The following is a 57,671-nucleotide window of genomic DNA, read 5'->3' on the forward strand; positions in this document are numbered from 1 at the left end:
AATTAGAATTGATACCTATTAAAGTTGAAGATGGAAATATAGTTGGCAAAATTGAGGGACTTCAAACTGTTGGAAAATGATACGGTTATTTTTGACGATAATATCTTTAATGTTTTTTTGCTTCGATAGTAAAGGTCAAAATAACAGGATAAAAATCAGTCAATGCGTTTCGGATACCACTTGTACTTCCGATCCAACTTACAAATATTTTGAAAAGGAGCAATTAGCTGCGTACTGTATTTCCGAGGAGGGACAAAAACAGCTTACTCTGCTCTTAGATAAAAGTTATCGGAACAAAGTTTTGGATCAGATAAAAATTATTATTGATTCACGCCCTAATTCAATTAATAATAATGGAAAGTCCCAGAAAACAAGTCGTGAGGTAGATGTACTAATAGATGCTGCTCAAAATGGCAATGTACCTACCTGTTATCAAGATCCGTTAATGTATTTTATGATTTATAATTATGTTTCAAAGATCGAAAATGCACGAAAAAAATTAAAACTACCTTTAAAAATCCCGCCTAAATTTGGTTCGTTGCCAACTCCTGAAATTAATGCTTATACTTACCCTGCGGATAATTCCAAAGATAGGGTTGAACCAAGAAATAGTATTATTGGTTTTAACACATTATTATTCATGTTTGCATACCAAATGCCAAAAGTAATTTTACCAACTCTAAATGTTTCTAAGTCGGATTGCACATCAAATATGATTGTTGTAGACTATTCTATGGAAGAAGCCTTACGTCAAATTCAAGGGAATCCCAATATAAAGATAAATTTTGCCATGGCTATCTTAGAATTCATGGGTTTATCTGAACATATTACAGAATCTTTAGACGCTAAATTTGATGCCGACCTTATGGGCTTTACTACTTCTATAGAATTATTTGCCGTTGCGCACGAATATGGACATCTAATAATGAAGCATGAACTATCAGGTATAAAACGTCTTAAATTAAGTACAAATACAAAAGATACTATCTCAAGTCTAGTAGGCACTAGATCTTGGCAGCAGGAACTCGAAGCCGATAAAATAGGAATTGAACTGTTAGTTCAGGTATTAAAGAATGACATAGCCACAACGAAAGATACGTTACTTCGTCAAGCTCTTGAGCTTAGGAGTATCTCCAATTTGTATAGTATTCTATTTTATTTTAAATGTATGGAAATTATTGAAGATGCAAATTTTATTAATGATAAGGGTGTGCTCCCAAAAGAAATTTTAACTAAGGAAAAAGAATATTTATTGTCTTTTGCGCAAGGTAAGTTTCGAGGCGATGATAAAAACTTTAAAAATAGTGGAGGATCTCATCCTCCAGCTTGGTTAAGATATGAATTAGCAAAGACGATTATTGAAAAGTTTGAAGCAAAAAATGCGAGCAAAGAGGCTAAGAGCTATAGCGCTATTGGCAAAGGGCTAGTAGAAAACGCTAACTTGCTTTGGAAACTTTGTATGCCAGTTTTCCCAGAACTTATAGCTACTATTAAGGAACACTCAAAAATAGACTGATCACTAGGCTTGTGTCAAAATTACGATAAACCAAAAGAGAAAAAAATCCTATATCCTTAACGGGATTTCGAACCATCGTTCAGCTTCGATCAATTCTCTGATAGCGCCAGTTTAAGACTGTTTATTTCAAACAGACTACGAATTTCTTGTGAAAAATTCGAACCAAAAATTTTAAGCTGTGAAGGCTTGAAAAACTTATATGTTTGTGCATAAAAAAAGAGACAACTATTGTATAGTTGTCTCCTTAAGTGCGACGGGACAAATTTCTATAAATTTTATGGAAGATTTGAAGAGATTGGCTTGCTGCATGTAGATGCTGTCTTCCATCGGCTTTGTAAATTTGGTTTAGATGTCCTCTTGGGGATTAATGTGTAAATTATAAAAACTAAATTTTTTTAGAGCAGTTAAGTAATATACAATTCTACATATATTATAGAGAATATGAAAAGATTGTTCTACTTAAAATAGAATTGTCTTTATTTAGCTTTATGAATTATTTTGTGTGATTTAATTTATGTGCTAACGAAAAATGTAGATAAAATTAAGGGGGGCATTTTTGTCCTTTATTCTTTTATAATTTGATATTTAAGTCAAAGGCAATATTTAAAATTACTCTAAACTTTTTGTGTATAAAAAAACATCAAGTCTATATCAAGTCGAGTAATATATTTAAATATGTTTGCTTCATCTTTTTAGTATTTTTTTTAACATTGTATACCTAAACAAATTTTGGAGTAAAGTTAATAGTCTCTGTTATGACTATCTTTTAAATGAACATGAATTTAATTAGCAAAGAGTTTGCTGATTTTTAAATTCATCCATTGTCAGATTTCCAAGTGCGGAATGTCTCCTCACTGTATTGTAAAAATTTTCAATATATTCATAAATTGATTTTGTGGCTTGTTTTCTATTTTTATATTTTTGACGGTATACTAATTCTGTTTTCAATGTTTTGAAAAAACTCTCTGCCACTGCATTATCGTAACAGTTTCCTTTCCTACTCATGCTGTGAATTGGCATATAAGCATGATTACAATTTTGACAATTGGAAAATCGTTTCTTAGAAAATTTTTATTTTTGTAACAAATAGTTAAATTTGGCTACTATATAATGTATTATGAATCCAATTCTGGAAGCGCTTATCAGCGGACCAAGTTTTTTTCTCGCATTTCTTATTTATGCAAATTTAAATAAGGTAAATATTAAAGCCAATCGCTGGCTCGGCACCTTTATTCTTTGTGTTTTTTTAATTCAGATCGATACGCTTATTCAAAAATCAAATTATTTTGCAGAAGGTTCATTTGTATTAGAAATTCTAAGTTTAACCAGTCTGATTGTTGCCCCTGTTTTTTATTTTAGTGTTGTTTATTATGTAGAGTCCGATAGAAAATGGAAAGCAGTAGATAATCTGCATTTTTTATTTGCAGTTGTAATACTGGTTTTAATCATTATTTCCCACTTCCTTGAAAATGATAAAATAAAAACAGCCGGTGATAAGAAAATTGAATATTATGCTGTATTCATTTTTCGTATTTTATTTTGTATAATGGTAGCTGCATATTGTATTGCCGCGTATATAAAAATTGATAAGTATCAAAAAAAGCTCTATTTATATTCTTCTAATATTGAGGCTGTAAACCTAAATTGGCTAAAGCAGATCAGTATCTGCGTATTAGTTTTGGCCTTTATTTGGCTGGCAGATATTTTATTTCAGTTATCCGATGCTTTTTTCTTGTATGATTATTTTTCAAGTTTGGTTAATTTTTTTGGAATTTGTTTCATTGCTTTTCATTCATTAAAACAAAAAGAAGTTTTTCCATTTAATAAGGAGCAGAAAAATGAAATTAATGCTGTAATCAGTGAAACTTCTATTGTAGATGACAGCAGAAAAAAACTAATCTCTGATGAAAAATTAATCGAAATGAAACTTTTGTTGACTGAATTAATGGAAAAAGAAAAACCATTTTTAGATTTTGAACTGAGCCTATTAAGACTTGCCTCGCTGTTAAATACGTCCCCACATTTACTTTCTTATATTATCAATACTGGATTTAATGAAAACTTCTATCAATTCATCAATAGATATAGAATTGAGCAGGCAAGGAAAATGATACTCGATCCTAAAATGGAGAATTTAAATCTAATCGGTATCGCTTACGAATCTGGATTTAATTCCAAAACTGTATTCAATACCGCCTTTAAGAAAATAACAAATCAAACCCCGTCAGAATTTAAAAAAGCATCAAATAAAATCTGATTTAAAAAAAAACATGTTCGGATTCATAAGTTAGAACTTTCTTTAAGCAGATAAACCAAACATTTGCCGGTAATTAACTTAAATAAAGAATCATGTTTAAAGCAAGTTCCAATCTTTTTAAAATCCTTTTAGTAATAGCGATTTTTTTCATTTCATGCTCAAAAGACGATGAAAATGCCGCAGGCTATTCTGAATCCTTTGTAAATTTAGCCACTCACAAATTAAGAGCCTACAACGTCAATATAAAATCAAAATATCTGGTTGTATTTGAATCTGGCTTAGGAGACGGACATGAATCGTGGATGTCTTCGGGAAAAAAATCCGAATTAGTTAGCCTTTCGTCAGCAGTCAATTCCGATATTTTAATTTACGACAGGGGAGGTTATGGTATGTCTGGTATTGATAATGAGCCAAGAAATATTAATACATTACGTCTTGAATTGGAGGCTGTGATTGCTCAATATGCAGACGGACGCAAAATTGTATTAATAGGACATTCATTAGGCGGCATGATAGTACGTGATTATGCCATAAAAAATCCCGATAAAACAGCCGCAATATTGTTTATAGATCCAATGCATGAGAAGTACAATAATCCAGAAGCAGGAAATATACTTTATGATGCAATGGTAAAAGCGTATGGTGTAAATTATGGGCCTACAAGAGAAACTAAAGAAATTGCTGTGGATATTGCGTATGGTGCTTCATTACCAGTTCTGCCTAATGTTCCTGTAGTTGTACTGACAAGTATGAAATTGGATAAAAACAATAATGCATCTGATGAAATCAATAAATTAAATAGAGAAAAATGGTTTCAGGCTCATGAAGAATTAGGAAGTGGTCTTACCGATTTTACACATATCGCCACAGTAAAATCGGGACATTATATCCATCATGACGAGCCTGAGCTAGTAAATTATAATATAAAATTTCTTCTTTCGAAATTACCTTAAGTTTTGCGGCAAAAAAGAAAGTAACTTCAGCTTAAAAACAACGGTTCTGCCGCATCTGGCAATAACTTTTGTCTTTAGAATTTTAAACCCATCAAAAGATGAATACTAAAGGTCACTGTTATCCAAAATATATAATTCTTCAGGAAGTATATTTCATACTAAGATTTACACTTATTACCGGGATGTTGAAGAGATCATGAAAATGCAAGGAATTCATGTTGATCATGCCGCGATTCAACGCTGGGTTAAGTTTACGCCTTTGCTTGAGACAGAGATGAAGAAGAGAAAAGACAGAGTAGAGACAATCTGGAGATTGGATGAGACTTATATCAAAGTAAAAGGTATTTGGTTCTATTTATATCGAGCAGTAGATAAATTAGGTGATAGGGTTGAATCTGCGATGCTGTCTTTTATGAGCTCTTCCCGCTATTCGTTCCAATCTTTTGTGCCGAACCCCGGCACAAAAGGATTTCACTACTATCGGGGCTAGGGCTGCTGAGGAGCCCGGCTCTTTAGACTAATAAAAATAAGCAAGGTTATAAAAAATAGCGCCAATTGTCTTCAATTGGCGCCATTTGGCTTGTTTGTGACGAGGACAGGACAAATTACAACATCATTTTTCGATGATTTGAAGAAATTGGCTTTTTACATGTAGTGTCTGTCTAACATTGGCTATGTAAATTTGGTTTAGATGTCTTGTTGGGGATTGATGCAAAAAATATAAAAACTCAATTGATTCATCGCTTTATAGAAAGAAGGACTTTTAGATGATTTTGTAAAAGAAATGCGGGGATCAATAATTGGGACTCACTGAAAAGAATACTATTGCAACACATTTCCAAGAGCCTTGAAATGAAAATTTTGAGACAAATTTGATAAAGTTATATCAGGTACTTCCTAAAATCAATCGGAAAAAATGGAATTGATGAATGTAAAAGCAGGTTGAAATGTTTAAATAATATTATGTTTGGAAGCAGCAGAGAGATTATAATATAATCAAATCGTTCTATGCTTTTGGCTTTAATCTTATAATAGCAAAATATAGTTTTTATTCTACGGTAATTAGCAGGATAAAAGCAAAATCAATTCAGAAATTAAATTATACTTTTACATTATAAGTAAATAACTCTCTATGAATAATATCAATGATAAATTGTATAAAATGCTTTGCGGGCATTTTACGGAAACGATAATTGTCAAATCAAAAAAATTAATTATTTCCGAAGGAGAGCGTTCTGAGAATTTTTATTATCTTAAAAAAGGAATACTGAGGGGATGGACAATTCATGACGGAAAAGAAATAACTTTTCAGTTTCAAGTAGAAAATCACTTTTTCTGCAGCATTGAAAGCTTCTGGTATAATAAAAACAGTTTATATTCCGTGGAGTCAATTACGGAATCAGAACTTTATTCAGTAAGGAGGGATGTTATGATTCCTTTACTTTCACAGAATCTTGAATTACTTACTTTATTTAACGAATATATTGTCCAGCGTCTGTTATCTTATCAAAAGCTGTTCATTGACCGCATTAAGGAAAAACCTGAAAAGAGATATTTAGAACTGCTTAAAACCTCGCCGGATTTGCTCCTTACAGTGCCTCAGCATTATATTGCATCTTATCTGGGGGTGACCGCAGTTTCATTAAGTAGAATCAGGACCCGCCGCTGATTTCTTAACAATTGTTAACGTCTATTAAATCCCTAATAAGCATCTTTGTTACTCATTAAAAACTTATAAAATGGAAAAATTAATAAAGGACATGTTTAAAGACGTCATTGAAAGTAATCATTACGATGAAACAGTAATTAAAAAGTATTTTTCAGAAAACTACCTTCAATTAGTAGATAATAAATCTCTTGATTTCAGCCAGTTTAATAAACATATGGCAAAGATTAATGAAATAACATCTTCGATTACCGTTGACTTAGTGAGCTATGCTTCTGGAGCTGAATCTATATTTACTAAGCACATAGTGTCGTCAAATTTTAGCGATGGCACCCACACTAGACATAAAGTTTTTGCGGAATTTAAAATCATTGATCAGAAAATTACGTATTGTGATGAACTTACTTTTTTGATTGAGGGACCGCAGGCAGCTTCAGATATGGGATCCATTATGTAAGATCTGAAATTCCGATTACCGTAAACAAAATTATTAATTTTTGTTTATAATTAAGGTTATGAGTTATGATATCAATAAATTTATCATGACTTAAAAGATGCTGATTCAGAACTGAATCAGCATCTTTTTTTTGTACATTTCATCAGCGTTAATAATTGTCTCAATTCTTGCGTTGAGTGTGTTTTTTCTGAAGTCTTTATCTTTCGCCCATATAGGAAGCAGGCCCCACGTATAATTGGTGGTTACAAGATCCGGCCTGATATCCAGTATCACCGGAAGGTTGGGATAGGCAAAACCATTTATGAATTCTGTCTGCAGGAATGTTTCCTCATTATCAATTTCAATATGAAATCTTTTTTTTACCTGGTCTATAGTTGACATGTGCTGGGTATAATAACACATAAGGTATAATTTAGTTTCTTTAAAATTTCCGGTTTTAAAACAGGCCTCTTTCAATGGTATGCTTCTGCGACTTTCTATCAAATTTATGAAAATATAAATTAAAGGGCTATATAGCAGTACACTATAAATGTTATAAAGTTATCATGTTTTCATTTTATGCCTTGGCAGATTGATTTCATGCTCCTGCGGATAGGGAAGCCTTTCGGTCGTGCTGACATCTTCACGGATAAGCTCCTGTGTCCTGTACTGGTCTTTGGCATCCATATAACGGGGATCAGGGACAAAAGGCATTTTTGCCATTTTGTGAATTGTAATGGTGGGGAAGTGATAGTCAATTTCGACTGTACCGAGCAATAAATAACAGCCGCCTCCTTTAAAAGGATACTCCACAAGGGAATCGGGAAAATGGGCCGTATCAAAATAAGCGCCTTCATCATCGATCCAGGTGCCGAAATACATATTGCCTTTTTTGGTCGGGACCTGTTTGGTCGAAATCAAATAGGCCAGCATCCGCACCTGCTTTTTATGGCAGGAGGGAAGATTCCTTACCTTGATGTCTCCCCGGTGTTTTGTTTCAAGAAGGTCAAATACCGTGCAGGAGACCGGAAAGCTCAGCAGCTCGATTTCATCAAAGGCATCCTCGAATACGGACCTTTCAAGAGTGGGGAGCTTGTATTCCTTTACCGGTTCCTGAAGCAGCATGAGTCCCCGGTTTTCCGGCTTGAAATTATTTAAAAGCAGGCTTGCAATTACAAGGAGCTGGTTTTTTGTTTTTCCGGTGAAACGGAAAGCGCCGATGAAAATCAGGATCTTTACGCTTTCTATTCCCATAGGGATACGGTTAATAAAATCCTCCAGGGAGCTAAAATCCCCATTTCTGCTGCGTTCAGATTCTATAAACTGCGCCATTTTGGAGTCCAGGCTCATCAGGTGCATAAAGCCGAGGTACACATCGTTTCCATAAAGGGTGGTCTCAAAAGTACTTTTGTTCACGCATGGATTATGGATCAGGGCGCCTGCCATCCTTGCTTCGTGCACATAGATTTCCAGTCTGTAAAAACCGCCCTGGTTGTTAATGACCGCGACCATGAATTCAATTGGGTAGTGAACTTTTAAGTAAAGGCTTTGGTAGCTTTCAACCGCGTAGGAAGCAGAGTGCGCCTTACAGAAGGAGTAACCGGCAAAGGACTCGATCTGGCGGTATATTTCCTCGCTGAGATGGCGGGGATGACCCTTTTTTTCGCAACAGGCAAAGAAATTATCCTTTACTTTCTGCAGCGCCGTCTTGGAGCGACCTTTTCCTGACATGGCGCGGCGCAGGATGTCACCGTCCGCGGCGGGCAGCCCGCCGTAATGAAGGGCGATTTTGATCACGTCCTCCTGATATACCATAATGCCGTACGTTTCCCCAAGCTGCTGCTGGAATACGGGATGGAAGTATTCAAATTTAGAGGGGTGGTTATGACGGAAAATGTATTCTTTCATCATTCCGGACTGTGCCACGCCAGGACGTATGATCGAGGAAGCGGCAACGAGTGTTTTATAATTATCGCATTTTAGTCTTCTTAGCAGTCCTCGCATGGCAGGGCTCTCAATGTAAAAGCACCCGATAGTCTTTCCCTGTGCCAGATAGGAATTAGCAGCAACTTCATTTTTCGATATGGAAGTATCACGGATATTGATCCGGATCCCCCTGTTTTTTTCTATTAGTTTCACGCTCTCGTCAATATGCCCGATACCGCGCTGGCTCAGGATATCAAATTTTTCAAATCCAATATCTTCTGCCACGTGCATATCAAACAGTGCAATAGGAAATCCTTTAGGCGGCATCTCCAGCGGCGTGTAATTGGTGATGGGCTCCTGGGAAATCAAAATACCGCAGGAATGCATGCTTCTCTGGTTGGGGTATTTCTCGAGCATCATTCCGTATTCCTGCACGAATTTCACTATTGAGTTGGGCTCATGGAATTTCATCGGGTTTTTAGCCAGCACATCGAGTTCCTCTTTGGGAAGGCCGAATACTTTTCCGACTTCCCTGAAAATAGAGCGGTATTTGAATTCTACATTGGTACCGCAAAAGGCCACATGTTCGTAAGTATAGCGGTTAAAGATATATTCCAGGATCACATCGCGTTCCTTCCAGCTCCAGTCGATATCGAAATCGGGAGGGCTTTTGCGGTTTTCATTTAAAAAACGCTCAAAATACAGATCCAGTTCAATTGGACAGATGTCGGTGATGCCCAGACAATAGGCCACAATGCTATTGGCACCGCTTCCCCTGCCGATATGCAGAAAGCCCTGGCTGTTGCTGAAACGGATAATATCCCAGGTGATCAGAAAGTAGCCGCTGAATTCCAGCTGGCCGATTACTTTCAATTCTTTTTCCATACGCTCCCTTGCGCGAATGTTTTTTGTTCCGTAACGCCATACAAGTCCCTGTTTGGCCAGGGAGGTCAGCAGGTCTATGTCGCTTTTTTTGCTATTGGTATAGTATTTTTTATTTTTCGGCGTCTGGAAATCATAGGTAAAATTACAGTCTTCTATAATTTTTTGTGTGTTTTCAATAATGTGGGGATAGTGTTCATAAAAGTTCAAAAGTTCCCCTAGAGGAATCATTTTATCTGACTTTGCGCACGTATCTGAAGGAGCCAGCCTTGAGAGTATTACATTGCGGTCAATGGCACAAAGTATCCTGTGCAGATTGTATTCCTTTTTAGTTCGGAAAGTTACGGGCTGGAGAATGACCATTTTATCCGGTCAATTGTATCTATTTGGTAAACAATAGATTACGGGTAAAAAAAAACGGGACAAAAGATGATATTTTTCTTTTGTCCCGAGTAGTGACCTCGACTGGATTCAAACCAGTAACCTTCTGAGCCGTAATCAGATGCGCTATTCAGTTGCGCCACGAGGCCTAATTTTCTCATTAAGCTTATTTTTTGTAGCTTTGATGAGCGTTGTTTGCGGGTGCAAATATAGGGATAAATGTTAGATATACAAGCAAAAAAATACATAAAAATAAAAAAAAATGAACTTGAAAAATTATATACGTGATATTCAGGGTTTTCCTAAAGAAGAAATTTTATTTAAAGATATTACTCCACTATTAAATGATCCTCTGGCTAGAGAATATTGCCTTAGAGTTTTACTAAATTCTTTAGGTGAACAGAAAATTGATAAAGTAGTAGGGGCAGAAAGCAGGGGCTTTTTATTCGGAATGTTATTAGCAGACCGGTTAAATGCAGGTTTTGTTCCTGTTCGAAAACCTAAAAAACTTCCATTTAAAACTATTTCAGCATCCTACGACTCAGAATATGGTACAGATTCATTAGAAATTCACGTAGATGCAATTCAAAAAGGAGATAAAGTTTTAATCCACGATGATGTCCTGGCAACAGGTGGGACTGCTAAAGCACTTGCTCATTTAGTAAATAAACTCGGAGGTGATATTGTTCAGTTTAATTTTTTAATGGAACTTTCTTTTCTTAACGGAAGAGATAAGATAAAGAAATATCCCATATTTACTGCTATTAACTATTAATTGATTATATCGATCAAATTTTTAAGGACTGACTTGTTTAATTCCTAATCTTGATTTTAGCTTTAAAAACAGTAGAGAGATTTTATATGCGTCTTCTGCTGAAGAATTTCTGTCGCTTTTTGGCATCTTATATATTTCGCACAAATCATTCAGAGAAAATTGCTTGTCATTAATATCATGCAATTTTCGATACATAACATCAATATCCAGTGCTTCGTTTTTTAATCTTCCGCAACCCAGTCTCTCCAATGCTGCATTTATCATTTCAATATCAAAGTTAACATGATGACCAACTAAAACAGCATTCCCCAGATAAACTATAAAAGTTTCAAGTGCATCATTTTCCTGAAGTTTAGTCATTTTACTTTCAATTATAAATTCGTTGGATAAGCCATTATCATGCAAATATTTATATTGCAGCAGAACCGCTTCGAAATTATCTTTAATTATAATACTGTCATCAACAATTGCAAAAGCCCCTAATGATAAAATAACATCTTTTACGGGATTAAGTCCTGAAGTTTCTGTTGATATAACTACAAATCTATTGGGTTTAGTCTCAAATTTACCAAGGTAGTTTTTCCAAAAATCAGGATATTCTTTATTAATATTTTTCAGCCAGTCCAGCATATTATGAAAATTGTGTAAGTTGAAATTTACTTTTAATTAATTCCTCCAAATCCCGCATTGGAGCTAATGCATTCTTTAGTTTTTCTCTATCCGTCTTAGATAATTCTTTTATATTTATATATTGGCCAGAGTCATCATTTTTTAACCCTTCAATTGTTCTGAATTTTAATAATGTCAAAAAAGCTTCGGCACAGCTAAGATATATTTCAGCATTTTTAGAATCCGAAATAGCAAGTTGTTTAAATCTTAAGTAAGTGTTATTTATCCCCTTAATATTAGAACTTAGAATTAAGAGTCTTGCAGAATCGATTAAAGGCATTAATGCTCTCGTTTTAATATCAAATTTCATTTTATGAGGACCTTCTTCTTCTAATATGAACTTTTTGAAAAAACTTAATGGGGAATTCTTTTTTAAAGCATCGTTTCCTAAAAAATCAAAAAATAAAGTGTTATTGATTGCATTTTTAAAAATGACGTTTTCAATTGCTTCTTCAATTTTTGGCTCACCAAAAACAATCTCATAATCAAAGAAAATACTACTCAAATCATTGCTGTTTTCACCTGGAGTATTCATCCAACTGTTATATTGTTTTATCCAGTCTGTCAATGATTTACACCAAAGCATATTGCTTCCCATATGGCCATTTGGACAAAATTCATAGCCCACCTTTTCCAGTAAAGAGGTAGTTCTTTTAGCTAATCTTAAAAAGTAATCCTTTACCTCTCTGTATTTTTCCGGTGTGACATCTTCAAAAATTAATATACTGTCCTGATCTGTAAGCAAAAGCTGTTCTTTCCTTCCCTGGCTTCCAATGCTTAGCCATGCAAAACGGGCAGGAGGGGAGCCCAGATCTAAAATCGTTAATTCAACTGCACGTTTTATTAATGCAAGATTAATTTCACTAGCAATATTGCATACGTGTGAAATAGGAATGTTTTTTTGAATTGAATTCTGAATTAAATCGGATAATCTGTCTCTGATCTGTTTTAAATCTTTTGGTAATTGTGATCTCTTGATTTCTTTAAGCAAAACTCCAGGATTGCTGGCTTGGGCAACCACTAAATCATGTTCAGAAATAATCCCTTTAACAACCGATTTATTAGTTCCATCTTTAGTGACACACAAATGCGTTACATTATGCTTTAGCATTAATAATTGCGCTTCTGCTAAGGATACGTTTTCAATAACGGTTACGACAGGAGAAGACATAATTTTGTCTATGGTTTCTGTGATTGGATAACGTCCTGTGGCTATTTTTGAGGATAAATCAGAATCGGTCAAAATACCTATAGGATTGTTGTTTTCGCAAACAACAATATTATCAACCATTGAATCAGTCATTAAAATAGCGACATCTTTTACGATTTTGTCAGCTGTGGTTGTGAGTGGTGAATTATTATAGGTAAGTGACTGAATATATTGCAGTTCTGATTGTGTATCTGAATAAAATCCGTTGTCGGGCATTAATTTGTTTGATGAATTCACATTGTCTTTTGTATGACGTGAATTAATTGCAAAACTTTCTAATAAGAAGTTTAGAACATCTGAATTATTTGCTACAAATGGTCTGAAAACAGCAATAGGAATAGCATAAACAATACTTTCCTCACGTGCTTTAGCAGTCATCATATAATTGTTTTTTGCAAAAAAAGGGCGTAAACCAAAAATATCACCCTCATGACATTTGTTTATGATGGTTTCTTCAGCATCAGCAATGGTTGTAAGATTGATGATACCGGATCCTACAACATAAAAGCTGTCATGGAGTATATCATTGTTTTGAAATAACACAGCGTGTTTTTCTAAATTTATTACACGTATATTGGTAGCAATATTAAAAAGTTCCTGAAATGTCAAATTATTAAATGGCGGATATTCTTTTAAAAAATCCGCTATATGTTCAGCAATTGTATTCATAGTAAGTTTAATATAGTCGTTTGTAAAAATAATAAAATAATAAATCACTTTATGATATTCTTACAACTAAACGGAGGATTTGAATAATTATTGATTTTTTATATTTTTTTTGATTAAATGAATGAATTTTTTATTGTATTTATTTGATTATCTTTTATTTATGATTGCCGTTTGATTCTCGATTTTATCATAATTAATCTTGTTATGCGAACTTAAAATAGAATATAAACAAAATAACGGAAACTTTATATTTTACATAATATAAATTATAGTTCAAAATATATGCCATTTAAAAAGGATTAACTTTACTAATAAAGTTAATCCTCATGATATCAGTAGTTTTAAAGTTTTTTTAAATAAACTGCTTTACCATTCAATGAAACTTCAATTTCGTTTTTTTGTTCATTGAAAGTCGTTCTTAAAGCATTTCCTTTAAACACTGAAACATCGCCGTAAATCTTTCCGGTTTCCGGTGATACATATTCGAATAATAATTTTTTATTGTCAGGCTCAATTCCTAATTTATAGCTTGAAAATTTAGTGCCTTTTAAATCGAATTGTTGCTGTGAATCAATGATTTTTCCATCTGCATAAAAATTTGTGATGGACTTGTTAAGTGTAATATCCGGATAATATTCATTTACCTTTTTAAGAAGTTCGTATTGTGATGCGCTCACTTCTTCAATTTTTGATGAAATGGTCTGTGCAAATGAAATTGTACTAAAAATAAGAGCTAATAATAGTGTGAATTTTTTCATAATTTAATTTTTTAATTAGTGTGACAATGTTTTCTCTATTTTACATAATTCCCGTATTTTGGAATAAATGTTATTATTTGAGATATAAGGTACTAAATATTTACCTTTGCATGAAATTAAAAGCGATATTTTAAGAAAATGACAACAAAAAAATACATTAAACTCATACTTATTCTTGGATCTATGACTGCACTTGGTCCTTTTTCAATAGATATGTATCTCCCAGGGTTTTCAGGAATTGCTGCAGATTTACATACTAGTGTAGCAAAAGTTTCAATGAGTCTGTCAAGTTATTTTATTGGTATTTCTGCAGGTCAGTTGCTTTATGGTCCTTTATTAGATCGTTTTGGGAGAAAGAAACCTTTATTTTTTGGTTTACTCGTTTATATTTTAGCTTCTTTAGGCTGTGTATATGTAGCAAATATTGATACTTTCATATTTCTGCGATTTATTCAGGCAGTTGGAAGTTGTGCAGCAACGGTTGCTTCTGTTGCCATGGTCAGGGATTTATTTCCTGTAAAGGATATTCCGAAAGTTTTTTCTCTACTCATGCTTGTTCTTGGTCTTTCGCCAATGCTGGCACCAACTATTGGTGGTTACATAACTGAAGACTACGGCTGGCATATAGTGTTTTTGATCTTAATGTGTATGGGAATTGCTATTCTTATAGCTTCACAAATTGGTCTTCCGAACACTTACAAACCTGACACTTCGATTTCGTTAAAACCTAAGCCAATCATTTTAAATTTTTTAAAAGTAGTCAAAAATCCACAGTTTTTTACTTATGCTTTTACAGGTGCAATTGCTTTTTCAGGATTATTTTCATACGTGGCGGCCTCCCCGATTATTTTTATGGATATCTATCATGTCGATGCTAAGACATATGGATGGATTTTTGCTTTTATGTCAGTAAGTTTTATTGGTTCGAGTCAGTTGAACTCCGTTTTATTAAAGAAATTTTCCAGTGAACAGATGATATTTAGCGCACTAATTACACAGTCATTAATAAGTATTGTTTTTCTGATTCTTTCCTGGAATAACCTTATAGGATTATATGGAACTATTGGAATGTTGTTTTTGTTTTTAGGATGTCTTGGAATTTCTAATCCTAATACCGCCGGACTTACATTAGCCCCATTTGCTAAAAATGCCGGAAGTGCCTCTGCATTGATGGGAGCCATTCAGCTTGGTTTAGGAGCTCTGGCTTCTTTTGCCGTGGGTAGTTTTGTTAAAGATTCTGTTATTCCAATGGTAGTAATTATGACATCGACTACTATTTTAGCATTTATTATTCTAAATATAGGGATACGCTTCATCAAAGAAAAAATAGAAGTATCTTCTGAAGATGAAATTACGATTGGCCATTAATTATTTAAATATAATCATATATCAAAAAACCGGAATTAAAAAAATTCCGGTTTTTTTTATGGCTGTTTTTTATCTGGTCTGATGATCATTCTAAGTGATTGATCTCTTGCAAAATAAGCGACCATCCAATTGTAAAAAGTATTTATTCTGTTCCTGTAAGTGATTAATGAAATTAAATGAACAAATAGCCAAATAAACCAGGCAAAAAATCCTTTAAAATGCCATTTTGGTTTTGGTAAATCAACCACGGCTTTGTTTTTTCCAATAATTGCCATTGACCCTTTGTCCTTGTAAATAAAAGGTTTAAGTGGTTTATTCTCAAAAGTAGCTTTAAAATTTTTAGCGAGGTTAATTCCTTGTTGTATGGCAACCTGTGCAACCTGAGGATGTCCATTAGGAAAATTTTTATCTGTAGTTAAAATAGCGGTATCGCCAATCGCATATATATTTTCCGTAGCATTTACTTTATTAAATGAATCCGTTGCCATTCTTCTTCCCCGTCCATAACTTTCAGCTGGCATTCCTTCAAAAATCTTAGCAGTAACACCGGCAGCCCATATTAAATTTTTGGTTTTAATCGTTTCTCCGTTTTCAAAATATACGGTGTCGTCTACGTAATCTGTTACCTTACTGTTCAGTTTAACAACGACACCTAATTTTGTAAGTGCTTCTAAGGTGTCTTTTTGAGAAGCTTCGCTCATTGGCGCAAGCAGTGCATCTCCACCATCAACTAAATAAACATTACTGGCAGTGGTATCTAATTCCGGATACTCTTTTAATAAAATATTTTTTCGCATTTCTGCAAACATACCTGAAACCTCTACTCCTGTTGGTCCCCCACCGGCTACAACAATTGTCAGTAATTTGCGTCGTTTACGGATTTCTTTGCAAATAGCTGCTTTTTCGAGATTTTTAAGCAATGTATTTCGCATTACGATGGCATCGTTTAAGGTTTTCATCGGAATAGCATTTTTCATAACATTCTCCATACCGAAATAGCTGGTTTCAGCACCTGTAGCAAAAACCAGATGATCATATGATAATTCGCCATTATTCAAAACTACCTTATTTTCAGCTGGAACGACTGATAGTAATTCCCCTAAACGGAATTGGAGATTCTTTTTTCCGGCAAAAAATTTCCTAAACGGATAACTGATGCTTGAAGGTTCTAAAAAAGCTGTAGCAACCTGATATATAAGGGGTGGAAAAAAATTATAATTATTCTTATCTACAAGTGTTACCTGTATTTGAGGATGATTTAGAAGTTCTTTTGCCAGATTTAATCCTGCAAAGCCCCCTCCAATGATGACTATATTCATAATGTTTTGTATTTAAGACTTTTGCGTAAAAACTATTTTGTTTGCATTACTTTATAAATTTAACACTAAATAATTTCAAGTACAAACTCATCTTCGAAATTTATTTTGAATAATTACTGCAAGGTAATAGTATTAATTTTGTTCTAATTGTTTAATTGCAACTTCATCATGATATCCGTCTGAACGTCATTCCCTAGTTTAAAAATATGTTTGTCAAATTCTATAAAGCCATTTTTTGTGTAAAAACGTATTGCTTTTTTATTTTCTTCCCAAACGCCGAGCCATATGTATTTTGAATTTTGTTGTCTGGCTCTTTCTATAGCTTTTTCATAAAGTAATTGACCCACATTTTTTCCATGAAATTCTTTTGTGACATAAATGCGTTCAATTTCCAGGGCATTACTATCTTTTAATTCGGTTTGCGCCTCTCCAAAATTTATTTTTAAGTAACCAATTACCTTGTTTTCTAAAATTGCAAAATAGAATTCAGAGTTTTCATTTATAAGCTCTGTTGTTATTTTTTCGTTGGAAAATGCTTTTTCAAGATAATTTTTCATGTCTTCCTCAGAATTTGATTCTGAAAATGTTTCCCGAAAAGTCTGTTTGCTGATTTCCTGAAGCTGATTAATTTCTTTCAGTGAAATTTTTTTTATATCAATATTGCTCATCACTAATTTTTAGAGTTGATTTATTTTTTGAACTTCTTATTAGATTTTTCAGTTATTTCAACTTTGTTTTGTAAAACGTAGTTTGCCAGTAATTTTTCAATTAGTTCCTCTTTTGTAAGATGATGAAAAACAGTTTTGACCTTTGCTTTTAAATCACTTGAAATTTCGTGATTTGGTTTTGTTTTAAAAATTTGTTTTGCCCAAAGCAAAGTATTGTTTTCTTCAAGGCTAATGGCTGAGGGTTTTTTGAATTCATTAAATTTCAAGCCTAATTCTCTTTCAAAATCTGCAATTTCAACAACTTCTTCCTGCTGCAAAACAGTTAACGAAAGTCCCTTTGCTCCTGCCCTTGCTGTTCTTCCACTTCGATGAACATAATTTTCGTAAGTATCAGGCAAATGATAATTTACTACATATGAGATTTCTTTTACATCTATTCCTCTGGCAGCCAAATCCGTTGCTACTAAAATATTGATATGTCCTTCACGAAACTGCTCCATAATTCTGTCACGAATTCCCTGTGACAAACTACCGTGAAGTGCTCCTGAAGAAAAACGGTTTATAGCCAGATTTTTAGCCAGTTTGTTTACGGCAGCTTTCGTTTTACAGAAAATGATTCCGCGTTCTCCTTCTTTTGAGTTTAAAAAATGCATCAAAACATCTAATTTTTCAATAGGATCAACTACAATGTATTCGTGATCTATTCCCTGGTTGCCAACTGTTTCCATATCGGCACTAATCTGAACTACATTTTTGTTTAAGTAATTCTGAATTAGCTGTTTGATTGTTCCGGGTAAAGTTGCGGAAAACAATATAGTGCGGTGTTTTTTTGGAAGTTCAGCAATGATTTCATCTAAACTTTCTTTTAGAATCGCGACCATTTCGTCTGCTTCATCTAAAATCAAATATTGGGTTTGTCGCAAGTCGATTGCCTTGCGCTGAATTAAATCTATTAAACGTCCCGGAGTTGCCACAACAACATGTGTTGGATTTTTAAGTCGTTCGATTTGAGGCTTTATCGGGATTCCACCACAAACAGATGCAATAGAAATAGTTGGAATGTGCTTTGCGAAATCTTCCAGATTCTTGAAAATCTGCTGTCCAAGTTCTCTGGTTGGTGCTAAAATAACAGCCTGAACAACCGGGGATTCAGTATTTACTGATTGTAATATTGGTAATCCGAAAGAAGCTGTTTTTCCAGTTCCTGTTTTGGCTAAGCCAACCAGATCATGTGTTTCAGATAACAGTAACGGAATTGTTTTTTGCTGAATTTCGGTTGGCTCAACAATGTTCAGTTCACTTAGTGCTTTTAAAATTGGTACTGAAATTCCTAATGATGCAAATTGCTTAGACATTGTTTTTATTTTTAAATTTTGAATTATCCACTTAAATAAGTGGATTTAAATTGTTCTTTTGAGATAATTAATATCTTATAAAAACTAAAGCCCTAGCCCTGATGGAAACGGCATCCTTTTATGCCGGGGTTCGGCATAAAAGATATAGTGTACAGCAGGAAAGAGCTTCTTAATAAACGAAATAATAATTTTAAAGTTGGATTGATTCCCCGATTTTGAGAAGCATCAAATCTTTTCCTTTATCAAAGAATTTACGGATCGATTCTTCGTGATTAATTTCGATGTAACCAAATGTATCGTAGTGATAGCCGAGAATTTTGTCGCATTCTATAAAATCAGAAGCGATAATAGCATCATCAATATCCATTGTAAAATTATCTCCGACTGGCAAAATAGCCAAATCCAGTTTTGTTCTCAAAGGAATCAGTTTCATATCCATTGTTAGTGCTGTATCTCCGGCGATGTAGATGTTTTTATGTTCGCTTTCAATTACAAAACCTCCGGGATTTCCTCCATACGTGCCATCAGGAAAAGAACTTGAGTGAATAGCACTAACATATTTCACCTTTCCAAAATCGAATTTCCAGCTTCCTCCATGGTTCATAGGATGTGCTTTTAAACCTAATTTTGCATAATAACTTGCGATTTCGGCATTTGAAACGATGGTCGCTTCTGTTCGATTTGCAATAGCTTCAACATCGAGAACGTGATCGCCATGCGCATGGGTAAGCAAAATATAATCTGCTTTTAATGTATTTATATCAATTGCAGATGCTAATGGATTTCCTGTAATAAAAGGATCAACGATTATATGCTTTCCTCCTACTTCAATTCCTAAAGATGCGTGGCCAAAATATGTGATTTTCATTTGATAAAATTTTAAAGTGAAATAATTATCTTCCTCCTAAAAATAGATTTACAATAATGTCTGAAATCAATGAAATCATACAAACTGTTAATAAAATGGAAAGTAAAAAAGTACTCAGTGCAAGCTTTTTTAATTCCGGATCTAAGAGCTTAGGATTCTGATTTTTATAAACGGTAATTAAATGTTTAGTTAAAGGAATATAAGCCAGCAAAAAGAGATACTGATCGAATCTGTAATGACTTAAAACAGCAAAAATAACCACTAAAAGCATAGCGGTAACAATCAATGAAAAGTGATAAATCTTGGCGTTTTTTCCTCCTATCTGAACTACAATTGTATTTTTTCCGGATTTTCTGTCTGACTCTTCATCACGCATATTGTTCAGGTTTAAAACCCCAACACTTAATAAACCAATTGAAATAGCGGGTAAAATCAAAAGCGGATCAACTTCTTTAGTATGCAGAAAATTAACACCCAGAGTACTCACAAGCCCAAAGAAAACAAAAACAAATACGTCTCCAAACCCTTTGTAGCCATATGCAGAATTGCCAACTGTATATCGAATTGCAGAAGCAATAGCTGTGATTCCGAGTACTAAAAAGAAGATAGAATATCCAAAATTATTTTCTCCAAAAGCAAAATATATCAGAATAATGGCAGATAAAAGTGTTAATAATGAAGTTATTATAATTGCTTTTTTCATTGCCTGTGGTGTAATTACGCCACTCTGGATAGCTCTTTGGGGACCAACCCTGTCAGCATTATCAGTTCCTTTTACCCCATCACCATAATCATTTGCAAAGTTGGATAAAACCTGGAGTCCAAGTGTTGTTAAAAGGGCAAAGCCAAAAACTTTCCAGCTAAAAACTTCTGTAGGTGTATTTACAGTTTCTGTTGGGTTAGATAAAGCATAAATGCTTCCTACTATAATTCCGGAAACCGATAAAGGTAATGTGCGCAATCTGGCGGCTTCAATCCAATGTTTCATTATTCTTGTTTAGTTAAAATTTTATTTCAGGTGTCAAGTTTAGGTTTAGCAGCTTGAAACCTGAAACTTGAAACTTTTTTTTATGGCAACCATTTATTTTCACCAAAATTCGGCTTTCTTTTCTCTAAAAAGGCATTTCTTCCTTCTTTAGCCTCTTCGGTCATATAAGCAAGTCGAGTGGCTTCGCCTGCAAATACCTGCTGTCCAACCATTCCGTCATCTGTCAGGTTCATGGCAAATTTTAGCATTTTTATAGAAGTTGGGGATTTTTGAAGGATTTCCTGTGCCCATTCGTATGCTGTTGCCTCGAGTTCATCATGAGGAATGACTGCATTTACCATTCCCATTTCGAAAGCTTCCTGGGCAGAATAATTTCTTCCTAAAAAGAAAATCTCACGTGCCTTCTTCTGACCTACCATTTTTGCCAGGTAAGCTGATCCATATCCACCATCAAAGCTGGTTACATCAGCATCTGTTTGCTTAAAAATAGCGTGTTCTTTACTTGCCAGTGTCATGTCGCAGACAACATGTAAGCTATGTCCGCCTCCAACTGCCCAGCCTGGTACAACTGCAATTACAACTTTTGGCATAAAACGAATTAATCGCTGCACTTCAAGAATATTTAAACGGTGTTGCCCATCATCTCCCACATAGCCTTGGTGCCCGCGTGCATTTTGATCTCCCCCACTGCAAAAAGAATATATGCCATCTTTTGTTGACGGACCTTCGGCAGATAGCAAAACTACTCCTATTGAAGTATCTTCCTGTGCATCGTAAAAAGCCTGATACAACTCTGATGTTGTTTTTGGGCGAAAAGCATTCCTCACATTCGGTCTGTTAAAAGCTATTCGTGCAACTCCGTTACATTTTTTATAGGTGATATCTTCGAATTCTCTGGCAGTTATCCAATCCATTTTATGTTTATTTTGTTTTAAATAATTATAGTGTAAAAATAAATCATTTTTACATCTTTACCTACTCAATTCTTTGTTAGTACTTTTTTTGAACAATATCCCATGACATTTTAATAGTAGTAAAATAAAAATAACACTTTTTAACACTTACTTTTGAAAAAAAATAATTAATTTTACAGCCTAGAAATCAATAAGATACATTTTTTTATTGATTTATAGATTGATTTCTTTTCACTGATTTATTAACCTAAAAAATGACTTTTTTTGAGAAAAATTAAAAAAATTGTCGCTCATTTTTTTATGGTTTTTAATTATAAGACTAAAAACAATGAGCAAATGATTTATTCATATGTTTCAACTTCAAGAAAAAAATAGTAACACCGAAGGTTAAATAGTAGAATTGTTATTTCAATTTATCAAAGAGATTACGATAGATGAGAATTAAAATTGAAAACTTTCTAAAAATATATTAAAAAACCAAAGGGTAAGCCGTGAAATTGATTGATTGTTGTTGAATAGATGAATCAATTGTTTAAAAGACATACGTTAAAAAAGTAAATCTTAAAATTCGTAAAATTTTTACTTTTAAAAATTATTTTATTTCTGTTTTTTTTTAATTACAATTTTTTAAAACTAGAATAAAAAGAGGAAGGCTATTCGTAAAGGATAGCCTTTCTTGTTATTTATTATAAAGTATTTTCTAAGACTTTAGCTGTACTTTTTTTAGCTGATAAATTTTTAATAACTAAGCGTTTTCTATAAGCTTGTTTATATTTAGATTAATAAATATTGTTTCTTAGCATTTTTGAACCTGAGAAAATGTTTCTGGCACCTGACTTATTTTAAGAAAGTAAAAAATATTCGTTTTTATTTTATTCACTACCAATGAATTAAAAAATAACTTAAAATTAAGTTCAATTTTTGTTTGCAAACATCAAAAACGTTCCTATATTTGCAACCGCTTAGAACAACAAAGCGCATCAATGCTGAGATCGGGGAGATACTCAAGCGGCCAACGAGGGCAGACTGTAAATCTGCTGTGTGAACTTCGCAGGTTCGAATCCTGCTCTCCCCACGGAAAGGCCAAAAAGGCGGAAAACTTAAAGTTTTCAATCTTTTCAAAAAGCCTTAAAAAATGTCTTAAAGCCAGTAAATCCGATGATTTACTGGCTTTTTTGCTTTATGTCCTGTTTTCAATATTTATAAATGCTCACAAAATAAAAGGTGCAGAATCGGTGCACTTTTCGGCGCACAGAAAAGTGCACCAGAAATAGCAAAAACCCCTTACTTTATAGGGGTTAACGAGATTAACGACTTGATTTTAAAGTGATATTATTCTACATTTATTAATTTAAAAAGTAGGATTACGTTGGAAAGCAGTTTTGGTTTGGGATTCTTTTTAAAAAGACCCAAAATAGAAAGTAAAGAATGGATCGTATATTTCAGAATAACTGTTGACGGTATCCGCAAGGAAAGTTCAACTAAGAGAAGATGGGATAATACACGGTGGGATCAAAGGTTCGAAAGAGCAGTCGGCTCAAAGGAAGATGCAAAGTCGCTGAACTTCTTTTTGGATTCGCTGACTTTAAAAATCAATGTGGAAAAACCGGTCAATTTGACCACCTAATTCCGGAGTAAATTGACCACCCGTTCCGGAGCAAACTGACCCCCTAATTCCGGAGCAAATTGACCACCAAGTTTTGTGGTGAATTAAGTATTAAAAACTATTGATTTTTTCATGTTGTTAGAACCATACATTCGTTAAAAATTTACGGATTATGGCAAACAAAATAACAGACATGAGTAAAATTAGAAAAGTAATTAAATTCTATTGTAATGGAAAGAGTAAGTTATTTATAAGTAGCTACTTATCCCTTTCAAGAAATACGGTAAAGAAATATATTTCTTTATTTGAAGTTCTCGAATTAAGCTTTGAATTAATCGACCAAAAAACCGATGCAGAGCTGGAACTTTTATTCTCCCAGACTAGTGTAGAGGCCATTAGCCCGAGATTACAGACACTTTATGATTTTTTTCCTAAAATGGAACGTGAACTAAAAAAAGTTGGCGTTACCGTACAGCATATGTGGGAACAATATATTGCTGTAAATCCTGATGGTTATCGAACTTCACAATTTCATTATCATTACAATATATGGGGCAAACGAGTTAATCCGGTCATGCATATGAACCATAAGGCTGGTGATAAAATGTATGTTGATTATGCCGGAAAGACACTCTCAATTATTGATATAGATACTGGAGAAGTCAAAGAAGTACAATTTTTTGTAGCAATATTGGGCGCTAGCCAATACACGTATGCTGAAGCTTCCATGAGCCAGCAAAAGGAATACTTTGTTGACTCGGTAGAAAATGCCATGCGCTTTTTTGAAGGCACTCCTGTCGCCATTGTTCCAGATAATTTAAAATCTGCCGTAATAAAAAGCAGTCGTTTTGAACCGACAATCAATGAAACCCTGGCTGATTTAGCAGAACATTACGAAACCACAATTTTACCTGCCAGAGCTTACAGACCCAGAGACAAATCATTAGTTGAAGGAGCTGTTAAGATATTATATCGAAGGATTTATGTAACCATAAAAGAAACTAAGTTCTTTTCTCTGGAAGAATTAAACCAGCAGATCTGGGATTTACTTGACTCTCACAATAACAGAAAACTAACAGGACGCCCTTATTCCCGTTTTGAATTATTTTTAGAAGACGAGAAAGAAAAACTGCGTCCACTCCCACAAGATCGTTTTGAAATTAAATACCAGTCTTTTGCAACAGTAATGCAAAACGGTCATGTTCAATTAAGCCAGGACAAAAACTATTACAGCGTTCCGTATCAATATGTAAAGAAGAAAGCCAAGCTGTTATATACCAAATCAACGGTAGAGATTTATTATAAATACAATCGAATAGCTGTACATCCAAGAAACTACAAACCTTATGTCTATACAACAACTCCTGAGCATTTAGCCAGTACACATCAATTTGTAGCCCAATGGAGTGCTGCCCGCTTCATTGAATGGGCTAATAATATTGATGAGTCAGTAGGAGAATATATAATGCAGATAATCGAAAGCAGAAATCATCCAGAACAGGCTTATAAAAGCTGTTTAGGAATACTGAATTTTGAAAAAAAGGTAGGCAGACAGCGATTAATAAATGCCTGCAGGCGGGCACTTGATTTTAAAATTTACAATTTTAAGACCATACAAAACATTTTAGAAAACAACTTGGATCATATTGATTTTGATCAAGAACCTGAGCAGGAACTTCCCGATCACAGTAACATAAGAGGAAAACACTATTATAACTAAATTAAATCTTGAAAAAATGAATGAATCCACAGTAACCAAAATGAAACAAATGAAGCTTTATGGCATGTTTAATGCTTTTAAAACAGCCATTGAAAGCGGGAAAACAGATCATTATACCCTTGACCAGTTTGTATCGATGATTATTGATGCAGAATGGGATGAAAGGTACAATCGTCGTATTGAACGAAGTATCACTAATGCCAAATTCCATTACAAATCAAATATTGAAAGTATCAATTTTGATGTATCACGTAACCTGGACCGAAACATGGTACTGCGTCTGGCAGAATGCGAATTTATAGAGAAAAACGAAAACATTTTAATCACTGGAAGCACCGGTGTCGGTAAAAGTTATTTAGGTACTGCATTAGGTTATCAAGCCTGTATACAGGGTTTTAAGGTAAGTTATTTTAATACCTCAAAATTGTTCGCTAGACTAAAAATGGCTAAAGCAGATGGTACTTATCTACGGGAACTTACCAAAATACAAAGACAGGATGTTATAATACTTGATGATTTTGGACTTCAGGCACTTGACAGCCATAACCGAATTACTCTTTTGGAGATCATAGAGGACAGGCATAATAACGGCTCTATAATCGTGACATCACAAATACCAGTTCAAGGCTGGTATGATATAATTGGAGAAAAAACGATAGCCGATGCAATATTAGACAGACTTATACACCAATCTCATAGGCTTGAATTACATGGAGAATCCATGAGAAAGAAAAGAGGAATAAACAAAGAGTGATATTTTATTATATTTGAATACTAATTAACAGATGAAAAAATATAGTTTTTAATCAAAACGGAGGTGCTCACTTTGCACCGGAATTAGGTGGTCATTTTGAACTGGAATCAGGTGCTCACTTTAAAACGGAATGGGGTGATCAATATAACCGGAATTTGCAATACATCTCCAATCAAGTTTTTTTACGATAACAATGGCGCTATCTACCATTTTAGTCCGTTTTTTATTTTTATCTAATTACTTCCCGCCCCAGTTTTTAAAAATCGTAAAGGAATTTTCTTAAAAAAATAAAACAATCGGTTGTTTTTTTAAGAATATTTATCGTTAAATTAGCAGTAAAAACCTACTTATAAGAAGGTTATTTACTAACTATTAAAAACCATAAGTTATGAAAAGATTTCGAAAATTACTTTTTCTGTTTTTAGTGTTTATTCCTCTAATGGAATTATTTGCATGGCCGGGAATGCCATTACCTCCGCTACATATTGAAGGCAAAAATTTAAAGGATCCCTGCGGAAAAAATGTTTTACTGCATGGCGTTGCCATAACACCCAGTCCCTGGTTTAATGGCTGCTCGTATAATCAGTGCCGTTGGGACAATTATAATGTCCAGGGTTGTCTAAATTATAATAATGCTGTTATGGATGCACTCACAAATACAAATAACGGATGGAAATTAAATTATATAAGACTTCATATTGATCCTTACTGGACCAATACACCTGGCTGTTCTGCAGGCGAAAACAACATTTCATGTTTTAACTACAATAGACTGGTAACTTATGTAGATCAGGTTATAATTCCTTTAATCAATCATGCAAGAAGCAGAGGTCTCTATGTTGTACTTCGTCCTCCAGGAGTTTGTCCTGAACGAATTGCTTTTGGAGACAACTACCACAATTACTTAAGAACTGTATGGCAGTATTTATCCAACCATCCAAATTTAAAGAATGTGGATAATGTTATGTTTGAATTAGCCAATGAGCCTATACAAATACTCGGAACAAATGGAAATTGGGGGGCTACTGGCGATGAGCATTTTGCCGCTTTACATAATTTCTTCCAGGATTTAGTAAATAGAATTAGAGCTAATGGTGCCAATAATGTTTGCTGGATACCAGGAACAGGATATCAGTCTCATTACCAAGGATATCCAAATCATTTAATAACAGGAGGAAATATAGGCTATGCTGTGCATGTTTATCCAGGATATTGGGGGGCAAATGCAGAAAATGCCACCAGTTTTAATAATGCCTGGAATGCCAATGTACAACCGATTGCTAATGTAGCACCTATTATGATAACCGAAACAGATTGGTCTCCTTCTGGCGATCAAACATGGGGTCAGGGAACGACAAGCGGTTTTGGTCTGAATTTGAAAGGAAGGATTGATGCCACAGGAAATTGCAGTTGGAATTTACTTGCTCCTGAAGGATTGATAACAAACGGAGATCCCTATAATGTTACAACCGCTTTCAACAACAGTTGGGAATCTTGCGCTGCACCTGTTAAGCAATGGTTCTCTGAATATGCAAACAATAATATACCCTCGCAAAGCTGCAACACTCTAATAAACAATGCTGTTTATGAAATTGAATTTAAAACAAACTCAAATAAAGTCCTGGATCTTAAATATGGAACTAATGCAAATGGTACTGTAATTCGTCCTTGGGATAAATCAGGAGCTACAGCACAGCAATGGATTGCTGTTGATGCAGGTAACGGCTATTGGCGTTTTAAATCAAACGCGAGTTCAACAGGACGTGTAATAGATCTCGAGAGTGCAGACCCAACAAATGGTAAATCGATAAGACTTTGGGATAGTTATAATAATGATGCTCAAAAATGGCTGGTAACAGATGTTGGCAATGGCTATTATAGTATAAAATCTGCTGTTAATACATCAAAAGGCTGGGATATATCAAATTGCAATATGGACGGTACAGCAAACCTTCAGCTTTGGGAATATTACGGAACTTCATGTCAATTATTTAAGTTCAATAAAGTAGGAACTACTACTGCAAAAACTGCAATTGAGAAAAATACCGCAGCAGATAATATAGAAATTGACACGAATGTCAAAATATATCCTAATCCAGCAACTGGAGGAGAGTTTAACGTATATTTATCTTCACAATCAGACGAAAATTATTCTTTAGCACTGTACTCAGTTAATGGCGAACAATTATATGAAACAAAAAATCTAAAATCTAATACTAATGAACTCATTAGAGCAAAACTTACAAAGGGTTTATATTTTGTGACGATATATCAAAATTCAGGTACAACTACCAAAAAAATATTAATTGAATAGTCTGTTAAATTAAAAGATATAATTTTTAAGATTATTATAATTACTTATATTATATAAATTTTAACCCTTACTGAATTAAGTAAGGGTTAAATATTAAATCATACTAATTTTTATATTTTAGAGTTTGTAACAAATCCATTTGAATGCAGGTTTCCAAAACAAAATAAGGTTTCCCAGATACTGCTTCTTATTACTGATTGTCATTGCAGCTGGTCAGGAGAAAAAATATAAACCTGATTTGCTTTTATGACTTTTTTTTGAAGCACATCTTTTTTACTTAAGGGCATCATTCTATATAATTTGCTTCGGCTATTTACTCATAATTATCAATCATTCTGCGCTGCAGTTCGACATCTGTTTTTTGTGTCATAACACGATGTTTTTTTTAAGCTGTAGCATCATTTTGCGTTTCTTCTAATAACAGATAACATTAATTAAAATAAAGCCCCATTATCATCAAACTAAAAAACTTGCCTCTTTTAAGCCTTTAAACAACAACAAATTCAATTGATGATCAGAATTTCAAATCAATCGTATCTAAGTATATAAAGAGAAATTATCTGTTTTTATTCATTACAATATTACAAAAAAGATTATTTAACTTATAAATAAATCATATGCAGTATAATTACCTTATTAATTACAAGTATTTGAATTATTAATCTTTTATTTTAAAATTTGCAGTACAAATAACTACTCTGAATTTAATAGTAGCAATCGTATTAGCAGATTCAGGAATAAACAAAAAGAAAGATATGGAAAATATAGGTAATACAATTAAGTCTGATTTTGCATTCAAGCTCGAGAGCACTTGTTTAGATGAAAACTATCACCCCTCAAGCCAAACGCGTCTGACAACCAATTTTGCAAACCTGGCCAGAGGAGAAAATCGTCAGCAGAACTTGCGCAATGCCTTAAATATGATTAACAATCGATTCAATGCATTGGCTCAATTGGATAATCCTAAAGCAGACCGTTATCTTGTAGAACTTGAAATCATCACGGTAACAATGAGTATTGATGATAAGAATCGTATTAACAATCTCCCATTGATTGAAGTTTTAAAAACGAATATTTTTGACCGCAAGACTAACCAGCGTATCGAAGGTGTCGCCGGAAATAATTTTTCTTCTTATGTCCGTGATTATGATTTCAGTATTTTATTGATCGAGCACAATAAAAATAAACCTGATTTTTGTATTCCTGAAAATTTTGGTGACCTGCACGGAAAACTTTACAAATGCTTTGTGAATTCAGCTACTTATAAAGAGTACTTTAAGATGTCACCGATAATCTGTCTAAGTGTATCCGGCAACAAAACGTATACTCGTACTGAGTATCAGCATCCGGTTCTGGGTTTTGAATATCTGCAAAATGAGTACTCTATCACTGATGAATATTTCTCTAAAATGGGTTTAAAAGTTCGTTTTTTCATGCCGCCGAACAGTGTGGCACCGATGGCTTTTTACCATTCCGGAGATCTGCTTGCTGATTATACTGATCTTGGACTAATCAGCTCAATCAGTACGATGGAGACTTTCCAGAAGATTTATCGCCCTGAAATTTACAATTCAAATTCAGCGGCCGGGAAAATCTACCAGCCTAGTCTTAAACACGAAGATTATTCACTCACCCGAGTCGATTATGACCGCGAAGAGCGCAGCCGACTGGCTGTCGAACAGGGTAAATATGCAGAAGAGCATTTTATTAAGCCTTACAAAAGTGTCTTAGAGCAGTGGTCTGCCCATTTTGATCTTTAATTATTACAACACATTAAAATTATTTCATTATGAAGAAATTAGTACCTACTTCAATTGTGGGAAGTTTACCCAAACCTGCCTGGCTTGCGCCACCCGAAAAACTTTGGTCACCCTGGAAATTAGAAGGAGATCAGTTAATTGAAGGAAAACAGGATGCTTTACGCATTTCTTTGCAGGAACAGCAATTGGCAGGCGTGGATATAATTAGTGATGGTGAGCAGACACGCCAGCATTTCGTAACCACTTTTATCGAACATTTAAGCGGTGTAGATTTTGAAAATCGTAAAATTGTAAAAATTCGTGACCGTTACGATGCAAGTGTTCCTGTTGTTGTGGGTGAAGTTGCACGTCAAAAAGCTGTTTTTGTTGAAGATGTTAAGTTTTTACGTAAACTGACAGATCAACCTATAAAATGGGCATTGCCTGGTCCGATGACAATGGTAGATACCTTATACGATGACCATTACAAAAGCCGGGAAAAACTGGCATGGGAATTTGCGAAATTGCTGAATGAAGAAGCAAGAGAACTTCAGGATGCTGGTGTAGACATTATCCAGTTTGATGAACCGGCATTTAATGTGTTCTTTGATGAAGTAAACGATTGGGGAATGGCTGCATTAGAACGAGCAATTGAAGGTCTAAAATGCCAGACTGCTGTGCATATCTGCTACGGTTACGGAATACAAGCTAATAATGACTGGAAAAAGACCTTGGGTTCAGAATGGCGCCAGTACGAGGAAATTTTCCCTAAAATCCAGAAATCAAAAATTGATATTGTATCATTAGAATGCCACAACTCTCGTGTGCCCTTTAATTTAATTGAACTGGTTCGAGGTAAAAAAGTAATGGTCGGTGCAATTGATGTGGCAACCAACACTATTGAAACAGCGGAAGAAGTTGCTGATACGCTGCGTAAAACTCTTGAGTTTGTAGCTATCGAAAATCTTTATCCTTCGACAAACTGCGGTATGGCTCCTTTATCCCGAAATGTAGCAAGAGGTAAATTAAGTGCTTTAAGTGCAGGGGCAGAAATTATACGCAAGGAATTTGGGATTTAATTCCAATTATAAGATGCTTCCTTGAATTAAAGTTGCAAGAAGCCCATCCAAAATTTACTTTTAATATTAAAAATCAGATATAGTTTACTGCTGTAAAATTACTTGTCTAATCCTTGATCGAAAAGGATTAGACAAATAATGGCGAATCTTCACCCCTATTCTGGTGATATCAAGAACAAATTAGCCCCGATTGTTTTTTTACCGAAAAAGAAAGAGGCACTTCAATAAAAATTATACTTCGTTTCGTCGAGCCATACGCTGAGCGATGATGCTGGCGGCAATCAATTGAAAGGCATGATAAAGCATAAGCGGCAGTAATACGATACCCGTGATGGTACTGTGCTGAAAAAGTACTTTTGACATGACGGTACCGTGGACTAATGACTTTTTAGAGCCACAAAATAAGACCGTAATACGATCTTCATCTGAAAAGTCAAACAAACGACTAAGCAGTCCGACACAAAAGAATACAGCAAAAAATAATCCTATCATCCCCGCAGCGAGTCCGGCAAGTTCGACGACAGTGAAGCCTTCAAAAAGATGCTCGGAGAATGATTTACAAAAAGATGTGTAAATAATAGTGAGAATAACTCCCTGATCGAAATATTTGAGCTGTTTCTTATATTTTTCAGCAATGGCGCCAAAACGGGAGTTGAGGGTGATACCGATAATAACAGGTAGTAATACTTGAAGAATCAGTTTTATAAAAATATCTGTGACATCAAAATCGCCCGTTGCAGAAGCGATGAACAGCCCAACCCAAAGTGGAGTAACCACTACTCCAATCAAACTTGAAATACTCGCATTAAAAATGGCAGCGGGAATATTCCCTTTGGCGATGGAAACCATGACCACCGAAGAGGAAACTGTTGATGGTAACGCGGCCAGAAAAAATACACCCAGCCAAAGCAGCTCAAATCCGGAGTTGACAAACAAGGGTCGAAAAGCCAAAACGATGAGCGGAAAAAACAAAAAGGTTGTCAACTGAACCACAATGTGCATTTTCCAGTTTGAAAGCCCAGCCTTTAGTTTTTCAAAACTCAACTTCAAACCATAAAAAAGGAAAATCAACGACACACCTACATTGGCAATCTCTTCCAGCGAAACTGGTTCTTTGACCATACCAGGCTTCGGCAAAAAATAAGCCAGCAAAATCATAGTGCCAATCATTAATAAAAAGCCGTCAAAACCTGCTTTACTTAATACTTTTAATAATTTCTTCAATTTTATTCAGTTTAATTTTCTGCGCAAAGTTATCTTATACAACTAAAAAAGCTTCATAATACTAATACTTAAGAGAATTCAGCTGTTTTATGAGTCAAAATAAGTATTATTTACTTTTTTAAATGTAATTTTGAAACTTAAAAAGATTTTTATTCTATGGAAGAACTAGATACTACCGACCTGCTTTTGCTGAAAATATTAGGAAACAATTCAAGTTTTACTATCAAAGAACTTGCCGCGCAGGTAAATCTGTCACCAACTCCTGTATTGCAGCGTGTAAAAAGGCTGGAGAATAATGGCTACATCAAAAAATACATTGCCTTAATTGACCATGAGAAATTTGGCCATGGATTTATTGTTTTTTGCAATATAAAGCTCAAACAGCATGATCGTAACATTGGCAACAGCTTTGTCGAGGATATTATGAAAATTGATGAAGTGGTAGAATGTTATAACATTTCAGGAGATTATGATTTTATTCTTAAGGTTTTCGCAAAGGATATGAAACATTACCAAAATTTCGTCTTTAATAAATTAGGCTCCGTCGAAAGTATCGGCAGTACGCAGAGCACTTTTGTAATGTCAGAAATAAAAAACCTGCACAACATAAATCTATAACTTCATTATTAATTTTAATTTCGGCTCAGAATCGGTGTATTATTAAGTTTCCGAAATAATCTAAGACATAGTACAGAAACGAGTTTAGATGTTTAAGTTCCCCTCCTGCTCCAATTTTCACACAAACAAACCTTTATAAATTTTAATGTCATTATAATTTTATTGCTTTTTTTCATAAGATCATTTTAATATATTAGTATAAAAGAAAAAACATAGTTTTAAAAATTAACACTAATTAAGACCGCATGATAAACAGTTGTAGTATTTTTCTAACCGCATTTTTATTTATAACGATGATTTCCTGTAATTCATCAAACGCGATCGATTTTAAGGAATCGCTTGATCAATCGGAGCGCAGAGCTTTTGATATTATTGTTGGTAAAAAAGGCTCAGGAGAAAAAAAGCTGGAATATCTCGAAAAAGAAGATTATAAAAATGCTATAAAGGCAGTGGATCAACAGGCAATAGATTTCGATATTCTTATATCAGATATAAGCAAGTTATCTACTGATGATATTCCGGAAGGTCAGTCGCTAAAAACTGCCTCCCTGGAATATTATCAATCTCTTAAAGATCTTCATATATTCGATAAAAAAGAAATAGAGCAACAGGCAATTCTGAAAACATTAAAGAAAGATGAATTAGACAATGGCCTAAATAAGCTTATGGAACTGGCACGACAAAAAAAGATGCTTTACAATGCTATATACAAGAAAGAAGCTCTTCTATATACAGCTACACAACGTTTTAAGGCTGCTAATGGTATTTAACCACGAAAATCAATTTCATTATTATTTTAAATAATCAGTCAAATCCGTTTTTGATAAATAATCTAAATCATATACAGGACGTTCAATATCAAATGGAATCGGTCTTTTACTAAACTGCTGGAAATAAAGCAAGCAACCGTCTTTCCATATTTGAGCATCCCTGCTCTGACGACGCAGTTTACTTTGCACTTCAAAAAAACGCTGTTCATCCATATAAGGTTGCGCCTTATCCCATATTTTTTGAAATTCTCGTACTTCTTTTACACCTTTATCATAAGTATAACAAAGTTCATCCCAAAGAATGCGTCCATTTTTCATCTTATAATCCCATGGTAAATGATGAAACCATAATAAATATATTTCAGGACAGGTTTCAATATTTTCAAACTGACTTTTTAGTGGCTCATGATATTGACTTACAGCTCCGGAACCTTTTGCTGTTCGGTCAAAGCCAATTCCAGAAACATCTGCTTTATGATAATAAGCTGCTGTCCAGTCAGTACGGATTCCTTTAGGCTCAAACCACGGCCCAGAACCATAATGGGTATTGTTTAAACCTGCAAAAATATGATGAAGTCCAAGTGGCATTGAATAATTTACAGTTGCCTCATGACTTTCTAACATTAGTTGCTTTACAGGTTCAAGAAAGTTTTTTTTCCAATCAGATGGTTTACTATCTCTTACATCGATTGGAGAAAAAGTTAATTTTAACCATTCATCTACTATTTTTTCACTTGTAATTTGATTATTCCAGGCCATGCGGCCAAAGGCATACCAGTTTGACTGTGCAAAATGATGACCGCACCAATTGACATCCAAACCAATATTAGCGACACCTGCAATTGCTGTATATTTTTGAGGAAAAAGACTTCCATCAGTCGTAAGGGCAACGGTACTTCCTACCCCTTCCTGATAGGTATCACTTTTCAAAAACTCTTCCCACATCTTTGCCAAATAGACTAATTGTTCTGAATGGCCAAGATATTCCTGAGTAATTTGTAATTCGGGCATTACAGACGTTTTTTTCATTGCTCCAAAGAGTGGATTAAACGGTTCGCGTGGCTGAAAATCAACAGGTCCATTTTTTACCTGAATAATTACGTTGTCACGAAACTGGCCATCAAGCGGCATGAACTCATTATAAGCCTGTGCTGCCCTGTCCTTGCTGTTAATTTCATATACAAAAGCACGCCACATAATAATACCTCCGTAAGGTTTAACCACATCAGCAAGCATGTTAGCCCCATCAGCATGAGTTCGTTCAAAATCCTGTGGGCCAGGTTCTCCTTCACTATTGGCTTTAATTAAGAAGCCTCCAAAATCAGGTATGATTTTGTAAATTTCTTTTGTTTTATCTTTCCACCATTTAATTACTTCAGTATTTAAAGGGTCAGAAGTTTTTAATCCGCCAATTAATGCCGGGGAAGAAAATTTAACCGACAGATATGTTTTTATACCATACGGACGCAGAACTTCGGAAATTGCTTTTACCTTCTGAAGGCATTCAGTAGTTAGCATCAATTTTGAAGAATTGACATTATTCAAAACTGCCCCATTAATCCCGATAGAAGCATTGGCACGCGCATATTCTTTCCATAATATCCTGTCCTTATCCGTTATTGTAAAGCCCTTTTCCATATCATGCCAAAAAATTGACTTTCCTGCGTACCCACGTTCCACTGAACCATCCAGATTGTCCCAATGGTTTAAGATTCTTCGCTCGTAGGAAGGATTGTATATTTTATTTTGAATTTCTTCTCCGGTTTGCTGGCGACGTAAAAGTTCATAAACACCATATAAGATCCCAAGTTCTGTATTGGCCTGAATTTCATTTTCAGAAAGTTTGAAACCATCACCTTTAATTGCTTTGGATTTTTTTATACTCAAAAGAAGTTTAGCTCCGTTTTTACCTTGCCAGGATTGTTCCAGCTCCTTTTTGGCAATAGCTAGAGTTGAAGATTTACCGGAACAAACAATAGTTACTTTTCCCGTACTTTTTGCACGTAGCCAAAGAAGATGTCCGTCTTCTGCATGAAGATTAAAAGTTGTGGATATTAAAATTAAAAAGGCTGCTATTTTTTTCAGGTTCAATCTAATGTTGAAGTTTATTAAATCTATTTTGAATTATGTAAGACAGGAGGTGCTCCAAAATAACTCGGATAATTGTTGTCAGGGTTCACAACAATTTTTTCAAGCACTATTTCAGGATCTATCATAATTACTTTCAGTGTGTGAATTCCTGCTTCTTTGATATCTATTTCAAAATCCAGCCAACGCATATTATCAAAAATTTCATTTCGTCGGAATTGTCCGGCACCAATCAGGGCTATGTTTTTATTGATTGGCGGGTAAGGTTTTAAAACAGATGATCTGGCTAAAATTTCAGGTGTATATTCTTTGAATTCATCATGAAAACCTTTTCTTGCATCCAACACCTGAGGTGTCTGATCATCCATTGACACAGCAATTCTCAACCCGCGCTGCGGATATACATCCTGAGTAGGAAGGATACCCAAACAAACCGTACTTTTTCCGGTTGTTGGAAGAAATACTTTATATTCCAGTGTAGCACCGTCCTCTGCTGTACTGTTTCTGGCTGTTACAGGGGATATTCCCACATTAGCTTTGCCTTTGCCTAAATCCGGCAGGACAATCCATTTTGCATCTTTCCCGGGTTTATTAGCATTGAATTGATAGGCTGGAATAGTAAATTCACCTGTAAAATTACCAAAAAACGGTTCCTTAATTTTTGGCAATGCTGCTTTAACAGCATTAACAGATACAGCTATAATTTCATTGTCTTTTTTTATTTCGACAATGCCATTTGATTTTCCTTCGGGCAATTTTTTCCAGTCAACATCTACTAAAATCCGAAAATCTTTCTCTACCTTTCCGTTGTTACTACTTAATTTAATCCACGGCTGGTCTGCTTTTGCTTCAAACTCAAAAGAACCTGTACCCCGGTTGAAAACCTCTATATAATAAGATTGTTTTTTGAGAATATCAAAGACTGGAAGCTGAGGCTTTTCCTGATTTACAGGCCACGCTGCTTCAGAACCTTCTGTTGCAATTCCCATTGAGGGTTCAGTAAGTGGAGTTACTTCTTTTAATTCTGGTAATTTGTTTTCTTTTGGCATTTGCCAGGTAGTGTAACCAATATGAATATCTGACATCATATTTTTCCACTTCCCATTTGACATTGGACCGTTATAATAATCACTTAATTTTTTATCAAGAGCGAAAAGATCTTTTGCACGTTGAGCATAATCATTGGCACTAACTCTTCCTTGTTTGGCATAGAGCTGATTTTTACCTGCTGCAAGATATATTTCGGCAACGCCAGCAGAAGCCTTTGCAGGATAAAGTACTAACTGATAGTAAGTATCTTTTAGTTCCGGTGCAATTTTTGCTTCTAATGCTTCGGCTTTAGCGGTAACTTCCCGCCACAGTTGAAGCATGTGATCAGCTTCATTATGATTTACATAACTAAAAATTTGAGGTGTCTGGACTTCTGCCTTTCTTAAAAGATTGTATTTAGAATATTTAGAAACGATATCAGCGATTTCTTCTGCATGTTCCTTACCAAAAATACTTTTGGCCCAGTTAATCGTATAATCCATTGTTTTGCTTGCAGGATATGCATCAGGATTCCAGGCAAAATGCATAATGAAGTCAATAGGTAATTCTTTTGGCTTCAAATCACCCACATTAACTATCCAGATACGGTCAAGTCCGCTTTGATAAGCTAAATTGAATTGCTCCTGAAGCTTAGGAATAGTGGTAGTATTAACCCATCGATCGCTATTTGGCCCTCCGTTCATATCAATATGATAATACAGGCCGCTTCCGCCTTTTCTGTTTTTCTCTTTTGGTGGCGCAATACGACGGATATACCCCCAATTATTATCACAAAACAATAACGTAATATCGTCAGGAACATTGAATCCTGCATCATAGTATCGTTGCACTTCAGTAAAAATCGCCCATAATTGCGGATGGTTGGCAGGATCATCATTATAGACTTTCTGAATGATATCTCGTTGACTTTTTATTACATTTTCTAAAGTTTTAATATTATCAAGATCATCTCCTTTTCCCATCGCTACATCACCATCGCCACGCATACTCATAGTAATCAGGTTTTCATAATTTTTATTTCGATTAAGACCTTCAAACCAAAATTTCTCCAGGTTGGTACTGTTTTTAACAAAATCCCAGTCCCCTATTTCCTGTTTGCGTTTTGTATATTCTTTTTGTGAGCGCATCATTGGTTCGTGATGAGAAGTCCCCATTACAATACCGTATTCATCGGCTAAAGCAGGACTAATCGGATCATCTTCGTTAAATGCGTTGCCCCACATCGCAGGCCATAGATAATTGGCTTTCAGGCGTAAAAGCAATTCAAACATATTTACATACATTTTAGAATTAACCCCGCCAAATTTAGCGTTAGACCAACCTGTAAAAGAAGGCGATTCATCATTGATAAAAATACCACGGTATTTTACTTTAGGTGATTCCTGCACGTACCGGCCTGCTTTTACAAATAATTGATTATTTTTTTTAGCAGGAACATCAGCCCAAAAATACCAGGGAGAAACGCCTATTTTTTCAGAAATATCATAGATTCCATAAATGGTTCCCCGTTTATCACTTCCGGCAACAACCAAATTACCATCTACGGTTTGAATGACAAAGGATTCCCATTGCCCCTTTATTTCTGAAACGTCTATTTTTTTATGGGCAATTAACTGGTCTATTATTTTGCTTTTACCTATTGTTCCAATTAAAATTGTTCCTTTTGCAGGATATGTCAATTTGTGGACAACTTCCGATTTAATTCCGGAAACTTTATGCACATCATCTGCAAAGTCGTTAGCGGCACGTATTACGCCTTTCCAGTCTGAATCATCCAGATAGATTGAAGCTGACCTTCCATTAGCAACAATAGCAAAAGCATTTTTTGATGTTTTATGTTCAATATATTGTGGTGGTGTTTTGTAATCTGTTTTATTGGCAGCTTTGACCAGAAATGGTTTAAACAGTATAATCCCCAAAATAAACAATATAGCTTTTAATTTATTAATATTCATTTTTTACGGTTTAGTTAATATGTGCAATAGTTAGGTTTCATTAGAGATTAAATGAGCGCATAAAAAGATTTGCATTGATGGTTTATCAAATGAGAAATGATTTTTATCTTTTAAAGTCGGTCCTCTGCTATCTTACACGAAGCCTGAATACAAATGAAATTTTCTGCCAGAATAGACTATTCATTTCAAATTTCATTAGCTTTTATTTCGTTTTTGATTAATATTTGATAAGCTGCTCTGTCCATGTAGGTCCGGTAATGTAAAACATCCCATCTTCGTATTTTACGGGTTCAATACCCATTTGTGGGGTAAGTTCCCATGGCTGGAAAGACTGGCTGTATGGATAAGGTCTCTTGTCATACATAAAATAGTGACAGGAATTCCATAAATTTCCGTCAGGTCCTATAAACAGTGCATTATGTCCGGTCTCCTGATAAGGGTCTTCGGTATCAGCAAAAGAAAGATTTTCATAACCACCTTCCTTCGCCATTTGTTCCCTATACTGTTTTTTCCGTGTTCCGAAAATAGGATCTGGCGAAGCAAGTTCCCACGGCCCGAGAGGACTTTTTGATTTGAGTAAAGCTACTTCATAACCACGTGTCCATGTTGAGAAAAACATAAAATAAGTTCCTTCTTTTTTAATGACAAAAGGACCTTCAATACCGCCAACCATCCAATCGGGCCATCCAGGCTGTTTTTTATCGAGAAACTTCACTAGCGGTGTAGTTAATTTCCCTGTTTTCAAATCGATTTTTGACTGAAAAAGTCCGTTGCCACTGCAATATAAATATACTTGCCCATCTTCATCCTCAAACAACGTAGCATCGTTATTATATTGAGGTGTAATTGGTCCATTCAACAATTTATAAGGGCCAGTAATTTTATCTGACGAAAAAAGCCAGACATTATGAGTAGCCATACCTTTCGGATCTTCTTTGGTTACTTCCCCACTGTTTACAGTCATGTAGAATTTACCCTTTATTTTATGAATTTCAGGAGCCCAGAATCTTCCATTATAGGGTGTATTTGGAGGCAATTTCTTAGCGTCAATTAAAAAAGAATGCTGTTTCCAGTTAAGCAGATCCTTTGAAACTAATAATCGAACTCCGTGATTATGTCCTTCCCAAACAGGATTTGACGTTCCCACGCAATACCAAGTATCACTTTCTTTGATAATAAAATGATCTCGCATTGAAATTGCAGAATCCCTTGTTATAGGATTAGTATAGCGAAATTGTTTTTGTAGAGAACTTTTTTGCTTATTATTTTGTGCAAAATTTATATGTGCAATAAAAAAACATAATGATGATATTAACGTTAGTTTAAATGTTTTCATGATTTATTTATATAGAAATTCATTTATTTAAATGAGTTTTGGATAACCGCTATTATAAAGAATTATAAAAAAACAGAAGGCTAAATTAAATTGAAAGCCTTGTATAATTTGTTTTAACCTTCATTTGAATAGTCTTGAATTGAAAATTTAACGATTCATTACTCTTACCCATTTAGCAAATATAAAAAAATAGAATTAAAAACAACCGGTTGCATTTTATATTTTACTTTTATAGTGTAATACAGATTTTCTTTATCCTGGATATAAAGTTATAGGTAAGGCGGATAACATTTAAAATTAAGCTTTATAAAAACTAATTGCTTAAATTCAAAATTCTTTTTTTACTGCATCTTTTTAGAAAACATTAAGAAAGCTTTGTTTGACAAATTAGTATATTTGGCCATCATTTAAGATTTCCAAACAAAAATAATTTTAGTTTTCGAATAAAACGATGAAAAATACTAAGTTCACGTGTATAATTTTACTATTTCTGCTACTCTTTATCGGGAGTACGGAATCTGGTAGATATAAAGCTGAACAAAATCTTAATGAAAACCTTTGCGAGCTTTCTATTGCTGATATTCCGCAGTTTTTATCTTCGGATTTACTGAATAAAGAAATCCATATTCATTATGCTGTAAAGAAGAAAATTAAGTTTCGTGCCACTACTTCAGAATACACCACATTAAGGTCTCCCTATTACAGCAATCTGATAAAATTCAGAAATTATAAGAAAAGCCTAATTTATGGTATTGCCTCTATATACCAAATCCAGCGCCATACTTATCTCCACCTCTATCAATTATTCTAGGTCATAGAATAAGATTCGCATTTTTATAAATACAATTTAACTCACCTCTCTTTTTGTATCTGTAGCCAGATGTAAAGAGCAAATTTTTGTTTATAAAACTGTACTATACAATCCGAAACGGCTCAAGCTATATTCGGAGCATTTCCATTTTTCTAAAACCAATTATAACTTCCCTGTAGCAATCTATAAGGGGAGAAAATCTATTTATATCATAAAAAAATAATCATGAACACCAAAAACAATTCATTTTTCATTGTAATATTATCGCTTTTTGTCCTGGTCTCGTGCGGCGATAAAGCCAGAAAGAACTCAGACAAAATAAAAACAGTTCCGGTCTATAAAATTACCTTAAAAGACACTATAGTTTCGAGCAAATTTGTTGCCGATGTGCAGGCAAAAAACAATGTAGAAATTCATGCCCGCATTCCGGGTTTACTGGATAAAGTGTACGTAAGTGAAGGTCAAAAAGTAAAAAAAGGACAAATACTTTTTAAAATTAGCGACCTGGAACTTCAGATTCAGCTTTTGAAGGCAGAAGCTGTTTATAAAAGTGCAAAAGCCGATCTAAGAATCGCAACTGTTGAGCTGGAGCAAGCCCAAACCCTTTTCAATAAAAAAGTAATTGCGGATAAAGAACTGGAATTATCCAAAGCAAAATACGAAGCAGCTTCTGCGAAAGTAGCACATGCTGTGGCAGAAAAAAAAGCGATTACACAGCAGATTAGTTTTACTACAATCTGCGCCCCTTTTAACGGAACTATTGACCGTATTCCGCTTAAAGAAGGAAGTTTAGTTGAAAACGGCTCATTATTGACCACTGTTTCTCAATTAGATGATGTTTATGCTTACTTCTCAATTCCGGAAAATACCTATTTCCAAATGATGGAAGACAAAACCTTAAACACACATGGTGATATCAAACTTATATTGCCAAACGGAATGGTCTATGGTCAAAAAGGAGAACTAAGAACTGCTGACGGGGAAATCGACAGACAGACAGGTTCTATTCAATACAAAGCAAAATTTCATAATCCGCAGGGATTTATCAAACACGGAACTTCTGGAAAACTGATTATCTCAGAACCCAAAACCAATGCAATTTTAATTCCGCAGAAAGCTGTTTTTTCTATTCAGGACAAACAATACGTTTTCCGCGTGAACAAAGATGGAGTAGTTAAAATGACAAATGTTACAATTGAAACCACTCTTGATGATGTTTACATCTTAAACGATGGACTAAAAAGTGATGACCTGATTGTACAGGAAGGTACGCAATCATTAAGAGACGGCGATAAAATCAACATGAAACAAATGTAGTTTTATTGATCTGTAAAACAGTTATTTAATTATTTATCTAAAAAATTTAAAATGATAGAGCTATTTATCAGAAGGAAGATATTGTCCTTAATCATCTCGGTTATGATAGTCCTTCTGGGATTGCTGGCGTTGTTTCAGCTTCCCATTACCCAATTCCCAGATATTGTACCACCGTCTGTAACCGTTACAGCAAAATATACAGGAGCAAATGCAGAGGTTTCCGCCAATGCTGTCGCCCTTCCGCTCGAAAGAGCCATAAACGGAGTTCCCGGAATGACGTATATGTCAACCGTAACTTCGAATGATGGTTTGACCTTAATTCAGGTTTTCTTTGAAGTAGGAACCGATCCCGATTTGGCTGCCGTAAACGTACAGAACAGGGTTACCACAATTCTGGATGAACTTCCGGAAGAGGTAATTCGTGCCGGAGTTACGACCGAGAAAGAGGTAAACAGTATGCTGATGTACCTGAACATTACAAGTACCGACAAAACTCAGGATGAGCAGTTTATCTTCAACTTTACAGACATTAATATTCTTCAGGAATTAAAGCGTATTGATGGTGTAGGACGTGCCGAAATTATGGGGCAAAAAGAATATTCGATGCGTGTCTGGCTGGATCCGGAAAAAATGCTTTCGTATAATATTTCGGCAAATGAAGTTATTAATTCGCTTCAAAAACAAAACATTTCTGCCGCTCCTGGTAAAGTTGGTGAAGGATCCGGACAAATGGACAATCAATTGCAATATGTAATTAAATACGGAGGGAAATTCTTTGAGCCAAATCAGTACGAAGAAATTCCGTTAAGGGCCAATTCAGACGGAACAATTTTAAGATTAAAAGATATTTCGAAAATTGAATTTGGTGCGATGAGTTACGGAATGGTTTCTAAAACCGATGGAAAACCTTCTGCATCCATCATGCTGAAACAGCGTCCGGGTTCCAATGCCTCTGAAGTAATTGCAAGTGTAAAAGAAAAAATGACCGAACTAAAAGGTTCATCTTTTCCTCCAGGAATGGAATTCAACATTGCTTATGATGTTTCACGTTTCCTTGATGCTTCTATTGACGAAGTATTAAAAACTTTGATTGAAGCATTTATTTTAGTAGCTTTTGTGGTTTTCCTTTTCCTTCAGGACTGGAGATCAACTTTAATTCCGGTTTTAGCGGTTCCTGTGGCGCTTATTGGTGCATTTACTTTTATGTCGATGATGGGATTCTCTATTAACTTATTGACGCTTTTCGCTTTAGTACTTTCCATCGGAATTGTAGTTGATAACGCGATTGTCGTTGTCGAAGCCGTCCACGTAAAAATCACCGAAGAACACATGTCACCAATGGACGCTACGATTAGCGCCATGAAAGAAATTACAGGTGCCGTTATCGCGATTACCATTGTAATGGCTGCGGTGTTTATTCCAGTTGCCTTCTTGAGCGGTCCCGTTGGCGTTTTCTACAGGCAGTTTTCTTTAACAATGGCAATCAGTATTGTAATTTCCGGAATTAATGCGCTTACGCTTACTCCTGCCCTTTGCGCCATTATGCTGAAACCACATGATCCAAATAAAGAGAAAAAATCACTTTTAGATCGTTTCTTCCACAGATTCAATAATTGGTTTGATTCTATTACGTTAAAATATATAAAAGTATTAGTGAAATTTGCTGATCGTAATACGGTTACAGTTGGTTTATTAGTATTGTTTTGTGTTTTAACTTGGGGAACGACAAAGTTTTTAGCATCAGGATTTATTCCGACGGAAGATCAAGGTATGGTTTACGTGAGCGTTACAACGCCACAAGGAGCAACTGTAGAACGTACTGAAAAAGCGTTGGATGAAGTAACCAAAATTGCGCAAGGAATTAAAGGTGTTGATAACGTGACTACTCTTGCCGGATACAGTATTGTAACTGAAATTGCCGGAGCTTCGTACGGAATGGGGATGATCAACCTGAAAGACTGGAGCGAACGTGATGTTTCGGTTACCGATTTTATGGCAGAATTGATAGAAAAAACAAAAAACATTACCGACGCACAAATCGAGATTTTTGCACCACCAACTGTTCCTGGTTTTGGTAATACGAGTGGTTTTGAGCTTCGTTTGCTGGATAAATCTGGAGGAAGTATCACCAATACAGATAAAGTAACGAAAGAATTCATCGCAGCATTAAATGCTTCTCCGGAAATTCAGAACTCATTCTCGAGTTTTGATGCCACTTTCCCACAATATTTAATTCATATTGATTATGATTTGGCTGCCAAAAAAGGAATTTCGGTTGACAATGCCATGAGCACTTTGCAGACGATGTTAGGTTCTTTTTATGCCACCAATTTTATCCGTTTCTCTCAAATGTATAAAGTTATGGTTCAGGCAAGTCCGCAATTCCGTCAAAATCCGGAAAGCATTTTGGATATGTATCTGAAGAATGAAGCTGGCGAAATGGTTCCGTTTTCTACTTTCATCAAATTAGAAAGAGTCTATGGGCCTGAAGTTTTAACGCGTTACAACATGTACATGTCGGCAATGATTAACGGAGAACCAGCTGAAGGTTACAGTTCTGGAGATGCCATTGCTGCCGTCGAAAGAATCGCCGCCGAAAAACTGCCAAGCCGTTTTGAACTAGAATGGTCCGGTATGACACGTGAAGAAATTCTTTCGGGTAACCAAACCATATACATTTTTGCGCTCTGTATACTTTTCGTATACTTATTATTAGCGGCTCAGTACGAAAGTTTATTGCTTCCGTTTCCGGTATTATTGAGCTTGCCTGTCGGGGTTTTCGGTTCTTACATTGCACTTGTAATGGTCGGATTAGACAATAACATTTATGCCCAGGTAGCACTCGTCATGCTGATTGGTCTGCTCGCCAAAAACGCCATTCTGATTGTTGAATTTGCTATGGCACAGAACAAACTCGGACGTGATATTGTCGAAGCTGCGATTGAAGGCGCCCGACTTCGTTTCCGTCCTATTTTGATGACTTCGTTTGCTTTTATTTCAGGATTGATTCCGTTGTGTATTGCTTCTGGCGCAGGTGCAATTGGTAATCGTTCCATTGGTACAGCAGCTGCAGGTGGAATGTTAATAGGAACTGTATTTGGTCTTTTAATAATTCCTGGACTTTATATACTTTTTGCAAAATTAGAAAAACGGATGAGTAAATCTTAGTATATAATTTTAAACACATAGAAACATAGAGTTTAGGAAACTTAAGAAGGCGTTTCACTTTTCTAAAATTCACATAGCTATGTGTTAGAAACTAGTTTCTTTTCATTTCCTTTTCGAAAAGAAAAATCTATGTTTCTATGTGTTAAAATAAAAATTTAGACAAAAGATTGAACAAATAAATTAAACAATGAAAGACCTATTAAATCAATATAAAAATGCTAACATGATAAGGACAACTAAAAGTGCCGTTTTTATAACGAGTATTTTACTTTTGACAGCTTGTGCTGCACCAAAAGTCAGCACTAAATTAGACGCTGCAAAACTTCCTGAAAATTTTGATACACAGCGAAAACAAGTGGCTAAGGCTGATTTTATTCCATTAAAAACAGAAACCTTTTTTAAAGATCCAAAATTAGAGGAATTACTTAAAAAAGTCATTGCCAAAAATCCGGATTATTTAATCATGCAGGAAAGAATTTTAATTGCCAATTCGCATTTAAAAGTAGCAAAACTGGCGCTTCTTCCCTCTTTAGATCTTGTAGCAGATGTTTCTGGAACGCATTTCGGAAAATATACCATGGAAGGCGTTGGAAACTTTGATACCAACTTTTCTCAGAATATCACCGAAAAACAAAAAATAAATGAAAAGCTTTCACCAAACTATTTTTTAGGCGGAAAAGTTTCATGGGAAGCTGATATCTGGGGAAAACTGAGCAATCGTAAAAAAGCGGCACAGCAAAGATATTTTGCTTCTCAACAAGGAATTCGTTTGCTGCAGACACGTCTTTTAGGAGATGTGGCCGACTTGTATTTCAAGCTGATTGCTTTAGATAAACAAGCTGCGATTTATGACAACAACTTAAAAACGCAGGAAAGAGCACTTGATATTGTTTCGGCACAAAGATCGGTTGGAAAAGCCACAGAACTTGCTGTACAGCAGTTTAATGCGCAAAACAATAACATTCATGCCGAAGCTTCTGAATTGAAACTGAGCATTGATCAGACTGAAAAAGCTTTATTAACTCTTTTAGGAGAATACGGCGGGAAAATTGACAGAAGCAACGATTTCTTATCTGGACATTTAGAGGTTTTAAACCAAAAATTCAGTGTGGATTCTATCATTCACAAAAGACCAGATGTTTCAGAGGCTTACTTCGAATTATTAGCCAGTAATGCAGATGCAAAATCGGCTCGTGCCGCCTTTTTCCCGACTGTAAATCTCGGAACTTATGCAGGTTTTAATTCGTTTTCTTTCAACACTCTTTTTGATGCAGGATCATTCGCATGGCAATTATTAGGCGGTTTGACAGCTCCGGTTTTCAACAAAGGCCAGATTAAACAGAATTTTTATGTTTCGAATAGAAGGCAGGAAATTTCGTTTCTTCAATATCAAAATACAGTTACAACAGCTTTTAATGAATTAAGTGCTTTATTGCACCGAAACGAGGCCTATGAAGATGTTTTGAAATACAAAATGAATGAAATTAATCATCTTGAAATTGCTGTAAATGTTTCAAATGATTTGTATCTGAGTGGTTATGCTAATTATCTGGAAATCATTAATGCTCAGCAAAATAAACTTCAGGCTGAACTTGACTTTGTGAACATTCAGTTAAAGAATGCGGAATCTCAGGTTTTATTGTATAAAGCCCTAGGAGGTGGAATCAATTGATTTACTTATTAAAGACTTTTATTAAGCCATACATTTTAATATACTGCCCCAAAAAGTTAAGACTATTTGGGGCAGTTTAAAATTTCAGGATTAGTTATAGATTAACAGCAGTTAGAAAAAAGGTATTTGAGCCGTTTGCTTATTTAATCCAATTCGCTATTAAAATTATTACAAAATCACATTTGACCAAGCAACTCCATAATCTTATTATAAATGGCCGTATTTTGATACACTCCTTTAAAATTATCAGCGCCGGGACCATACGCAAAAACAGGAACAGGTATAGCCGTGTGATCATTGGTACTGAAATTTCCATGAACATATCCTTTTTCAATATTTCCGTCAATTAAGGATAATCCGCCTGTTTCGTGATCAGCTGTGACAATCAGTAATGTTTCCAGATTTTTATCGACATATTCCATTGCTTTTCCAACTAACTGATCAAAATCAAGCATTTCGCGAACAACATATTCTACATTATTCTGGTGTCCCCCGTAATCAATCTGCGCACCTTCGGCCATAATAAAAAACGGATTTTTTGTTTTTGCAAAAGTATGAGTTGTTTTGATGAAGGATTTTACTAAAAAATCTCCTCTCCCATCTTTAACAGAAATTATTGCCGAATCATCTAAGACTACCATTTTATTATTTTTTATAGTATCCAGACTGCTGAATTTATCCGAAAAAGAATAGCCTTTTTCAATCAGCATTTTAGATAAATCTGTGCCGTCTTTTCTTGTTTTAAATTCTTTTACTCCCCCTCCAATTAAGATATCAGCCGGATTGCTTAAAAAATCATAAGCTATTGGTTCGTTGTAACTCCTTTCTGGCTGATGGGCGTAAAAAGCGGCCGGTGTTGCATCTGTAATATTTCCTGCAGAAATAATAGCCGTTTTAAAATTTTTCTTTGCTAACTGCTGCGTAATTGCCTCTAAAGGCTTTTCGTTTTCATCTACACTAATGAACCGGTTGTTTGTTTTACTTCCGGTTGCCATTGCAGTTGCTCCCGCAGCTGAATCTGTAATATAACTATCTGAAGATTTAGTAATTGAAAGTCCCTGTGTTGGAATATTAAAAAGACTTAACTGGCCTTTGTTAGCTGTATAACCGGCATAAATCTGGGCAAGCCCCATTCCGTCACCAATAAGAAGAATTACATTTTTTGGCTTGTTCTTAGTGAAAGCCTTTTGGTTTTTGGGGATATATGCGTTATGAAATACTGTATTCTGATAAAAGTTTGCTTTAATTTTAGTTATGAATCCGGCTAATTTGGCAACATCATCGGTAGCAATAAAATCCACTTTTAAATTCATCAGGGTCATCCAGGTATTGACATTATCCTGTGTGCCCCAAAATCTGATTTTTTTATTCAGATCATGTACTTTTTTAATTGCCGACTGCATTTTGTGCAGATCTGCCTGTGTCAGAACACCTTTGCCATTCCATAAAGTAATCTCTTTTAAGTCAGTACTGATCATTTCAATGCGCGACAACTCTTCAGCATTGTAATTTTCATTCAGTCTTCCGTCAAAATAAATAAATTGCGGATAATTCATCCACTGTGACTGTAAAGGTCTGTTTCCAGAAATAACAATTTTAATATTATTAGAAAGGATAGCCGGAAATGTATTTAACTGCTGCACTATTGCTTTTAAGGTTGCATCGGCATCAGATTTAACATCTATCATCAAAATCAAAGGTTTATTGTCAGGATAGGCTTTTCCTTCCAAGTCTTTTAATTTAGAAGAAAGCGGTTCAAAATATAAACTTTTGAGGGTGTTTTGCAGCTTAATTTCTTTTGAAGTATGAGCAACAAAAAGTTCGTCATTTACTAAAAAAACATCCGCTTCAATAACACCGGCTTCATTGGCATAGGCTTCATAAAAAGGCAATGCACCGGCATAATCATTGTGCGAATGAATATTAGAAGAATTGTATTCCTGCGCATTTGCAAACAGGAAGATTTGGAGGCAAAAAAGGGTTATTATTTTTTTCATCAAAATTGAAATTATTCATCACATGACCGTAGGTAACCATACGTAGAATTTTTATTATTTACTATCTGCAGCGCAATCTATTGGTTTTACTATTTATATTCTACAGCTGCAAACTCTGGGGGAAGTCTGCAGTGTAGAAATAAAAAAAATAAAAAAATAACACTAAACTAACGATTACCAGTCTGTACAGTCATTTGACTTCACTGGTTTTTTTTAAAATATTTTATAAAACTGTTTTGGAATGATTGGGGAAAAATTTACTCAGCAATAAAATGATTTATTTATTTTCACAGATACTTCACTTTTTTATTTCAGTAGTATAGATGACCTCGCCATTTTCATTGACAGCCTGTACATACAACGTGTCGGCTAAGACAGAAAACACCATAAAACCGTATTTTGAAACGGCAAGTTTACTAAAAGGCAAACGATCTATTGGAGTAACTTCTGAAGCAGATCCTGAAACGAAATAATGTGTCTTTCCTTCTGGAAGCATATGTTGTAAATCATGATCATGCCCTGCGATATAGGCGTCTACCTGATATTTGTCAAAAAGTGATTTGAGTGATTTTCGTACGGCTTTGGTATCGTAGCTTTCTCTCCTTTTCAGGGTCGCTGTAAACAACGGATGGTGTCCAACGACTAACTTCCATTTTACGGTTTTTGGAACATCAGTTAGCGTTTTGATTAACCATTTTTTTTGTGCAGTCGAATCTTTTGAAGTGAGATTTTTTGAATATTGTTCATTTTTGTAAAATTCAGGAATTAAGGCATTGGTATCTATAAAAGCAATCAGTACCTGCTGGTTAGCATCTCCGTTAATATTAAAAGTTTTGCTGTAATAACGGGCGGGCATATTCCAGCGGCGGCTTATTTTTGAATAAGCAACCTGTGCATCTGCATTTCCGGCATAATCATGGTTTCCTAATACCGGATACCAGTTCCAGTGCAATGAAAAGTCGGTATAAATATCTTCAAAAGAAGATTTCCATTGCGGATCATGTTCACTGGCTACTCCCACCGGATAAAAATTATCGCCAGTGGAAATTATAAAATCACGGTTTATGGCTGTTGCCGTTTTGCCCATTTGTTTTGCTACCGGAATCTGATGGTCTTCGCCAAATCTTCCCCAGTCTCCCATTACAATAAAGTTTAGCGCATTGGGGTATTTTTTTACACTATTATCTGTTGTCTGGGCAACAGCAAAATTCAAAGAGAGTGCGCAAATAAATAGCAGTAATCTGTTTTTTTGTAATACTTGCATTTTCATTTTCAATATTTTAAGATTGAAGGCTGTTAAAAAGTTACAGCCTTCAAAATATCATTTAACAGAATTAATATCCGTCATTTTGTACTAAATATCCAGGAACATTTGATGCACCGTCAATTGCTGTCTGAGGAATTGGAAACAATCTGTGTCTTACTTCAGTATCTGTTTTTTCAGTCCATTTATCTTCATAATGACCAAAACGAATCTGATTGGTTCTTCTTAAACCCTCCCAGTAAAACTCAAAACCGTATTCTCTGTATAAAATATCCAGGTTGATTGCCGGAAGCGCTGCCGGAATTGGAGCGCGGGCAGTTCTTGAAGTTCTTACTTTGTTCATATCAGCCAAAGCACCTGCATTATCTCCTTTTCTTAATTTAGCCTCAGCACGCATCATAAAAATTTCTGCATATCTAAGTAATACCATATCTACGCTGCTGTAATAATTTCCATCAGGAGAAGTGTGGCTGAATTGATATTTAGATACCCTATATCCGGCAGCATGCGCACTACCTTCTGCAGTAAAATCAACTTTCTCTGTAAGGTTAACATATCCATTTAAATCCGGACCGTTTCCTTTAATTTGCTTAACAGGGTATATTCTGTAACCACCATCACATTTAAAGAATGCTCCTTTATCATCTTTTCTTGCAGCCCATGGAATTCCTCTCATGATTCCTCTGTCAATTTCAAATTCTTCTGCTTTTACACAATAGTAATGATTTTGATCGTTTGATGGTGAAAGTCCGGTTAGGTCTTTCAAATGCTCTGGTACCTTAGCATTGTTTTTATAAAATCTTGAATCAGCATCAGCAGGATCTACAGAACCATAGGCACTTACCCATGTTTGGTAAAAATCTGATGTGATTGCCGGTCCGTCAGTTCCGTCTGCATTGATGGATTCCGGTCTTGGAAACATGGATCCCGGAATTGACCAATAAGCCCAACGATTGTTTTCATCTCTCAAAACACCACGCTGATCCAAGGCAAAAATTAATTCTTTGTTTGAGTTGTTATTATCATCAAATAAGTCAAAATATTCAGGAGACAGAGAAAATTTACCTGAGTTTATAATGTTGTCTGTATATTTAATGACCTTATCCATATCTGCTGTTGCAAACTGAGGCGTTCCATAAGGGTCACGATAAACGGCAGCATTTAGGTATAATCTTGAAAGAAGTCCCCAGACTGCAGCCTGCGTCATTCTTCCCGGTCCTTTATCATTATTTATAACATCTGCAACAGACAGTAACTCACTTTCGATATAAGCAACAGCATCTTGTCCACGGAGTATTTCGGAGATACTTGCTGATGACTCCTTTTTAAACACAAGTCCCCAACTGTCTAATGTCAGCATATTCAAATAAGCCCTAAGTGCTTTCATTTCATAAAGTGCTCCCTCTGCTTCTTTATTTCCCGCTGCTGCAAGAGGTGTTAAAACTTCAATGGCAGTTAATGTTCTGGAAATATTTATAGTAAGCTCATTCCAAGTCGTTGTAACCAAATCGTTGGTAGGTGTAGTGGTGTGCGCATGCACTGCCAAATATTTACCTCCGTCGAACCAGTCAGTCCCACCTCTGTAAGGTAAGATTCCTTCGTCACTGGCAATCAACTGTAATCCAAAATTATTAGTATGTATCCAGGTTGCTTTTAGTTGACCGTATGCTGGAGCAATTGAGCCGCTAATTGCTTCTGCTTGTCCAGTCCCGATTAAGTTTTCATCCAGTACTTTTTCTTCTAAATCAGTACAACTCCAGTTAAGCAATGTGCTCAATGCAAGAGCTGCTATTATTATTTTATTTTTCATGTTATGTTATTTTTGATTAAAATGCTGCATTTAGACCAAATGAAATGGTTCTACTTCTAGGATAGCTGAAATAATCAATTCCAAAAGACTGAATTTCGTTCACTGAAGTTCCGGTGTTTATTTCGGGATCATATCCAGTGTACTTTGTAATCACAAATAAGTTTTGTCCTGTTACTGACAAGCGTATGTTGTCCATTACATTATCCAGTCCAATCATTTTTGGACTCAAATTATAGCCTAGGGTTGCATTGTTTAATCGTAAGAAACTTCCATCTTCCAAATATCTCGTAGAAACCGTATTCGAATTAATAGTAGCTTCGTTTGAAAATTCTGTAGCTCTGTCTGTGGTGTTAAGAGACTTTGCAAGCTGGCCTCTGTTGAATGAAGTCATTGCAACGTGGTTGTAAATTTTATTTCCGCCAGCACCATTAAAATTAAATCCTAAGTCAAAATTCTTATACTTAAAATTCAGGTAAAAAGCGTAAATATAGTCCGGTATTGCGCTTCCTGCCACAATACGGTCATCATCCTTCATCTGTCCATCAGGATTTGTATCTTGATATTGGCTTCGGCCATCTGCACCGATTCCTGTGAATTTTTGAATGTAAAAAGAACCAATAGAGTAGCCATTTAGTGCTCCATTTATTGTTGCTCCTGACTGCCCTGATCCTTGAGCACCTCCTGTTGTTAATATTTTGTAAGGAGAATTCTCTACTTTGTTATCGGTAAATGCTATATTTCCGCCGATGCTGTAGGAGAAGTCTTTACTTTTATCACTACTGTAATCCAAAGCCAATTCAATACCGTTATTTTTGATTTCCATATTAGGAATGTTTGTCCAATATTTTGGTGCAGGCTGAATAGGATCTACAGGCTTTACTTCTAATAAAATATTATCTGAAACTTTGTTAAAATAGTCAACAGTACCTGATAATCTGTTATTGAACAAACTAAAATCTAAACCTATATTGGTTTGTGTTGAAACCTCCCATTGAATGTTCGGATTAGCCAAACGGGTAAAAACTGAGCCATAAGGATATCCAGCTAAATTTGTTGCAGAAGGGTCTAAAGGATAGGTATTGTTCCCTAAGTTACTTTCTGTATAACTTGCCTTTGTAATTTTAGAAGGAATCTCCTGAACACCAGTCTGACCCCAGCTCGCTCTTAGTTTAAGATTGTTAACAACTTCAGATTCTTTTAAAAAGTCTTCATTTGTGATATTCCATCCTAATGCAACAGATGGAAAGTAACCGTATCGGTTGTTTTTACCAAATTTAGAAGATCCGTCAGCACGCATAGTGGCTGTAAGTAAGTATTTATTTTCGTAACCGTAGTTTAATCTTCCGAAGAAAGACTGAAGTTCATTTTCTACTGCAGATGAACTATGACCTGTAGATTTGACAATTGTCTCTAACTGATTTTTTGGTTCTATACCATTGTCTGCAAATCCTTCAAAATTATAATTCTTTTGATTTACTTGTATTTTCTGGTAAGACTGCCCCGCTAAAACGGTAAAACTATGAGACTTTACACTAAAATTATAGGTCAAAGTATTTTCATACAAAACATTATTATTAGTAGTCATGATATTGTTCAAAGTACCTTTATTTTTATCAGCATACAGTGCGTATGGTATTTGTTGTATATCTCTTTCAGACACTGAATAGTCAACTCCAAGATTAAATTTATAAGTTAATCCTTTTATGAATTCGTAAGAAGGTGCAATATTCGCCAAAATACGATTGTTGTTTGTCTCATCAGAGTAAATCCTCTGATTGATTAAAGGATTAAAAACATTATTACTTAAATTAATATTTGGTTCTCCATTTACATATGGAGCATCAGTTGGATTCATTGTCAGCATACTACCTACAATATTACTGATATCCGGTCTTGAATTCTCAAGTTTTGTAGCCGTCATATTAAAAGCAACATTAAACTTATCGTTTAATGCCTTTTGATTTAAGTTCAAACGTCCAGAATAACGTTTTAAATCACTGTTTTTAAAAATTCCTTCCTGATTGTCTACACCTAATGATGCTGAATAAGTTGATTTATCTGTTCCTCCGCTCATCGATAAATTTAGGTTTTGAGTAACACCGGTTCTGGTTAATTCATCCTGCCAGTCAGTATTGGCTCCTCCGTCATACAATGTTCCATTTACAGCAACAACCTGTTTTCTAAATTCATCAGCACTGAATACATCAACTTTATTAGCCAATGTTGAAAATCCTGTAGTCATAGAAAGGTTAATTTTAGCATTACCTTTCGCACCTTTTTTAGTTGTAATTACAATTACCCCATTGGCAGCTCTCGAACCATAAATAGCAGCAGCAGATGCATCTTTAAGAATATCAATACTTTCGATATCCTGCGGATTAATGAAATTCAACGGATTTGAAGCCACACCATTATTCGTATTATCCAAAGCAAATCCATCCACAACATAAAGCGGTGTCGTTCCTGAACGTAAACTTCCAACTCCGCGGATAATAATATCCTGGTTAGCGCCCGGCTCACCACTAGCTGAAGTAACGTTTACACCGGCAACTTTACCCTGAAGCAATTGTCCTGTATTGGCTATTACCCCTTTATTGAAGTTTTCACTCTTTAGTGAAGAAATTGCTCCTGTAACATCAGATCTTTTCTGAGAACCATATCCTACCACTACTACTTCGTTTAAAGTACTAACTTCTTCTGTCATGGATACAGTTAATTTTTGAGTACCGGAATAGGCAACTTCTTTGGTTTTAAACCCAACATAAGAAAAAACTAAAATACCTTCATTTTGCTGTACTTTAATTTTAAAGTTTCCGTCAAAATCTGTAGTAACGGCTCCTTTTGGTTCTCCTTTAATATACACAGAGACTCCCGGAACAGGGTTCTTTTCAAGATCAGAAACGACAATTCCTGATACTGATTCCTGCGAATACGAATGTGACATACATCCTAAGGCAAGAATTAATAATGCATAAATTTTTTTCATTTAATTAAGTTATTTTATGTTTCGCCAAAAGTATTGGAACGATCTTGCCAACAGGAGGATTTTTGTTTTCTAAAAGCGGACTTTTGGTTCAAATTAGTGCATAATTAACAGCAAAAATGGGCATTATTGTTTCTTAACATTGGGCTAACTTTTTACAAATCCAGCCCTAACAATACTACTAAGCAGAATATTCTTTATACTCTTTCGGACTTTTACCAAAATATTTTTTGAAAGAGCGCCCAAAGTATTTTGGATCGTTATAACCGCACTCAAAACTCACTTCGGAGATATTTAATTTTTTCGTTTTTAGTAAAAATTCAGCTTTTTGTAATCGAAGTGACATTAACATATCAGAAGGTGACTGATTCAGGGTTTCTTTAAACAGGCGATAGCATTTAACTCTCGAAATTCCCAATTGATCTACAAGCATTTCTATATTAAATGAAGGGTTCTGTAATTCTTCTTTAATAATATCTAACGCTCTTTTTAAAAGTTTTTCATTTGAAGTAATATGATCACTGTCTTCTGTCAGGATTTCAAATATTTTTTCCTGCATTTTATATTCCCTGAAAGGCTCTTTATTTTGATTAATGAGACTGTCAATCTTCTTTCTGATAAAGGACGAACCCGCAGGTAATTTTATATGGGTTTCTATGCCCATTTCCAGTAACTGCTCATCCATTTCATAATTGATATGCTCAGAGATATAAATAATGGGAATTTTTATATTCGGTTTTTGTTTTAAAAAACTAATAAGTTCTTTCGTAAATGCTGCCTGATAGAAAACCAGAGCTGAAATATCTATTTGTTTTAGCACCGCATTCAAATTAGAAACAGAATTTTCAAAAATCAGGTTGTAGTTTTCGTTTTCCAATACCTGATTGGCCGCGGGATTATTATACGAGTCCCCAAAAACCAAAAGATACTTTTTATCAGAAGAAAAATAATCCTTATAATTAAAATTTTTCCATGAAATTGTTTCTTTTATACTCATTCCTGAATCAATAACTTCTACCGGAATGTGCAATGCTATTTGAAATTGTTCTTCTGAAGAAGGGATAAGTTCGCCTTTCAGGTCCTGCAATAAAACCTGTAAAGCGTTAAAATACGGACTGTAACTCAGAATGTTGTTCCAATTGTTTTTCAGTATAATACTATCTGAAGCAACTTTAATTTTCAATAAATTATCACTCAAAGCAATAACAACACGCAAGGCGCTGTTCTGATCCGAATATTTACAGAAATCATTAAAAAAATACTGTAATGACAATTTTAACCTTAGTACATCTGCTTCAGCGAAGAAAGTAGTATTTTCTATTTCGCAATTAAAATTTACATGATTTGCCTGCAGATCCTTTTTTAGTTTTTCAACATTGTTTTTTAAGACAGGAAAAAGATCAATGACTGTTTTTTTTATTGGGCCAAGATCTTTAATATGTTCAAGGTAATTCCATTCAGATATCAGGTTTACCAGTTTTCCTGATTGTAAAAGTAAAGCCTTTTGGAGTCCATTATCCTGCTTAAATGAACTGGAAATTTCAATTATTTTTGTTATTGGCTCCTGAAATTCGGCCAGCATATAGGTCTTGAACTTTTCAATTTCAAAATTCTGGTTTTTAAAATTGCTGTGAAGAATCAGAAGCTTTTCTTTCTGCTCTATTATTTCTCTGTTTTTCTGATCAAGTTCAGCATTAATTTCTTCAAGGTTTTTTTTCTGCTTTTCAATCACATCTGTACGTAATTTTACAAGTTCCTCAAGGTATTTTTGCTGGCTGAGGGTCATTTTATTTTTTAAATAAACGATGACCATACACACTAGCGCTATAAGTCCTGAGAACAGGATATAAAATAATACAGATTGGGAAAATGCTTCGGCAGCAATCCAGGATCCGCCATCTTTATCATTTTCAATAGCAAGTATTAAATTAGTAGATAGGCCCTGATTTGTGGTAGAATTTTGAAATTTTATGTGTTGTCCAAATGAATATGCTGTGGAAATGTAAAATAAAAATTGTGTCCGGATCATTAATTTGTTTTTTAACTCGCAAGGATACAACCGTAACTTTATTTAAACATAAACGGGATGTTAAGTTAAAGCAGATAGACTTTATGTTTTTGTTTGAAAAAGACAACTACCTATATAAAAAAAATGATAAAACCTGTAAGCCATTAAGATTTACAGCTTTTATTATTTCAGACATTCTGTTGAGCAGACAGATTATTCTTCATCTTTTATATCTTCATCCTCAGAAGCATCAAAATTAATTGTATTGTAAGCAGCTTCTGTCAGAATTGTATCTGCATCTTTTTCTTCTTCTAATGTCTGTTGTAATAAAGCTGCGGCTTCTTCTTCATTTAATGTCAAAGCAAATGCGGCAAGAGTACCGTAAGAGGCAATTTCATAATGTTCGATTTTTTGCGAAGCACTGATGATTCCTGCATCGCGAACCGCTCCTTCTTGTGTTTCCTCCATTATACTTTCACCCTCTTTTATCAGACCTTCCATGGCATCACATTTTTTTGCCGAGGCTTTTTCTCCTAAAATTTCAAAAACCTGCTCCAGTCTTTCAACTTGCCCTTCAGTAACGGTTAAGTGTTCATTTATAGCTGTAATAAGATTTTCTGAAGTAGCATTTTTAGCCATTTTTGGAAGTGCTTTTGTTAAAGCTTTCTCAGCCCAGTAAATATCTTTTAATGAATCTATAAATAATTCTCTTAATCCTTCTGCAGCATCAGATTTAGCTTTTATCGTTCTGCCTTTCGACTCGGTTTGTTTTGCAGGTGTTTTTTTTGTACTTGTTTTTTTTGTACTTGT

41 protein-coding genes, 2 tRNA genes and 2 pseudogenes (2 of these 45 running past the window's edge) are annotated in these 57,671 nt (G+C 34.9%); 22 read left to right on the top strand and 23 right to left on the bottom strand.

What is annotated here, in order from left to right; genetic code table 11:
- Positions 1 to 80, top strand: the final stretch of a protein-coding gene (locus OZP09_RS01150) for a hypothetical protein (RefSeq protein WP_281310133.1). Its footprint begins 784 nt before the window's first position; the window shows 80 of its 864 coding nt (coding positions 785-864); the start codon falls outside the window, past its left edge; its stop codon occupies positions 78 to 80.
- Positions 77 to 1,516 (top strand): M48 family metalloprotease, encoded by a 1,440-nt coding sequence (locus tag OZP09_RS01155; protein ID WP_269236100.1) that lies wholly within the window; start codon positions 77 to 79, stop codon positions 1,514 to 1,516. Before OZP09_RS01150 ends, OZP09_RS01155 begins: the two co-directional genes overlap by 4 nt.
- A gap of 786 nt (positions 1,517 to 2,302) precedes the next feature.
- Here the strand turns inward: OZP09_RS01155 and OZP09_RS01160 are convergent.
- Positions 2,303 to 2,524 (bottom strand): annotated as a pseudogene (locus tag OZP09_RS01160) (integrase core domain-containing protein); the annotation flags it as partial.
- Positions 2,525 to 2,633: 109 nt separating this feature from the next.
- Here OZP09_RS01160 and OZP09_RS01165 point away from each other — a divergent pair.
- From OZP09_RS01165 to OZP09_RS01185, 5 genes are all read left to right on the top strand, one after another.
- On the top strand, positions 2,634 to 3,773 hold the full coding sequence (locus OZP09_RS01165) for a helix-turn-helix domain-containing protein (RefSeq protein WP_269236101.1): 1,140 nt from the start codon (positions 2,634 to 2,636) through the stop codon (positions 3,771 to 3,773).
- 92 nt (positions 3,774 to 3,865) lie between these two features.
- The gene (locus OZP09_RS01170) at positions 3,866 to 4,726 is read left to right on the top strand and encodes an alpha/beta fold hydrolase (RefSeq protein WP_269236102.1); all 861 of its coding nucleotides are present in this window, start codon (positions 3,866 to 3,868) and stop codon (positions 4,724 to 4,726) included.
- A 196-nt stretch (positions 4,727 to 4,922) separates the two neighbouring features.
- Positions 4,923 to 5,216, top strand: coding sequence for a DDE-type integrase/transposase/recombinase (locus tag OZP09_RS01175; protein WP_269236103.1), 294 nt, complete (start codon positions 4,923 to 4,925; stop codon positions 5,214 to 5,216).
- A gap of 642 nt (positions 5,217 to 5,858) precedes the next feature.
- Entirely contained in the window at positions 5,859 to 6,395 is a 537-nt protein-coding gene (locus OZP09_RS01180; RefSeq protein ID WP_269236104.1) for a Crp/Fnr family transcriptional regulator, read from the top strand.
- Between the two features lie 70 nt (positions 6,396 to 6,465).
- Positions 6,466 to 6,849 (top strand): hypothetical protein, encoded by a 384-nt coding sequence (locus OZP09_RS01185; RefSeq protein WP_269236105.1) that lies wholly within the window; start codon positions 6,466 to 6,468, stop codon positions 6,847 to 6,849.
- Between the two features lie 105 nt (positions 6,850 to 6,954).
- Here OZP09_RS01185 and OZP09_RS01190 read toward each other — a convergent pair whose 3' ends face one another.
- The 3 genes and pseudogenes from OZP09_RS01190 to OZP09_RS01200 form a co-directional block, all read right to left on the bottom strand.
- On the bottom strand, positions 6,955 to 7,251 hold the full coding sequence (locus tag OZP09_RS01190; protein WP_281310134.1) for an SOS response-associated peptidase family protein: 297 nt from the start codon (positions 7,249 to 7,251) through the stop codon (positions 6,955 to 6,957).
- Positions 7,252 to 7,392: 141 nt separating this feature from the next.
- A pseudogene (gene dnaE, locus OZP09_RS01195) lies at positions 7,393 to 10,002 on the bottom strand (DNA polymerase III subunit alpha); the annotation flags it as partial.
- A gap of 90 nt (positions 10,003 to 10,092) precedes the next feature.
- Positions 10,093 to 10,166: transfer RNA gene (locus tag OZP09_RS01200), tRNA-Arg, on the bottom strand.
- Between the two features lie 113 nt (positions 10,167 to 10,279).
- Here OZP09_RS01200 and OZP09_RS01205 point away from each other — a divergent pair.
- Entirely contained in the window at positions 10,280 to 10,792 is a 513-nt protein-coding gene (locus OZP09_RS01205) for an adenine phosphoribosyltransferase (RefSeq protein ID WP_269236106.1), read from the top strand.
- 21 nt (positions 10,793 to 10,813) lie between these two features.
- Here the strand turns inward: OZP09_RS01205 and OZP09_RS01210 are convergent, their stop codons facing one another.
- From OZP09_RS01210 to OZP09_RS01220, 3 genes are all read right to left on the bottom strand, one after another.
- Positions 10,814 to 11,422 carry a 3'-5' exonuclease gene (locus OZP09_RS01210; protein WP_269236107.1) on the bottom strand — a complete coding sequence of 203 codons (609 nt, stop codon included), beginning with the start codon at positions 11,420 to 11,422 and terminating at the stop codon, positions 10,814 to 10,816.
- Between the two features lies 1 nt (position 11,423).
- Entirely contained in the window at positions 11,424 to 13,340 is a 1,917-nt protein-coding gene (locus OZP09_RS01215; RefSeq protein WP_269236108.1) for a DUF294 nucleotidyltransferase-like domain-containing protein, read from the bottom strand.
- 341 nt (positions 13,341 to 13,681) lie between these two features.
- The gene (locus OZP09_RS01220) at positions 13,682 to 14,098 is read right to left on the bottom strand and encodes a hypothetical protein (protein WP_269236109.1); all 417 of its coding nucleotides are present in this window, start codon (positions 14,096 to 14,098) and stop codon (positions 13,682 to 13,684) included.
- Between the two features lie 138 nt (positions 14,099 to 14,236).
- Between OZP09_RS01220 and OZP09_RS01225 the strand changes: the two genes are divergently transcribed.
- Positions 14,237 to 15,466, top strand: coding sequence for a multidrug effflux MFS transporter (locus OZP09_RS01225; protein WP_269236110.1), 1,230 nt, complete (start codon positions 14,237 to 14,239; stop codon positions 15,464 to 15,466).
- A 56-nt stretch (positions 15,467 to 15,522) separates the two neighbouring features.
- On the opposite strand, the gene OZP09_RS01230 is transcribed toward OZP09_RS01225, so the two are convergent.
- The 6 genes from OZP09_RS01230 to OZP09_RS01255 form a co-directional block, all read right to left on the bottom strand.
- Positions 15,523 to 16,785 carry an NAD(P)/FAD-dependent oxidoreductase gene (locus tag OZP09_RS01230; RefSeq protein ID WP_269236111.1) on the bottom strand — a complete coding sequence of 421 codons (1,263 nt, stop codon included), beginning with the start codon at positions 16,783 to 16,785 and terminating at the stop codon, positions 15,523 to 15,525.
- 143 nt (positions 16,786 to 16,928) lie between these two features.
- On the bottom strand, positions 16,929 to 17,453 hold the full coding sequence (locus tag OZP09_RS01235; protein WP_269236112.1) for a GNAT family N-acetyltransferase: 525 nt from the start codon (positions 17,451 to 17,453) through the stop codon (positions 16,929 to 16,931).
- Between the two features lie 20 nt (positions 17,454 to 17,473).
- The gene (locus tag OZP09_RS01240) at positions 17,474 to 18,808 is read right to left on the bottom strand and encodes a DEAD/DEAH box helicase (protein WP_281310135.1); all 1,335 of its coding nucleotides are present in this window, start codon (positions 18,806 to 18,808) and stop codon (positions 17,474 to 17,476) included.
- A 190-nt stretch (positions 18,809 to 18,998) separates the two neighbouring features.
- Positions 18,999 to 19,676, bottom strand: coding sequence for a metal-dependent hydrolase (locus OZP09_RS01245; RefSeq protein WP_269236114.1), 678 nt, complete (start codon positions 19,674 to 19,676; stop codon positions 18,999 to 19,001).
- 25 nt (positions 19,677 to 19,701) lie between these two features.
- Positions 19,702 to 20,664: a 1,4-dihydroxy-2-naphthoate octaprenyltransferase gene (gene menA, locus OZP09_RS01250; RefSeq protein WP_281310136.1), complete on the bottom strand. Its 963-nt coding sequence runs from the start codon at positions 20,662 to 20,664 to the stop codon at positions 19,702 to 19,704.
- A gap of 80 nt (positions 20,665 to 20,744) precedes the next feature.
- Positions 20,745 to 21,578, bottom strand: coding sequence for a 1,4-dihydroxy-2-naphthoyl-CoA synthase (locus OZP09_RS01255; protein ID WP_111376371.1), 834 nt, complete (start codon positions 21,576 to 21,578; stop codon positions 20,745 to 20,747).
- 994 nt (positions 21,579 to 22,572) lie between these two features.
- Here OZP09_RS01255 and OZP09_RS01260 point away from each other — a divergent pair.
- The 7 genes from OZP09_RS01260 to OZP09_RS01285 all read left to right on the top strand — a co-directional run bounded on the left by OZP09_RS01260 (position 22,573) and on the right by OZP09_RS01285 (position 30,790).
- Positions 22,573 to 22,653: transfer RNA gene (locus tag OZP09_RS01260), tRNA-Tyr, on the top strand.
- Between the two features lie 312 nt (positions 22,654 to 22,965).
- Positions 22,966 to 23,205: an Arm DNA-binding domain-containing protein gene (locus OZP09_RS22570; RefSeq protein WP_349293632.1), complete on the top strand. Its 240-nt coding sequence runs from the start codon at positions 22,966 to 22,968 to the stop codon at positions 23,203 to 23,205.
- Between the two features lie 151 nt (positions 23,206 to 23,356).
- Positions 23,357 to 24,904, top strand: a complete 1,548-nt coding sequence (gene istA, locus OZP09_RS01265) for an IS21 family transposase (RefSeq protein ID WP_269236116.1) — start codon at positions 23,357 to 23,359, stop codon at positions 24,902 to 24,904.
- 16 nt (positions 24,905 to 24,920) lie between these two features.
- Positions 24,921 to 25,658, top strand: coding sequence for an IS21-like element helper ATPase IstB (istB, locus tag OZP09_RS01270; RefSeq protein ID WP_056251131.1), 738 nt, complete (start codon positions 24,921 to 24,923; stop codon positions 25,656 to 25,658).
- 388 nt (positions 25,659 to 26,046) lie between these two features.
- A complete protein-coding gene (locus OZP09_RS01275) occupies positions 26,047 to 27,972 on the top strand; it encodes an RICIN domain-containing protein (protein WP_281310137.1) in 1,926 nt (641 codons plus the stop codon).
- A 755-nt stretch (positions 27,973 to 28,727) separates the two neighbouring features.
- Positions 28,728 to 29,732, top strand: coding sequence for a DUF1852 domain-containing protein (locus OZP09_RS01280; protein WP_269236118.1), 1,005 nt, complete (start codon positions 28,728 to 28,730; stop codon positions 29,730 to 29,732).
- Positions 29,733 to 29,761: 29 nt separating this feature from the next.
- Positions 29,762 to 30,790, top strand: coding sequence for a methionine synthase (locus OZP09_RS01285; RefSeq protein WP_281310138.1), 1,029 nt, complete (start codon positions 29,762 to 29,764; stop codon positions 30,788 to 30,790).
- Between the two features lie 231 nt (positions 30,791 to 31,021).
- Here the strand turns inward: OZP09_RS01285 and OZP09_RS01290 are convergent, their stop codons facing one another.
- Positions 31,022 to 32,014, bottom strand: coding sequence for a bile acid:sodium symporter family protein (locus OZP09_RS01290; protein ID WP_269236120.1), 993 nt, complete (start codon positions 32,012 to 32,014; stop codon positions 31,022 to 31,024).
- 156 nt (positions 32,015 to 32,170) lie between these two features.
- Between OZP09_RS01290 and OZP09_RS01295 the strand changes: the two genes are divergently transcribed.
- Positions 32,171 to 32,632, top strand: coding sequence for an Lrp/AsnC family transcriptional regulator (locus tag OZP09_RS01295; protein ID WP_125720493.1), 462 nt, complete (start codon positions 32,171 to 32,173; stop codon positions 32,630 to 32,632).
- 245 nt (positions 32,633 to 32,877) lie between these two features.
- A complete protein-coding gene (locus OZP09_RS01300) occupies positions 32,878 to 33,402 on the top strand; it encodes a hypothetical protein (RefSeq protein WP_281310139.1) in 525 nt (174 codons plus the stop codon).
- Positions 33,403 to 33,423: 21 nt separating this feature from the next.
- Here the strand turns inward: OZP09_RS01300 and OZP09_RS01305 are convergent, their stop codons facing one another.
- From OZP09_RS01305 to OZP09_RS01315, 3 genes are all read right to left on the bottom strand, one after another.
- A complete protein-coding gene (locus OZP09_RS01305; RefSeq protein ID WP_281310140.1) occupies positions 33,424 to 35,493 on the bottom strand; it encodes an alpha-glucuronidase in 2,070 nt (689 codons plus the stop codon).
- A 23-nt stretch (positions 35,494 to 35,516) separates the two neighbouring features.
- Positions 35,517 to 38,495: a glycosyl hydrolase 115 family protein gene (locus OZP09_RS01310; RefSeq protein WP_281310141.1), complete on the bottom strand. Its 2,979-nt coding sequence runs from the start codon at positions 38,493 to 38,495 to the stop codon at positions 35,517 to 35,519.
- A 217-nt stretch (positions 38,496 to 38,712) separates the two neighbouring features.
- Positions 38,713 to 39,831: a glycoside hydrolase family 43 protein gene (locus OZP09_RS01315; protein ID WP_269236127.1), complete on the bottom strand. Its 1,119-nt coding sequence runs from the start codon at positions 39,829 to 39,831 to the stop codon at positions 38,713 to 38,715.
- A gap of 451 nt (positions 39,832 to 40,282) precedes the next feature.
- On the opposite strand from OZP09_RS01315, the gene OZP09_RS01320 reads away from it, so the two are divergent.
- From OZP09_RS01320 to OZP09_RS01335, 4 genes are all read left to right on the top strand, one after another.
- Positions 40,283 to 40,642 carry a hypothetical protein gene (locus tag OZP09_RS01320; protein ID WP_269236128.1) on the top strand — a complete coding sequence of 120 codons (360 nt, stop codon included), beginning with the start codon at positions 40,283 to 40,285 and terminating at the stop codon, positions 40,640 to 40,642.
- A gap of 225 nt (positions 40,643 to 40,867) precedes the next feature.
- The gene (locus OZP09_RS01325; protein ID WP_281310142.1) at positions 40,868 to 41,959 is read left to right on the top strand and encodes an efflux RND transporter periplasmic adaptor subunit; all 1,092 of its coding nucleotides are present in this window, start codon (positions 40,868 to 40,870) and stop codon (positions 41,957 to 41,959) included.
- 51 nt (positions 41,960 to 42,010) lie between these two features.
- The gene (locus OZP09_RS01330) at positions 42,011 to 45,127 is read left to right on the top strand and encodes an efflux RND transporter permease subunit (RefSeq protein ID WP_269236132.1); all 3,117 of its coding nucleotides are present in this window, start codon (positions 42,011 to 42,013) and stop codon (positions 45,125 to 45,127) included.
- 187 nt (positions 45,128 to 45,314) lie between these two features.
- The gene (locus OZP09_RS01335; protein WP_269236133.1) at positions 45,315 to 46,799 is read left to right on the top strand and encodes a TolC family protein; all 1,485 of its coding nucleotides are present in this window, start codon (positions 45,315 to 45,317) and stop codon (positions 46,797 to 46,799) included.
- Between the two features lie 176 nt (positions 46,800 to 46,975).
- On the opposite strand, the gene OZP09_RS01340 is transcribed toward OZP09_RS01335, so the two are convergent.
- The 6 genes from OZP09_RS01340 to OZP09_RS01365 all read right to left on the bottom strand — a co-directional run.
- The gene (locus OZP09_RS01340) at positions 46,976 to 48,796 is read right to left on the bottom strand and encodes an alkaline phosphatase (RefSeq protein WP_269236134.1); all 1,821 of its coding nucleotides are present in this window, start codon (positions 48,794 to 48,796) and stop codon (positions 46,976 to 46,978) included.
- A gap of 298 nt (positions 48,797 to 49,094) precedes the next feature.
- A complete protein-coding gene (locus OZP09_RS01345) occupies positions 49,095 to 50,066 on the bottom strand; it encodes a purple acid phosphatase family protein (RefSeq protein ID WP_269236135.1) in 972 nt (323 codons plus the stop codon).
- A 64-nt stretch (positions 50,067 to 50,130) separates the two neighbouring features.
- Positions 50,131 to 51,870, bottom strand: coding sequence for a RagB/SusD family nutrient uptake outer membrane protein (locus tag OZP09_RS01350; RefSeq protein WP_269236136.1), 1,740 nt, complete (start codon positions 51,868 to 51,870; stop codon positions 50,131 to 50,133).
- Positions 51,871 to 51,886: 16 nt separating this feature from the next.
- Complete coding sequence (locus OZP09_RS01355; RefSeq protein ID WP_281310143.1) at positions 51,887 to 54,856, bottom strand: SusC/RagA family TonB-linked outer membrane protein; 2,970 nt, start codon at positions 54,854 to 54,856, stop codon at positions 51,887 to 51,889.
- 178 nt (positions 54,857 to 55,034) lie between these two features.
- Positions 55,035 to 56,882, bottom strand: a complete 1,848-nt coding sequence (locus OZP09_RS01360; protein ID WP_269236138.1) for a helix-turn-helix domain-containing protein — start codon at positions 56,880 to 56,882, stop codon at positions 55,035 to 55,037.
- Between the two features lie 192 nt (positions 56,883 to 57,074).
- Positions 57,075 to 57,671: the 3' portion of a YciE/YciF ferroxidase family protein gene (locus tag OZP09_RS01365; protein WP_269236139.1), read on the bottom strand. 24 nt of this gene lie beyond the right edge of the window; only the last 597 of its 621 coding nucleotides appear in the window; the start codon falls outside the window, past its right edge; its stop codon occupies positions 57,075 to 57,077.

Origin of the sequence: Flavobacterium flavigenum (genome assembly GCF_027111255.2) — a bacterium.
Lineage (GTDB): Bacteria > Bacteroidota > Bacteroidia > Flavobacteriales > Flavobacteriaceae > Flavobacterium > Flavobacterium flavigenum.

Bases quoted from the DNA above. Each gene is read 5' to 3' on its own strand.
- OZP09_RS01350 (WP_269236136.1), bottom strand. From the start codon at position 51,870: ATGAAAAATAAAATAATAATAGCAGCTCTTGCATTGAGCACATTGCTT.
- OZP09_RS01235 (WP_269236112.1), bottom strand. From the start codon at position 17,453: ATGAGCAATATTGATATAAAAAAAATTTCACTGAAAGAAATTAATCAG.
- OZP09_RS01335 (WP_269236133.1), top strand. From the start codon at position 45,315: ATGAAAGACCTATTAAATCAATATAAAAATGCTAACATGATAAGGACA.
- OZP09_RS01295 (WP_125720493.1), top strand. From the start codon at position 32,171: ATGGAAGAACTAGATACTACCGACCTGCTTTTGCTGAAAATATTAGGA.
- OZP09_RS01280 (WP_269236118.1), top strand. From the start codon at position 28,728: ATGGAAAATATAGGTAATACAATTAAGTCTGATTTTGCATTCAAGCTC.
- OZP09_RS01315 (WP_269236127.1), bottom strand. From the start codon at position 39,831: ATGAAAACATTTAAACTAACGTTAATATCATCATTATGTTTTTTTATT.
- istB (WP_056251131.1), top strand. From the start codon at position 24,921: ATGAATGAATCCACAGTAACCAAAATGAAACAAATGAAGCTTTATGGC.
- OZP09_RS01340 (WP_269236134.1), bottom strand. From the start codon at position 48,796: ATGAAAAAAATAATAACCCTTTTTTGCCTCCAAATCTTCCTGTTTGCA.
- menA (WP_281310136.1), bottom strand. From the start codon at position 20,664: ATGAAACATTGGATTGAAGCCGCCAGATTGCGCACATTACCTTTATCG.
- OZP09_RS01155 (WP_269236100.1), top strand. From the start codon at position 77: ATGATACGGTTATTTTTGACGATAATATCTTTAATGTTTTTTTGCTTC.
- OZP09_RS01180 (WP_269236104.1), top strand. From the start codon at position 5,859: ATGAATAATATCAATGATAAATTGTATAAAATGCTTTGCGGGCATTTT.
- OZP09_RS01275 (WP_281310137.1), top strand. From the start codon at position 26,047: ATGAAAAGATTTCGAAAATTACTTTTTCTGTTTTTAGTGTTTATTCCT.
- OZP09_RS01360 (WP_269236138.1), bottom strand. From the start codon at position 56,882: ATGATCCGGACACAATTTTTATTTTACATTTCCACAGCATATTCATTT.
- OZP09_RS01205 (WP_269236106.1), top strand. From the start codon at position 10,280: ATGAACTTGAAAAATTATATACGTGATATTCAGGGTTTTCCTAAAGAA.
- OZP09_RS01345 (WP_269236135.1), bottom strand. From the start codon at position 50,066: ATGAAAATGCAAGTATTACAAAAAAACAGATTACTGCTATTTATTTGC.
- OZP09_RS01330 (WP_269236132.1), top strand. From the start codon at position 42,011: ATGATAGAGCTATTTATCAGAAGGAAGATATTGTCCTTAATCATCTCG.
- OZP09_RS01240 (WP_281310135.1), bottom strand. From the start codon at position 18,808: ATGTCTAAGCAATTTGCATCATTAGGAATTTCAGTACCAATTTTAAAA.
- OZP09_RS01165 (WP_269236101.1), top strand. From the start codon at position 2,634: ATGAATCCAATTCTGGAAGCGCTTATCAGCGGACCAAGTTTTTTTCTC.
- OZP09_RS01300 (WP_281310139.1), top strand. From the start codon at position 32,878: ATGATAAACAGTTGTAGTATTTTTCTAACCGCATTTTTATTTATAACG.
- istA (WP_269236116.1), top strand. From the start codon at position 23,357: ATGGCAAACAAAATAACAGACATGAGTAAAATTAGAAAAGTAATTAAA.
- OZP09_RS01170 (WP_269236102.1), top strand. From the start codon at position 3,866: ATGTTTAAAGCAAGTTCCAATCTTTTTAAAATCCTTTTAGTAATAGCG.
- OZP09_RS01220 (WP_269236109.1), bottom strand. From the start codon at position 14,098: ATGAAAAAATTCACACTATTATTAGCTCTTATTTTTAGTACAATTTCA.
- OZP09_RS01185 (WP_269236105.1), top strand. From the start codon at position 6,466: ATGGAAAAATTAATAAAGGACATGTTTAAAGACGTCATTGAAAGTAAT.
- OZP09_RS01355 (WP_281310143.1), bottom strand. From the start codon at position 54,856: ATGAAAAAAATTTATGCATTATTAATTCTTGCCTTAGGATGTATGTCA.
- OZP09_RS01325 (WP_281310142.1), top strand. From the start codon at position 40,868: ATGAACACCAAAAACAATTCATTTTTCATTGTAATATTATCGCTTTTT.
- OZP09_RS01245 (WP_269236114.1), bottom strand. From the start codon at position 19,676: ATGAAAATCACATATTTTGGCCACGCATCTTTAGGAATTGAAGTAGGA.
- OZP09_RS01310 (WP_281310141.1), bottom strand. From the start codon at position 38,495: ATGAATATTAATAAATTAAAAGCTATATTGTTTATTTTGGGGATTATA.
- OZP09_RS01225 (WP_269236110.1), top strand. From the start codon at position 14,237: ATGACAACAAAAAAATACATTAAACTCATACTTATTCTTGGATCTATG.
- OZP09_RS01210 (WP_269236107.1), bottom strand. From the start codon at position 11,422: ATGCTGGACTGGCTGAAAAATATTAATAAAGAATATCCTGATTTTTGG.
- OZP09_RS01285 (WP_281310138.1), top strand. From the start codon at position 29,762: ATGAAGAAATTAGTACCTACTTCAATTGTGGGAAGTTTACCCAAACCT.
- OZP09_RS01255 (WP_111376371.1), bottom strand. From the start codon at position 21,578: ATGGATTGGATAACTGCCAGAGAATTCGAAGATATCACCTATAAAAAA.
- OZP09_RS01230 (WP_269236111.1), bottom strand. From the start codon at position 16,785: ATGAATATAGTCATCATTGGAGGGGGCTTTGCAGGATTAAATCTGGCA.
- OZP09_RS01320 (WP_269236128.1), top strand. From the start codon at position 40,283: ATGAAAAATACTAAGTTCACGTGTATAATTTTACTATTTCTGCTACTC.
- OZP09_RS01215 (WP_269236108.1), bottom strand. From the start codon at position 13,340: ATGAATACAATTGCTGAACATATAGCGGATTTTTTAAAAGAATATCCG.
- OZP09_RS01175 (WP_269236103.1), top strand. From the start codon at position 4,923: ATGAAAATGCAAGGAATTCATGTTGATCATGCCGCGATTCAACGCTGG.
- OZP09_RS01190 (WP_281310134.1), bottom strand. From the start codon at position 7,251: ATGTGTTATTATACCCAGCACATGTCAACTATAGACCAGGTAAAAAAA.